At 49.5% G+C, this 57,251-nt stretch carries 57 protein-coding genes and 2 pseudogenes (2 of these 59 cut by a window edge); 30 read left to right on the top strand and 29 right to left on the bottom strand.

What is annotated here, in order from left to right; genetic code table 11:
• The 3 genes and pseudogenes from NR195_RS02530 to NR195_RS02520 all read right to left on the bottom strand — a co-directional run.
• Positions 1-2,484 (bottom strand): annotated as a pseudogene (locus NR195_RS02530) (autotransporter outer membrane beta-barrel domain-containing protein) (its annotated part extends 129 nt beyond the left edge of the window); the annotation flags it as partial.
• A gap of 107 nt (positions 2,485-2,591) precedes the next feature.
• Complete coding sequence (locus tag NR195_RS02525) at positions 2,592-2,888, bottom strand: hypothetical protein (RefSeq protein WP_256844045.1); 297 nt, start codon at positions 2,886-2,888, stop codon at positions 2,592-2,594.
• A 40-nt stretch (positions 2,889-2,928) separates the two neighbouring features.
• Complete coding sequence (locus NR195_RS02520; RefSeq protein WP_062759125.1) at positions 2,929-3,477, bottom strand: hypothetical protein; 549 nt, start codon at positions 3,475-3,477, stop codon at positions 2,929-2,931.
• 446 nt (positions 3,478-3,923) lie between these two features.
• Here NR195_RS02520 and NR195_RS02515 point away from each other — a divergent pair, with 446 nt between their 5' ends.
• Complete coding sequence (locus tag NR195_RS02515; RefSeq protein ID WP_256844044.1) at positions 3,924-4,778, top strand: transcriptional regulator; 855 nt, start codon at positions 3,924-3,926, stop codon at positions 4,776-4,778.
• A 282-nt stretch (positions 4,779-5,060) separates the two neighbouring features.
• Entirely contained in the window at positions 5,061-5,240 is a 180-nt protein-coding gene (locus tag NR195_RS02510) for a hypothetical protein (RefSeq protein ID WP_187514055.1), read from the top strand.
• Positions 5,241-6,167: 927 nt separating this feature from the next.
• Here NR195_RS02510 and NR195_RS02505 read toward each other — a convergent pair.
• The 3 genes from NR195_RS02505 to NR195_RS02495 all read right to left on the bottom strand — a co-directional run bounded on the left by NR195_RS02505 (position 6,168) and on the right by NR195_RS02495 (position 9,379).
• Positions 6,168-7,199: a methionine synthase gene (locus NR195_RS02505; protein WP_062759120.1), complete on the bottom strand. Its 1,032-nt coding sequence runs from the start codon at positions 7,197-7,199 to the stop codon at positions 6,168-6,170.
• 27 nt (positions 7,200-7,226) lie between these two features.
• Positions 7,227-8,207, bottom strand: coding sequence for a DUF1852 domain-containing protein (locus NR195_RS02500; RefSeq protein WP_256844043.1), 981 nt, complete (start codon positions 8,205-8,207; stop codon positions 7,227-7,229).
• 461 nt (positions 8,208-8,668) lie between these two features.
• The gene (locus NR195_RS02495) at positions 8,669-9,379 is read right to left on the bottom strand and encodes an IclR family transcriptional regulator (protein WP_010247520.1); all 711 of its coding nucleotides are present in this window, start codon (positions 9,377-9,379) and stop codon (positions 8,669-8,671) included.
• 172 nt (positions 9,380-9,551) lie between these two features.
• Between NR195_RS02495 and NR195_RS02490 the strand changes: the two genes are divergently transcribed.
• From NR195_RS02490 to NR195_RS02480, 3 genes are all read left to right on the top strand, one after another.
• Complete coding sequence (locus NR195_RS02490; protein ID WP_010247523.1) at positions 9,552-10,244, top strand: RraA family protein; 693 nt, start codon at positions 9,552-9,554, stop codon at positions 10,242-10,244.
• Positions 10,244-11,194 (top strand): hydroxyacid dehydrogenase, encoded by a 951-nt coding sequence (locus tag NR195_RS02485; RefSeq protein ID WP_256844042.1) that lies wholly within the window; start codon positions 10,244-10,246, stop codon positions 11,192-11,194. The genes NR195_RS02490 and NR195_RS02485 overlap by 1 nt, the downstream gene beginning before the upstream one ends.
• Before the next feature lie 376 nt (positions 11,195-11,570).
• Positions 11,571-11,969 (top strand): TonB family protein, encoded by a 399-nt coding sequence (locus NR195_RS02480; protein WP_223565865.1) that lies wholly within the window; start codon positions 11,571-11,573, stop codon positions 11,967-11,969.
• A 253-nt stretch (positions 11,970-12,222) separates the two neighbouring features.
• Here the strand turns inward: NR195_RS02480 and NR195_RS02475 are convergent, their stop codons facing one another.
• Together NR195_RS02475 and NR195_RS02470 are read right to left on the bottom strand one after the other, a co-directional pair.
• Positions 12,223-13,416, bottom strand: coding sequence for an MFS transporter (locus NR195_RS02475; protein WP_256844041.1), 1,194 nt, complete (start codon positions 13,414-13,416; stop codon positions 12,223-12,225).
• Positions 13,413-13,940, bottom strand: a complete 528-nt coding sequence (locus NR195_RS02470; RefSeq protein ID WP_256844040.1) for a GNAT family N-acetyltransferase — start codon at positions 13,938-13,940, stop codon at positions 13,413-13,415. Before NR195_RS02470 ends, NR195_RS02475 begins: the two co-directional genes overlap by 4 nt.
• Positions 13,941-14,038: 98 nt before the next feature.
• Here NR195_RS02470 and NR195_RS02465 point away from each other — a divergent pair, with 98 nt between their 5' ends.
• Positions 14,039-14,944 (top strand): LysR family transcriptional regulator, encoded by a 906-nt coding sequence (locus NR195_RS02465; RefSeq protein ID WP_061703384.1) that lies wholly within the window; start codon positions 14,039-14,041, stop codon positions 14,942-14,944.
• A gap of 197 nt (positions 14,945-15,141) precedes the next feature.
• Here NR195_RS02465 and NR195_RS02460 read toward each other — a convergent pair whose 3' ends face one another.
• Both NR195_RS02460 and NR195_RS02455 read right to left on the bottom strand, forming a co-directional pair.
• A complete protein-coding gene (locus NR195_RS02460; protein ID WP_052271228.1) occupies positions 15,142-15,444 on the bottom strand; it encodes a putative quinol monooxygenase in 303 nt (100 codons plus the stop codon).
• Positions 15,445-15,507: 63 nt separating this feature from the next.
• Complete coding sequence (locus NR195_RS02455) at positions 15,508-16,524, bottom strand: NADP-dependent oxidoreductase (RefSeq protein ID WP_256844039.1); 1,017 nt, start codon at positions 16,522-16,524, stop codon at positions 15,508-15,510.
• 89 nt (positions 16,525-16,613) lie between these two features.
• Between NR195_RS02455 and NR195_RS02450 the strand changes: the two genes are divergently transcribed.
• Positions 16,614-17,525 carry a LysR family transcriptional regulator gene (locus NR195_RS02450; RefSeq protein ID WP_033780390.1) on the top strand — a complete coding sequence of 304 codons (912 nt, stop codon included), beginning with the start codon at positions 16,614-16,616 and terminating at the stop codon, positions 17,523-17,525.
• A 180-nt stretch (positions 17,526-17,705) separates the two neighbouring features.
• Here NR195_RS02450 and NR195_RS02445 read toward each other — a convergent pair whose 3' ends face one another.
• The gene (locus NR195_RS02445; protein ID WP_256844038.1) at positions 17,706-19,046 is read right to left on the bottom strand and encodes an MFS transporter; all 1,341 of its coding nucleotides are present in this window, start codon (positions 19,044-19,046) and stop codon (positions 17,706-17,708) included.
• Between the two features lie 475 nt (positions 19,047-19,521).
• Here NR195_RS02445 and NR195_RS02440 point away from each other — a divergent pair, with 475 nt between their 5' ends.
• Positions 19,522-19,992, top strand: coding sequence for a DUF1203 domain-containing protein (locus tag NR195_RS02440; protein WP_256844037.1), 471 nt, complete (start codon positions 19,522-19,524; stop codon positions 19,990-19,992).
• A 152-nt stretch (positions 19,993-20,144) separates the two neighbouring features.
• Here NR195_RS02440 and NR195_RS02435 read toward each other — a convergent pair whose 3' ends face one another.
• Positions 20,145-21,020, bottom strand: coding sequence for a LysR family transcriptional regulator (locus NR195_RS02435; RefSeq protein ID WP_256844036.1), 876 nt, complete (start codon positions 21,018-21,020; stop codon positions 20,145-20,147).
• Between the two features lie 100 nt (positions 21,021-21,120).
• On the opposite strand from NR195_RS02435, the gene NR195_RS02430 reads away from it, so the two are divergent.
• Complete coding sequence (locus NR195_RS02430) at positions 21,121-22,095, top strand: nitrilase family protein (RefSeq protein ID WP_191917453.1); 975 nt, start codon at positions 21,121-21,123, stop codon at positions 22,093-22,095.
• A 490-nt stretch (positions 22,096-22,585) separates the two neighbouring features.
• Here the strand turns inward: NR195_RS02430 and NR195_RS02425 are convergent, their stop codons facing one another.
• The gene (locus NR195_RS02425) at positions 22,586-23,059 is read right to left on the bottom strand and encodes an Lrp/AsnC family transcriptional regulator (protein WP_122890074.1); all 474 of its coding nucleotides are present in this window, start codon (positions 23,057-23,059) and stop codon (positions 22,586-22,588) included.
• 472 nt (positions 23,060-23,531) lie between these two features.
• On the opposite strand from NR195_RS02425, the gene NR195_RS02420 reads away from it, so the two are divergent.
• On the top strand, positions 23,532-24,158 hold the full coding sequence (locus NR195_RS02420) for a LysE family translocator (protein ID WP_060678999.1): 627 nt from the start codon (positions 23,532-23,534) through the stop codon (positions 24,156-24,158).
• A 433-nt stretch (positions 24,159-24,591) separates the two neighbouring features.
• Positions 24,592-25,392, top strand: coding sequence for an SDR family oxidoreductase (locus NR195_RS02415; RefSeq protein WP_022624674.1), 801 nt, complete (start codon positions 24,592-24,594; stop codon positions 25,390-25,392).
• Positions 25,393-25,572: 180 nt separating this feature from the next.
• Here NR195_RS02415 and NR195_RS02410 read toward each other — a convergent pair whose 3' ends face one another.
• Positions 25,573-26,121, bottom strand: coding sequence for a TetR/AcrR family transcriptional regulator (locus NR195_RS02410; RefSeq protein WP_061902267.1), 549 nt, complete (start codon positions 26,119-26,121; stop codon positions 25,573-25,575).
• Between the two features lie 127 nt (positions 26,122-26,248).
• On the opposite strand from NR195_RS02410, the gene NR195_RS02405 reads away from it, so the two are divergent.
• The 4 genes from NR195_RS02405 (at position 26,249) to NR195_RS02390 (ending at position 30,058) form a co-directional block, all read left to right on the top strand.
• Positions 26,249-27,337, top strand: coding sequence for an alkene reductase (locus tag NR195_RS02405; protein ID WP_256844035.1), 1,089 nt, complete (start codon positions 26,249-26,251; stop codon positions 27,335-27,337).
• Between the two features lie 75 nt (positions 27,338-27,412).
• On the top strand, positions 27,413-28,195 hold the full coding sequence (locus tag NR195_RS02400; protein ID WP_256844034.1) for an SDR family oxidoreductase: 783 nt from the start codon (positions 27,413-27,415) through the stop codon (positions 28,193-28,195).
• Between the two features lie 202 nt (positions 28,196-28,397).
• On the top strand, positions 28,398-29,420 hold the full coding sequence (locus NR195_RS02395) for an NADP-dependent oxidoreductase (RefSeq protein WP_256844033.1): 1,023 nt from the start codon (positions 28,398-28,400) through the stop codon (positions 29,418-29,420).
• Positions 29,421-29,581: 161 nt separating this feature from the next.
• Positions 29,582-30,058, top strand: coding sequence for a glutathione peroxidase (locus tag NR195_RS02390; protein ID WP_256844032.1), 477 nt, complete (start codon positions 29,582-29,584; stop codon positions 30,056-30,058).
• A gap of 235 nt (positions 30,059-30,293) precedes the next feature.
• On the opposite strand, the gene NR195_RS02385 is transcribed toward NR195_RS02390, so the two are convergent.
• Complete coding sequence (locus tag NR195_RS02385; RefSeq protein ID WP_045140186.1) at positions 30,294-31,307, bottom strand: LacI family DNA-binding transcriptional regulator; 1,014 nt, start codon at positions 31,305-31,307, stop codon at positions 30,294-30,296.
• Positions 31,308-31,420: 113 nt separating this feature from the next.
• Between NR195_RS02385 and NR195_RS02380 the strand changes: the two genes are divergently transcribed.
• Both NR195_RS02380 and NR195_RS02375 read left to right on the top strand, forming a co-directional pair.
• On the top strand, positions 31,421-32,251 hold the full coding sequence (locus NR195_RS02380; protein ID WP_089415224.1) for an SDR family oxidoreductase: 831 nt from the start codon (positions 31,421-31,423) through the stop codon (positions 32,249-32,251).
• Between the two features lie 9 nt (positions 32,252-32,260).
• Positions 32,261-33,403 carry a phytanoyl-CoA dioxygenase family protein gene (locus NR195_RS02375; protein ID WP_256844031.1) on the top strand — a complete coding sequence of 381 codons (1,143 nt, stop codon included), beginning with the start codon at positions 32,261-32,263 and terminating at the stop codon, positions 33,401-33,403.
• A 493-nt stretch (positions 33,404-33,896) separates the two neighbouring features.
• Here the strand turns inward: NR195_RS02375 and NR195_RS02370 are convergent, their stop codons facing one another.
• Positions 33,897-35,084 carry an MFS transporter gene (locus NR195_RS02370; RefSeq protein WP_256844030.1) on the bottom strand — a complete coding sequence of 396 codons (1,188 nt, stop codon included), beginning with the start codon at positions 35,082-35,084 and terminating at the stop codon, positions 33,897-33,899.
• Between the two features lie 172 nt (positions 35,085-35,256).
• Positions 35,257-36,186 carry a LysR family transcriptional regulator gene (locus NR195_RS02365; RefSeq protein ID WP_256844029.1) on the bottom strand — a complete coding sequence of 310 codons (930 nt, stop codon included), beginning with the start codon at positions 36,184-36,186 and terminating at the stop codon, positions 35,257-35,259.
• A 127-nt stretch (positions 36,187-36,313) separates the two neighbouring features.
• Between NR195_RS02365 and NR195_RS02360 the strand changes: the two genes are divergently transcribed.
• Positions 36,314-36,880 (top strand): NADPH-dependent FMN reductase, encoded by a 567-nt coding sequence (locus NR195_RS02360; RefSeq protein ID WP_207253807.1) that lies wholly within the window; start codon positions 36,314-36,316, stop codon positions 36,878-36,880.
• A 43-nt stretch (positions 36,881-36,923) separates the two neighbouring features.
• Positions 36,924-37,448 (top strand): VOC family protein, encoded by a 525-nt coding sequence (locus tag NR195_RS02355; RefSeq protein ID WP_010670676.1) that lies wholly within the window; start codon positions 36,924-36,926, stop codon positions 37,446-37,448.
• A gap of 255 nt (positions 37,449-37,703) precedes the next feature.
• Here NR195_RS02355 and hemH read toward each other — a convergent pair whose 3' ends face one another.
• The 3 genes and pseudogenes from hemH to NR195_RS02340 all read right to left on the bottom strand — a co-directional run.
• Positions 37,704-38,675 (bottom strand): ferrochelatase, encoded by a 972-nt coding sequence (hemH, locus tag NR195_RS02350; RefSeq protein ID WP_010259113.1) that lies wholly within the window; start codon positions 38,673-38,675, stop codon positions 37,704-37,706.
• Positions 38,676-39,304: 629 nt separating this feature from the next.
• Positions 39,305-39,595, bottom strand: coding sequence for a Bor family protein (locus NR195_RS02345; protein WP_010259114.1), 291 nt, complete (start codon positions 39,593-39,595; stop codon positions 39,305-39,307).
• A gap of 198 nt (positions 39,596-39,793) precedes the next feature.
• Positions 39,794-39,928, bottom strand: a pseudogene (locus NR195_RS02340) (molecular chaperone DnaJ); the annotation flags it as partial.
• A gap of 139 nt (positions 39,929-40,067) precedes the next feature.
• On the opposite strand from NR195_RS02340, the gene NR195_RS02335 reads away from it, so the two are divergent.
• On the top strand, positions 40,068-40,526 hold the full coding sequence (locus NR195_RS02335; protein WP_256844028.1) for a GNAT family N-acetyltransferase: 459 nt from the start codon (positions 40,068-40,070) through the stop codon (positions 40,524-40,526).
• An 81-nt stretch (positions 40,527-40,607) separates the two neighbouring features.
• Here the strand turns inward: NR195_RS02335 and NR195_RS02330 are convergent, their stop codons facing one another.
• Entirely contained in the window at positions 40,608-41,024 is a 417-nt protein-coding gene (locus NR195_RS02330) for a GNAT family N-acetyltransferase (RefSeq protein ID WP_010259116.1), read from the bottom strand.
• Between the two features lie 327 nt (positions 41,025-41,351).
• Here NR195_RS02330 and NR195_RS02325 point away from each other — a divergent pair, with 327 nt between their 5' ends.
• Positions 41,352-42,083 carry an aspartate/glutamate racemase family protein gene (locus tag NR195_RS02325; RefSeq protein ID WP_256844027.1) on the top strand — a complete coding sequence of 244 codons (732 nt, stop codon included), beginning with the start codon at positions 41,352-41,354 and terminating at the stop codon, positions 42,081-42,083.
• 240 nt (positions 42,084-42,323) lie between these two features.
• Here NR195_RS02325 and NR195_RS02320 read toward each other — a convergent pair whose 3' ends face one another.
• From NR195_RS02320 to NR195_RS02305, 4 genes are all read right to left on the bottom strand, one after another.
• Complete coding sequence (locus NR195_RS02320; protein ID WP_033786820.1) at positions 42,324-42,776, bottom strand: GNAT family N-acetyltransferase; 453 nt, start codon at positions 42,774-42,776, stop codon at positions 42,324-42,326.
• Positions 42,777-42,900: 124 nt separating this feature from the next.
• Entirely contained in the window at positions 42,901-43,806 is a 906-nt protein-coding gene (locus NR195_RS02315; protein ID WP_256844026.1) for a right-handed parallel beta-helix repeat-containing protein, read from the bottom strand.
• A 42-nt stretch (positions 43,807-43,848) separates the two neighbouring features.
• Complete coding sequence (locus NR195_RS02310) at positions 43,849-44,469, bottom strand: LysE family translocator (RefSeq protein ID WP_256844025.1); 621 nt, start codon at positions 44,467-44,469, stop codon at positions 43,849-43,851.
• A gap of 66 nt (positions 44,470-44,535) precedes the next feature.
• Positions 44,536-45,261, bottom strand: a complete 726-nt coding sequence (locus NR195_RS02305) for a type 1 glutamine amidotransferase (protein ID WP_256844024.1) — start codon at positions 45,259-45,261, stop codon at positions 44,536-44,538.
• A gap of 113 nt (positions 45,262-45,374) precedes the next feature.
• Between NR195_RS02305 and NR195_RS02300 the strand changes: the two genes are divergently transcribed.
• The 3 genes from NR195_RS02300 to NR195_RS02290 all read left to right on the top strand — a co-directional run bounded on the left by NR195_RS02300 (position 45,375) and on the right by NR195_RS02290 (position 47,600).
• Positions 45,375-46,148, top strand: a complete 774-nt coding sequence (locus NR195_RS02300) for a helix-turn-helix transcriptional regulator (RefSeq protein WP_256844106.1) — start codon at positions 45,375-45,377, stop codon at positions 46,146-46,148.
• Positions 46,149-46,763: 615 nt separating this feature from the next.
• A complete protein-coding gene (locus NR195_RS02295) occupies positions 46,764-47,150 on the top strand; it encodes a hypothetical protein (RefSeq protein ID WP_256844023.1) in 387 nt (128 codons plus the stop codon).
• Between the two features lie 198 nt (positions 47,151-47,348).
• On the top strand, positions 47,349-47,600 hold the full coding sequence (locus tag NR195_RS02290; RefSeq protein WP_249406843.1) for a hypothetical protein: 252 nt from the start codon (positions 47,349-47,351) through the stop codon (positions 47,598-47,600).
• Between the two features lie 292 nt (positions 47,601-47,892).
• On the opposite strand, the gene NR195_RS02285 is transcribed toward NR195_RS02290, so the two are convergent.
• Together NR195_RS02285 and NR195_RS02280 are read right to left on the bottom strand one after the other, a co-directional pair.
• The gene (locus NR195_RS02285; RefSeq protein ID WP_010259132.1) at positions 47,893-49,140 is read right to left on the bottom strand and encodes a sensor domain-containing diguanylate cyclase; all 1,248 of its coding nucleotides are present in this window, start codon (positions 49,138-49,140) and stop codon (positions 47,893-47,895) included.
• Between the two features lie 433 nt (positions 49,141-49,573).
• Entirely contained in the window at positions 49,574-49,957 is a 384-nt protein-coding gene (locus NR195_RS02280) for a nuclear transport factor 2 family protein (protein WP_033786812.1), read from the bottom strand.
• Positions 49,958-50,190: 233 nt separating this feature from the next.
• Between NR195_RS02280 and NR195_RS02275 the strand changes: the two genes are divergently transcribed.
• The 5 genes from NR195_RS02275 (at position 50,191) to NR195_RS02255 (ending at position 54,609) form a co-directional block, all read left to right on the top strand.
• Positions 50,191-50,832 carry a TetR/AcrR family transcriptional regulator gene (locus NR195_RS02275; protein ID WP_256844022.1) on the top strand — a complete coding sequence of 214 codons (642 nt, stop codon included), beginning with the start codon at positions 50,191-50,193 and terminating at the stop codon, positions 50,830-50,832.
• A gap of 60 nt (positions 50,833-50,892) precedes the next feature.
• A complete protein-coding gene (locus tag NR195_RS02270; RefSeq protein WP_256844021.1) occupies positions 50,893-51,474 on the top strand; it encodes a TetR/AcrR family transcriptional regulator in 582 nt (193 codons plus the stop codon).
• 54 nt (positions 51,475-51,528) lie between these two features.
• The gene (locus tag NR195_RS02265; protein WP_256844020.1) at positions 51,529-52,632 is read left to right on the top strand and encodes an alkene reductase; all 1,104 of its coding nucleotides are present in this window, start codon (positions 51,529-51,531) and stop codon (positions 52,630-52,632) included.
• Between the two features lie 54 nt (positions 52,633-52,686).
• Positions 52,687-53,430, top strand: a complete 744-nt coding sequence (locus NR195_RS02260; protein ID WP_256844019.1) for an SDR family oxidoreductase — start codon at positions 52,687-52,689, stop codon at positions 53,428-53,430.
• Between the two features lie 405 nt (positions 53,431-53,835).
• Positions 53,836-54,609 carry a hypothetical protein gene (locus tag NR195_RS02255; protein ID WP_256844018.1) on the top strand — a complete coding sequence of 258 codons (774 nt, stop codon included), beginning with the start codon at positions 53,836-53,838 and terminating at the stop codon, positions 54,607-54,609.
• A 101-nt stretch (positions 54,610-54,710) separates the two neighbouring features.
• On the opposite strand, the gene NR195_RS02250 is transcribed toward NR195_RS02255, so the two are convergent.
• Entirely contained in the window at positions 54,711-55,037 is a 327-nt protein-coding gene (locus tag NR195_RS02250; protein ID WP_010670656.1) for a hypothetical protein, read from the bottom strand.
• A 185-nt stretch (positions 55,038-55,222) separates the two neighbouring features.
• Positions 55,223-56,293 carry a LacI family DNA-binding transcriptional regulator gene (locus NR195_RS02245; protein ID WP_031594605.1) on the bottom strand — a complete coding sequence of 357 codons (1,071 nt, stop codon included), beginning with the start codon at positions 56,291-56,293 and terminating at the stop codon, positions 55,223-55,225.
• Positions 56,294-56,558: 265 nt separating this feature from the next.
• Here NR195_RS02245 and NR195_RS02240 point away from each other — a divergent pair, with 265 nt between their 5' ends.
• A protein-coding gene (locus tag NR195_RS02240; protein WP_256844017.1) for a maltoporin crosses the window boundary here: on the top strand, positions 56,559-57,251 show its 5' portion. It continues 570 nt past the right edge of the window; the window shows 693 of its 1,263 coding nt (coding positions 1-693); it begins with the start codon at positions 56,559-56,561; its stop codon lies off the right edge, out of view.

The following is a 57,251-nucleotide window of genomic DNA, read 5'->3' as shown; positions in this document are numbered from 1 at the left end:
CCCAATATTTCGGGTGCCAGCCTGACTAACAGTAACGCCATCCATGGTGATGCCACGTAATTCTGTATTATGTATCCATGATGTTTCAACAAATGGCTTAAAATTGCGCTGTTTTCCTTCATCCAGAGTACTATGACCTTTAAGGAAAGACTTCAATGCCAGCCGGGTAGTGATATTGTCATTTCCATCACCTCGTATTTCTGTGCCGTTAGATTCGTGGTGTGTATCGCTACGAATACCAGACCATGTAGCACTGATCAGCGGCTGAACGTACCAGTTCAATTCTTCATGACGACCTAAGTTACCCATAGCAATTACATAACCCGTCTCGAAGGTGATGTTCAGGCCTTTAGAATCATATTTCTCAGCACTGAGTCCTTCACCATTAATTGTGTTATTAAACCAGCTGTATTGCAGCAAAGCATCAAGGTAAGGACCATGTTCGCTTGAACCATCACCGAACCAGGTAGAGTAAAGACCAAGCGTGTACCCCTTAACGATGCCTCGCGCGCTATAACCTGACAATATGGAACCGGAACGTATATGGCTGTAGCCATATCCTGCCAGCGCACCGATGCGTAACGAGGAGCCATTATCTGAATTAAATCTTGCCATATCCCCCCCCATTAATAGCGTGTAACTATTGGATCGGGTTTTCAGCTGTCCTGATTTATCGGTATAACGGGAATGACTACCCCTGTTTTTAATCCATAGACTGGTGCTTTTATCTTCGCCTGTAATGTTATCTGTATATTCCGTTTCCCCAAGCCTGTCGCTCAGGTTTGAGCGGAACATAGTGTCAGCGGCGATCAAACTGGCTGAATAAACGCCCCCCTCCGGGCGAAGAAGCTGGATTTTATTAGCATCAATCCCGGCATTGTCTTCACCGCTCTCAGTGACTCCGCCGTCGATATTCCCTTCGTGGCTTCCGCTATCTGAGTCGCCATTTTGACCTTCGTTACTGCCGCTGCCTGCACTACCGACGCCATCTTCATTGTTATCTGAATCTATACCGTTTCCTTCGTTGCCTCCGCCAGACCCGCTACCAGCTTCATTGCTACCTGAATCTATACCGTTTCCTTCGTTGTCTCCACCAGACCCGCTACCACCGACATCATCTTTATAGTTAGATAAATACCAGTTTGATGTTTCGTCGTTCTTCCCTCGGGTCAGATGATATTCAAATGCTCCAGCAACGATTCGGCCTTGCTGGACAAATTCCCCTGATGACTTGCCGCCTACAGTGATCAGTTCGATTCCATTGAGGGTTTGCGCTCCGTTTCCACCGAGATTAGTTACAGCAACGCGGGAAGTGCCGGTGGTATCTCCTGATATAAGGAGCCGATCGGAAATTGAATCATCACCTCCCAGCGTTGTACCGAAAACGAGTAAGCCGTTATTGCCAATATAATTGCCATTTACTTTCAAGGTTGTTCCAGGCTGATTAGCCGACACGATTACTTTGCCGGCATTTGTCAGGCTGCCAATCGTTTGGTTATAGCCATTGAGATTTAATGTGCCAGAGGATCCCACATCGTAAGTAGCATTAGGGCTGAAGGTATTTTCTGTGCCCGCCTGCAGAATACCACCTGAAATTTTAGTAGCACCCTCCCACGTATTTGGTGCTGTGAAAACAGTCGTACCATTATTATTTTCAACAGTACCTTTACCCTGAATGAGATTTGCAAACAGGTATTCACTTTCAGTATGGTTAAAATTTAGCCTGCCTTCACCCTCTCCAAAGCTGATCGTAGCATCAGGATTTAGCTTGCCCGCAGAAACAGCAGATAGCCTTGCAGGAGCACCAATATCAAACACGCCCGTTGAACCACTCTGCTGAGCAATCACTATACCAGCACTTTCTAATTCTCCTTCCTTTTGAAGGATAAGGTTTCCTCTGCCAGCTTTGCCTATAATCGTCTTCTCATTTACAGCATATATCCCCGAATTTAAACCTGTGATATGTACTTTTCCTGTTGCACCAGCAGCACCTCCAATAATAAGAGATCCTCCTTCAGGCGAAGGAGGGTATGATGCAATAAATATCTTTCCGCCATTCTCAACAGCAACCAGGCCGGTACCATTATCTTCGGCACCAACTGTCATAAACCTGTGGCTTAAGAAACTAGAACCGGCATCTGAAACATTAATAATACCGACACCCCCTTCCCCTCCAATTTTCGTATATTTATTAGTTACTGTTCCCCCATTGAATACATTCAGCTCAGCTATGCCATTAACTCCGACATAGGCATAACCTATTGAATCAGATCCCCAGACTTTAAGTGCACCGCCGTCGACATTGATAATGCCTTTAGAACCACTTCTATTAGCGACTCGAAGCGTTAGTGTCGTCACTTCACTGCCAGGGCTGATATAAAGTCTGCCTGTTCCATTCTCGCCTACAACTAATGTTCCCGAAGGTATTCTCCATACTGAGTTAAGTCCTGCAACATGTACGATACCTGTAGAGCCAGCCCCGCCGCCAATGCTTGAGCCCGATCCAGAAGCCATAATCCCGGCTCCATCCAGAATGTTCATTTCACCATATGATCCCTTACCGTTAGCAACTCTGAAACTGTTCTGTACATTTATCCATGCCTCTTTGATAGTAAATCTGCCACTGGACGCTTCCCCTTACCAATATAAAGGCTCTGACTACCGTAAACCTCGGATGCATTATCGATTTTCAAAGTGCCTGAGGGGAACATGTGGTCTCCCGAAGTATCTTTATCACCAACGATTATGTCCCCCTCATAGGATGAAAATGATTCACTACTACTTTTTTGATTAACATCCCCGTCGAATATAACATCTGCCCCAACAGGGGGAGACATAGAGGCGACAATAAAAAATATTGCTTTTTTTCTTTTCAATGAATTTTGCATGGCTGTAATCACCTGATGAAGTTATTAGCGACTTATTGAGCTACTTAATTACGGGCGGGCATTGATTGAATAATACTTTCGTTATATCTCTACCCAACTTTCGGCTTATCATCGGCTTGAGCTGATAAACCTTTTTAATTGGTAAGTACAGTGCTTTAGAAATACACATCGGATCTAATCCCTTCAATGAGAGATTAATATATTTTATTTCAACTTTATCCAATCTGTTAATTTTCTTATCTGAAGGAATATGTGAAATATAATGAGCCGCATTAAAAACTCCGATTGTTTTTTCCAGAGAAAAATCACTGTAAATCACAGCGCTAATCTTTCTCTCACGGATTCTCCAGTATTCAGCTAAAGGCTCTAGTACGCTGTCACAGATGAGTATTATTTTTCTTTTAGCTTTCTTTAACAGGATAATCCATTTATCATTAATAAAGCACCTGATATTGAGACATGAAAAATCAACAAACAAGTACTCTTTCCTGACGCTTTTATTTATACATAATGATTCAAGGGCACAAAGACCTGTTTTAAGGTAAAAGTTTGAGTCTGGCCATAAAATCAATTCATTCATAAACTCCATTTTGAGTGCTCCTTATCTTTTAACAGGCTTAATAATTTGTACCGAATCTCTATTGGAAGAAGAGACCTCCCCTTTATTAAATAGCTATGTCGTGCTTATACATTTCAGATAGTGAAAACAGTCGAATAGAGGATGGGTTTAAAATTTGGTCCTGGTTAACCCTACTCCACTACAATCTTCAGCATCATTTTCTCGGCACTTTGAGTGAGATAATTCTCACTTTTTTAAGCTTGATTGGGTATTTATTTCACCAAAAGGCAATAATAAAGACAAAAATTCTGCATAAATGATATTTAAAAGATTATTCGAGTATCCGGGGGTGTTTTTAGCATAAGAAAAAGATAGTATTAATGCATCTGTAGAGGCACGTTCCCGGATGACTGACTTGTCCCAGAAGATATGTATCAGTGATTTCAGCGAGTTGAGTGAATTCACAAGGAGTATTTATGTATTTTATTTTGAATAAAAGTATAAAGTTTATACCCGCAACCAATGAGTTATGCCTGGTTTTACATGATGGGAATAGCATACTTATATCGAATGCAGCTTCCCGATTACTTGATGAGCTGATACGTAATGTTAATGAAATTTCCACGCGTGATGAGCTTCTTCAAAAAGTATGGGAAGATTATGGCTATACCTCTTCTTATAACAATGTTTACATGGCAGTCAGCGAACTGAGGAAAGCAATTACCACTCTTGGCCACAGCAAGAATATAATTATTACCGTGCCAAAAATAGGCATTAAACTTGTCGCAGATGTTGATATATTTGAGTTAAATCGCGGCCAAAATAATAGATCACCTGGCCCGATACTTTCAGGCTCCGAGTCAACTTTAAATTCCTCTGAAGACACTATGTCTGATTTACAGAGTGAGAAAATTTCAGATGGAAGTCCGGGTATGCATGTTCTTGTGGAGGAAAGCAGAGCTGATAGAACTTTTCATAATTATCGCTGGTTAATCCTGCCTTTCATACTCCTTATAGGAATGGGGAGCCTTTACCTTCAGCATGTACAGGAATTCAGCATACAAAAACTAAGCCTTTATGATTCTTTCGATTTTCAAGCCTGCCGGATTTACATTATTAACAGGAGTGCTGGATATGACATCGCACAACTCAGAGATAATGCCTTGCATGTTATTGATGTAAATAAAATTAATTGCAAAAACGGCAATAAAAGCATTTATTTTCAGGGTAACTTTCTTCGCTCTGGGCTACTCGCAGAATATACACTTGGCATCTGCTCTCGTAATGAGAAAAAAAACTCCTGTGAGACTATTAAACATCTGGCGGGCTAAGAAATGTTGAAATCAAATAAAGTTTTCGTTTGGTCAGTTTGTGCATCGGTTATTTTCTCGGCGAGCATTAATTATGCATATTTTAAAAGCACCAGGCTCATTTACACGTGCTCGTCTGAGCTAACCCTGGCATATCCGGATGGATATAGAATTTACGCCTCCTTCATTGGCTTCAACTATAGCGATGGAAGTGGTTTATCAACATATCGTGGAACCGTTATAAACGGCGATAAAGAATACATCCTTAATTCCGACATGCCTTATAGAATTCAGGGAGCTAAAGTGAAATCTATCACCTACGGTCAGACCGTTAAGAAAAATAACGATACGGTTCCAGAAGATATTACGTTTAAAAAAATGCTCAGTAATGACTCAACTTACTACCTCTCTTTTTATGCATCGCCAGATGGTGATGTCATTGTTAAAGATAGAGGTTCTGTAACCTATATATGTTCTCATTAATATAGTTATATTTTTCTGATTATCTCATTATTACTCACTAAGTAGTGGATTGTTAAAATACCAATAAGTAGCTAACTCTGGTTAGCCTATACTTTTTATGATAATCTGCTTGAAGCGTGTTCAGCTGATTTATTATTAGTTGGGGGTTTTGATCGACTTTCAATAAATAAAATTTTTTTATTGAGCAGCATCTTTTTCTGCAACGGAAAATTTTAATTTTCCCATCTAAACTCTGAATCAGACGCAGACAGCACGGTAAACTCCTTGCAGAAAGCAAATGAATGTCGGCTTATCCCGATTATTGGTAGCGCGCCATACTGATGGTATTAGTTAACGTTCAAAGTATGACCGTGTGACTGCTATATAAAATCAAGTTTACGGATTTCCGGCACCGGGAACATCATGTGCAGCAGTAAAAGTCGTCAGGCGATGGCTATTCGTTTATTACTATGTAGTGAATATATCTGCTTAAGTCTTAATGAGAGGATAAACCTTTGCTGAAATAATATCCTGCTATCCTGCATCGCATCAGGAAAAGCGGGTCATTTTGAAAATTCGATTTGGTGACGTCACCTAGCCTGCGGCTCTTTTCTGGCAGCTCGTCAATCAATGGACCTGAGAGGGAAAACAGCCACAGCGCCAGTCTTCCATGAGCAGCCTTCATTTTCTGAAAAGATTTACCGAAAACAGGGTGTCGATACACAAACGCTTTAGGGATATGTATTTAAGAAATGACAGATAAATATAAAGATGCTCGTGATCAGAGATGGGATCGGATGGTGATAATAGTAATCCGTTTTGCAGAAAACTCTTTTGACCACCGCTTTAGAAAGTACAAATTCGGATGAGATCAGTCCGGAAAATTCCCGAAAACTGGCCGCATGATGCGGTCCGGACTGAGCCTGTTGAAGTGTGCAGAAGTGAGGACTATCTCCCCAGAATCTCTCTGCGGACAATCTCAGCGCCCGCACTTAACGCATGCAGTTTGCCATTGGCAACCTGACGCGGCAGTGGAATCATGCCGCAGTTGGTTGAAGGATAGAGATTTTCAGCATCCACAAACTGCAGCGCTTTGCGCAGCGTATTCGCCACTTCTTCAGGTGTCTCAATGGTATGGGTTGCCACGTCGATGGCACCGACCATCACCTTCTTACCGCGAATCAGCTCGATCAGATCCATCGGAACCCGCGAGTTCTGACACTCCAGTGAGACAATATCGATAGCTGAACGCTGTAATTTAGGGAAGACCTCTTCGTACTGACGCCACTCTGTACCCAGAGTTTTCTTCCAGTCTGTATTCGCTTTAATGCCGTAGCCGTAGCAGATATGAACCGCGGTTTCACACTTCAGACCTTCGATAGCGCGCTCCAACGCGGCGATGCCCCAGTCGTTCACCTCATCGAAAAAGACGTTAAACGCAGGCTCATCAAACTGAATAATATCCACGCCAGCGGCTTCTAATTCTTTGGCTTCCTGATTCAGAATCTTTGCGAATTCCCAGGCCAGTTTTTCGCGGCTTTTATAGTGATTGTCATAAAGGGTATCGATCATCGTCATCGGACCCGGCAACGCCCACTTAATAGGACGATCGGTCAGCTTACGCAGGATTTTCGCATCTTCAACAAACACGGGCTTCTGACGTGAGACTTCACCCACCACGGTCGGGACGCTCGCATCATAGCGATTACGGATTCGCACCACTTCACGCTTTTCAAAATCCACACCGCTGAGGTGTTCAATAAACGTCGTCACGAAGTGCTGACGGGTCTGCTCGCCATCACTGACGATATCAATACCGGCCCGAACCTGATCGTCCAGACACAGACGCAACGCATCTCTTTTGCCGTCGACTAACTCTTCATCCTGCAGTTTCCAGGGTGACCAGAGCACCTCTGGCTGCGCAATCCAGGAGGGTTTAGGCAAGCTGCCAGCAGTAGATGTCGGTAATAAGGTTTTCATAGCAGGTGACCTTCTATATTTAATTAATCAAAGAACAAATTCAGCAGACCATTGCGCGAGAAGTGTCTGATTCGGCTTAATAAAATGCGTGTCAGTAAACTTACCCTGTTCGACGGCCAGGCGGCTGCGTTCTTCGCGATCGTAAACAATCCGGGTTAACGAATAATCCTGATGCTGCAGCGTGGGTTGATAGCACTGTCCCGCCGCAGAATTGGCGTTGTAAATTTCAGGGCGATAGATCTTCTGGAAGGTTTCCATGGTGCTGATAGTGCTGATCAGCTCGAGATTGGTGTAATCGCTGAGCAGGTCACCGTGGAAATAGAAAGCCAGCGGCGCAACACTGCCCTGCGGCATGAAGAAACGCACTTTCAGACCCATTTTTCCGAAATAGAAGTCAGTCAGGGAAGGTTCATCCTGCTGATATTCAATGCCCAATACCGGATGCTGATTACCGGTGCGCACGTAGGTGTTTTTGCTCGATACACTCAGGCAGATAACCGGCGATTTACTGAAGTTCTCTTTATAGACCGCTGAGTTCACGAAACTTTTGAAAATATTGCCATGCAGCTGACCAAAATCATCCGGCAGGCTGAATTCAGTCTGACCTTTGTTATGTTCTGACAGAACAACGCTGAAATCATAATCACGCACATAGGAAGAGAAGTTATTGCCGACAATCCCCTCGGTGCGCTCACCGGTTTTATGATCCACGATATGCGTTTTTAAAATCTCAATCGCCGGGAACGATTCGTCGCTGCTTCCGGGACGAAGATTCAGCTCAGCAGAAATAATCTCAAGTTCAACTGAGTAGCGGTCGCCCTTTGGATTGTCCCAGTGCGCCAGAGAGTTGAAACGATTGTCGATCATCACCAGGGCGTTGTGCAGGTTTTCCTGACGTTTTTCGCCGCGCGCTAAATTAGCGAAGTTAGTCGTCGCCCGCGTATTTTTCGAAGGATTATAGTTTTCGTCGAAACGAATGCGCTTGAGGGTAAAGGCTAAGTTGTTCATCGCTATCGGGTATCCTGGTCGCTGATATGCGTTGTTGCTTTTAAGGGTTATCCAGCGTGGCTATCCCTTTACAACTATTCATATGACTCAAAGTTATTAACAATTCTTACTTTATGCCTCAACACCCGGTTGAAAAAAAGTGATTAAATTTCAACGAACATGAAGGAAATTCATGTTGGGGCAGTAAAGCGGGGAAATTTTCATGAGGCAGCGAGCCTTTTAACACCTGATGTAAAATCCGGGTGTAAAAAGCCTCGCACAAAGAGGGCCTAACAAGAGATGTCAGAGGTGGCGTGATCTTTCGCCTCAACTTATGGCACGGAGGATTTCATAATCCCATAATCAGGCACGCCAGCATGCTGTAAGTCATTAGCGGAAATCAATCGGTTCTCACCCGCAGAGCGTTAAACGCAGCACGGATGCGGCAACTGATACATCCCGGTCATGGCCAGGCAAGACGACTAAATTTTATAAACGTTATCACACATTACTTTATGTGCGCCTGATTTTACCGAAAGCCTGCACGCCGCCTCTTTCATCAGTTTTCCCATCTCACTGTCGCGCATCGACTGCGTCAGGCGTGAAGCCGGACCGGTTAATGCCAGCGCCGCGAGCAGTTTGTTACCTTCACCAAACACCGGTACGGAGAATGCCGCGATATGCGGATCGCGGATACCTGACGTGAAGAGCGGGAGTTCAGGTACAGAGTCAAACAGAGGTTCATTCAGCCCCCAGTAACGAAGCACCTGCCCGATGGCAGAATTATCCAGCGGCAGATAAGTGCCGGGCAGACGTGTTTCACGCAATCCTTCAGAGGGCTCCGCTCTGAAAAGACAGAGTCGTTGACCGTTTTCAATCACATACCATGTGGCGCTTTCGCCTGTCGCAGTCGCCAGTGCGTGAAGTTCAGGCTGAACGATACTGGCCAGATGAAAGGATTGTTCATAGAGCTTGCCCAGATAAAGCAGTCTTGGCCCAAGGGTATAAACGCCATTGTCGCGACGAATGACATAGTTCATGCGCTCAAGTGAGTTCATCAGACGATAAACTGTTGTTTTATGGTACCCGGAAAGCTGCGCCAGCGCGGTCAGCGTCAGTGATTCCTCGCCAGGCCTGAAACAATCCAGCAGCGCCAGCGCTTTTTCTACGGCAATTACGCCTTCATTCCCCATCGGTACGTCCTCCTGTTTGCGACGGCAGGCAGTTTACCGCGCAATTTGTGATTCACATCGTATTTACATCACAAATGAATGCTTAACACTGGTGCGAACTCAATTAACATCGATATAGTAGTTTTATATTGTACAACTTAGTTGTGCCTGATAAAACAAAGAGGATTAATCTATGCCCCATGCAGAGAATACCTTCATCAATCGCGACATTATCCGTATCGCACCAGAGCGCGTAAAACAGGCTGCTCAGTTTCAGGCGGCGATCCTTGCTGATGTTGCCGGACGACGCGGAACGCTGCACGGTCGCGTAAAACCTGTGTCCCCCACAATGAAAGTCGCCGGACCGGCTATCACTGTCGAGGTGAGACCGGGCGACAACCTGGCGATCCACGCCGCGCTGGCGATTGCCCAGCCGGGCGATGTCATTGTGGTCGATGGCAAAGGCGATATCAGCTGTGCATTAATCGGTGAGATAATGTCCACCCAGGCAGAAGCCTCCGGCATCGCCGGAATTATTATTGATGGTGCGGTGCGTGACGCCGATGCACTTAGCGCGAACGGCTTCCCGGTTTTCTCTGCGGGCCTGAATCCCTGCGGTCCGACCAAGTCCATTGCAGGACGCGTCAACTACCCTGTTTCTGTGGCGGGCGCAGCCATTCAGCCAGGCGATCTCGTCATCGGGGATATTGATGGCGTGGTGGTTCTGCCGCGTGAAGACGTTCCTGCGTTGCTCGAACTGGCGCAGAAAAAACTGGATTTCGAAACCAGCCGTATTGCAGCCATTCGTGATGGCGACCTTCGCGCGCCGTGGTTAGAGAAAGCCCTGCAAACCGCTGGCATGCTGGACGATGGGGAGACGCTCTGATGACAACCTCTTCTCCCGTGATCCTGGTGACGGGTAATGACCTGGCATCGCAGGCAATAAACCTGCTTAGTGACTTCAGCATTGTTTATGCCGGCAAACAGCCCAGCGAAGATAGCCTGTTCCAGTTCTGCCAGCAGCATAATCCTGTGGCGATTATCGTCCGATACGGAAAAATCAACGCCCGCATTATGGATGCCGCGCCTGACCTGCGGGTTATTTCCAAACACGGCAGCGGCATTGACGTTATCGACCAAAAGGCGGCGGCTGAACGTCATATCAGTGTTCAGTCAGCCCCGGGGGCCAACGCAGCGGCCGTGGCCGAGCATACCTGGGCGTTAATTTTAGCCTGTGCAAAATCGGTGATACCGCTTGATCAGCGCATGCGCCAGGGACACTGGGACAAATCGACCCATAAGTCGGTGGAGCTGGAGGGCAGAACGCTGGGTCTGGTAGGGCTTGGTGCCATAGGCGGTCGTGTTGCCCGCATTGGCCGTGCTTTTGGCATGAAGGTTCTCGCTTATGATCCTTTTGCCAGAACCTTTCCTGATGAGTGTGAATCCTCCTCACTTGACGATCTGCTGCGACAGGCAGATGTCATTTCGCTGCACTGCCCGTTAACCGAACAGACGCAACAGATGATTAACGCTGAGAAACTGGCTCTGTTTAAAAAAGGCGCCATCCTGGTGAACACGGCGCGCGGTGGTCTCATTGATGAAGAAGCGCTGTTAGCCGCGCTGGATAAAGGCACTGTCGCCTGGGCCGCACTGGACAGTTTTGCCACTGAACCCCTGACTGCGCCGCATATCTGGCAGAGTGTTGGAAATGTGATTCTGTCGCCACACATCGGCGGCGTCAGTGATAACTCCTACGTGAAGATGGGCACCGTCGCGGCCAGTAACATATTAAACGTACTGGCAGAACCATTGAAAAACGAAAGTCCGGTAGCCTGAACCGCCCTCTCCAGCCGATCAGACAGGTAACAGCGCTTTCTGGTCGGCTGGTTAATAGGTAAATCTGCTGCATTAGAGCGCAATGCTTAGCTGTCAGGGTTTCCGATACGAATCTTATTCTGTTCTATGCCGTCCTGGCTTACTTGCCTTCGCCCACATTAATAGGTTTATTACCCTTCAATCGTTAACGACTCTTCCCGCGTATTGAATGAGGTGGCTGCCTGCAGCGGTTTCTTTGAAGTGTTAATTGTAGGGCATGTGTTATGAAGGATATGTCCGCTATGAGCAAGGAGCGGATGACTAGTTTGCAGCAAGACGGGAGCAGGATTTATTGGGGTTATATCCACTGTTTTTTTGGATTATAACGCGATATTCGATGAGTTCAGCAAATGTCCTTCCGTTGATGTTTAAGTATAATGATAATGTTTATCAACAAAAGGATATTGTTATGTATGGGTTTATGATGATTCTGGCTGTTCTTGTACTCAATGCATGTACTACTTATTCACCTGTTAAAGTTGAACAACCCAAGCCCCTTCGACAAGATCGGCCCGTTTACCCATACTATGCGGCTAAGAACCGGATAGAAGGTATGGTTAAGTTTAACTTTGACGTTGATGCAGAAGGCAGGGTAAGTCAGATGAGAATTATCGAGTCTACGCCAGACCACTTGTTCGATGATGCTGTAATAACAGCCGTATCAAAATGGCGTTTCGAAAAGGGCAAACCTGCTAGGAATCTTCCCATGACTGTAAAATTAAAAGTGCAAAAATAGATTTAATTTTAAGGCTGCATAAATGAAAATTAATGACTGTAATTCAGGAGGTTATTATGGCTGAATGTTGTTCTTCTAAATATTAACATAAATTATTATCCGATGTCCGCTTCTGGCACAAAGCAGATATCTGCATCAGATAAAGTCCGATATGTGCGAAAAGCGAAAACACAAGATACGGATTAATCCAGATCAAATCCTGATAGTATCTCGAACCGTATCAAACGTTTTTCCCGGGCAGATGTAGTATTTTCTAATCTCGGCTCTGTACTCCTGAGCCGGAATGACGTCGCCAGAGCACTAAGGAAATCGCCGTAATGAACAGTGTCAGGAAAGCTGAAATAAGCAGCGTACCACCTACGCCGTCCCGTTCCAGCAGCATGGCATAAGCAGAAGGGGCAAGTGCCGCGAGAAAAAATCCTGGTGATAACAGCACGCCTGTTTTGCGGGCGTAATGTTGCGGATCAAACAGCACGAGAGGAAGTAAGGCCTTCACGACCGTGCACAGTCCGTTCACGGCTCCATAACCCAGGACGAAGAGGGCTGTAGCCACAGGCGTAACGTACCCCGCAAGGCCGGTCATAAAACAGAGTGGCAGCAGGATACCGGTAATAAGGTTCAGGCGTAGTGCGGAGATTCGTGCGCCGGAGGCCACGTCCAGCAGGCGGGCACTCACCTGTCCCACGCCCCAAAGCATGCCGGCCAGGGCAGGCATGCTATAAGCGGCCAGTATCTGGGGGAAATGCGTAGACACGCCGGTGGAGACAAAGCTGAGCAGCGCTATCAGGGCGGCATACCACAGGCCGCTGATAAATCCTTTTCGTTCCTCTGCGGTCCCTGCCGCCGGAAGCTCAGATCGACCAGCAGCGGGAGGTTTTACACGACGGCCTGCCGGAACGGCGGTCAGAAAAAGCAGGCCCACCAGACCCGCACACCCGTAAACGAGTAAGGCATGCCGCCAGTCGGTAATGTGCAGCAGGGCCGCGCCAGCAGTCCAGAACACAGCTGACGCGAGGCCGCCCAGCAGTGTAACCAGAGAGACTGCCCTTCGGGCCCCTGCACCTACGGTTTCCACAAGCAGGGCAAACGCAGCGTCATATAAGGCAAGGCGCATGCCGACTCCCGTCAGGACCCAAACCGCAATCCATGCCACCGTGGAATGGGTAATCGCCATCAGAAAACACCCAATGGTTATGGCGAAGGTTCCCGCCATCATCATCATGCGTCCTCCGGTCCGGGCCATGACGGAACCGGTCAGCGGTGAAACCAGTCCCATAACCAGCATGGCAACGGTCAGACCAGAGAATGTCACCACGGGAGACCAGCCCGTCTCCGCCATGATGGCGGCTCCGAAAACGCCCGGCATGTAGAACGTAATACCCCAGTTAATAAGCTGTGTCATACCGATACAGAAAATGCTGCGGCCTGTCAGATGTCCGGCTGTCAAACTATGCTCTCCGCAAGCGTGGAGTCGCCCTGTCCAAGCGTGCGCTGCAGAATGACCGTATCGAGCCAGCGCCCGTGCTTGAATCCTACCGAACTGAGTGTGCCAGTGATGCTGAAGCCTGCGGCGCGGTGCAGGGCAAGGGAGGCAGTATTTTCGCTATTACCTACCACGGCCACGAGCTGGCGAAAGCCACGGGCTTCTGCCCAGGCTATCGCAAGGGATAACAGCATTTTGCCGTAGCCCCGCCCCTGACAAGTGGCGTCAATATAGACTGAGTCTTCCAGGGTAAACCGGTAGGCGCGCCGTTCCCTGTAAAATGACAGGTAGCAGTATCCCCGGACTTGCCCATCATCAACCGCCACAAACCAGGGCAGTCCTGCTGAACGCACCTTTTTCAGGCGGGCTGCCATTTCAGGTACATCTGGCGGTTCGGTTTCAAAAGTGGCGGTGCCATGTAATACGTGATAAGCATAAATCTGCTGGATAGCAGTAATATGTCTTTCATCTGCTTCAGTTATTTCCATCGGTATTGCTCTTTATCCGGTCAGAAACAAAGATTAACCCGGGTAAATAATTTCAGACAGGCCGCGGGACTTATCAGCGGTATAAGGAAAACTTTGGCATGGCAAACCTGAACCTTGATCACCTTGCTACTTTCAGGATGGTCATCAGCCGGGGCAGTTTCTCCGGAGCGGCAGAAGCTCTCGGACTATCACAGCCTGCTGTCAGCCTGCAGATAAGACAGCTGGAGCAGGCGCTCCATGTCCGGCTTATTGAGAGAACCAGCCGGGGGATAAGGCCCACTCCTGCCGGGCTGACTTTTTCTGAGCACTGTATGAAAATTGATTCAGTGGTAAATACGGCCATTGAATCGGTGTCTCTGCATTCAGACGACATCACCGGCACCGTTACTGTTGGCACTGGTGCAACAGCCTGTATTCATCTTCTGCCTCCCTTACTGCAACAGCTGCGACAGGCACATCCCCTGCTGAAAGTAGACGTACGCACGGGCAATACTTCCGATATTGTTCGGAGCGTAGGAGAGAATCGTATAGACATTGGACTTGTAACGCTTCCAGTAACCGGCAAATGCCTGAGCGTAAGCCCGCTGGGTACTGATGAGTTTGTTGTTATCATGGAAAAGGATGCATCAGAGCAGAGTGCGAACCCGCTGTCTCCCGACGCCCTTTTGTCACTGCCGCTGATTATCTTTGAACCCGGAAGCGGCACACGCGCCCTAATCGACGAATGGTTCCGGTATGCCGGGCATACTGCCAGCCCTGTGATGGAACTTGGCAGTATTGAAGCAATCAAAAGAATGGTACGTTCCGGTCTGGGCTACAGCATCGTTCCCCTTATGTCCGTTGCTGGTATGGAAGAAAGTCAGGGTCTCAGCCTTTACTCTGTGACGCCCTCGCTTCACCGGACTCTGGGGACAGTAATGCGGGAGGATCGGATTGTCAGCAGGGGCATAAGTGAAGTGCTGAAAAGACTAAACGCCAGTTTTGCAAAAGATGAAAGCAGTTAAATATCACTCAATATATTTATCTGACAGATCCGGTCTCCTCAGCTCCGAAAAATATCCTTGCTGCTTAAGCCTCTGATGTCCGCTTCTGGCACAAAGCAGACCATCGTCCAGGCTTATGCCTGCTATGAGCGAAGAGCGATTACTCACAGATCCGAGGCTTGATAATAAAGCACTCTCGATTTTAATAAGATTTTTATTCACCCATCCATAAGCCCTCTCTCGTTACAGGCGTCATATTTGAAGAGTTCCCCCTTCATTTTTCCCTGCCATCGGTTGATAAACTCTACCGTGTCGGTTTTTATAAGATGGGCATTGAGCGCGTCCTGATCCACCCATCGTTCTGATATAAGCAAACTTCCGGTCTGATAGTCCTCCACGGCAGCGTTATATGAAAGGTTTCCATCACGTTGTCGAACGGCATTTGCCAATAAGTTAAGTTCTCCCATAAATTGTTCCAGGACAGAAGGATCAATGTACATATAACCGGAAATGATAAGCATCTTATTTTTCCTTTAACTGACTGCTACTCGCCCTCAGAAAATGGCTGATCAGGGATGGGGTAATCAGAAGTTAGTCAGCACAATTTTGCCCTGGATGCTTCCTGACGAAGCACGTTGATGTGCGGCTGATGCCATGGCTAACGGATAGGTGCTGTCAATCACGACGTTGATAATGCCTTTTTCCAGTAAAAGCCCCGCTTCGGATAGCTGCAGACCACTTGAACGCACTTGCGTTGTTGACACAGTAATCCCTTTTTGAGCGGCCTCAGTCTGCCCAGTAAAACTCAAAGGATTCACCAGAAATAGTGCTCCGCCCTGTCTGATGCAGCTTAAAAAGCGCTCTATATGCTTTCCGCCAACAGCATCAATAACCAGATCGACGTTTTTCACTACATTCTCAGCGGCTACTTTGGTGTAGTCGATAAAATCATCTGCGCCCAGTTCGCGCATAAGCACTTCATGACGGGAAGAAGCGACGGCAATGACTCTCGCACCCTTCCACTTCGCGATCTGAACAGCAATGTGCCCTACGCCACCTCCTGCACCGTTAACCATCACCGTCTGGCCTTCAAGCAGAACCGGTTTATGGTTGAAAGATTGAAACGGATTGGGCGCATCATGGCCGACGTCGACAAGAAATTGCCACGCGGTGAGCAGTGACATCGGGGCACCCGCTGCCTGGATATGGTCTATTCCCTGAGGTTTTAACGCCACCTCTGATGCAGGAACGCTTACATAGTCGGCATAAGCTCCACTACCGGCCATTACCCCATCAGGAAAACGCACCATTGAATAGACTTCATCTCCGGTGCTGAATGCGGAAACATTTTCGCCCACGGCTTCTATAACACCTGAAACATCCGTTCCCAGGATTAAGGGAAAGTGGGGTTCGGGCCGCCACTCAGCCGGAAGCGCCCGATAACCATCACGCAGATACAAGTCTGGTGGGTTCAGACTTGCGGCATGCACGCGCACAAGGACTTCGTCAGCCCCGATAGTTGGGCGGGGTGCATCTTCATACCTGAGATTCTCCGGGCCACCAAACGCATGTAGCTGTACTGCTTTCATCATTTCAGTCATGGCAATTTCACTCCAACACAGATTCAGGTGCCAGAATATGACCAATTGTGATGATTGATAATGGGGCTGGATTTCGCTTTAATATTGCCATGAAGGAACAAATAATCTTTGAAAGACTAACAGGTCTGATTGCATTCGCTCGTGCGGGATCGCTCGGCAGCTTTACCGCTGCCGCTCGCTCGCTGGCAGTTTCCCCTTCCGCGATAAGTAAAAGTATTCAGAGACTGGAGCAGCGTCTTGGCATCACATTGTTCACCCGAACCACCCGTTCGCTGGTGCTGACTGCTGAGGGTCGTGAACTGCACGAGCGCACGCTGCAGTTATTACGCGATGCTGAGGAGCTTGAGCAGGTCGCCATGCGATCGCGAGAGGAGCCAGCGGGAACATTACGCATTGCGGCATCGTTTCCCATTGGTGTTCATGTGATCGCGCCTCTCCTTCCGCAATTCTGTGCACTTCATCCTAAAGTGACAATCGACTTAAAACTGAGTGATCGCGTAATTAGCATTGTTGACGAGAGTATTGATATAGCCATCAGGATCGGCGACCTCGCAGATTCAAATCTTCTGTCGCGTCGCCTGTCGCCCTATCAGATAGGTTGTTATGCTTCGCCAGATTATTTGACCCGATGCCCGGAACCCGAACACCCCAATGATCTTATCGGGCATAAAACGGTTAATTTGCGATATCAAAATACGGGGCAGATTTTTCGCTGGCCGTTCCGGGTTGGCGAGCGGGAGATTGAAATTGTGCCATCATCTGCTGTCATCGTCGATGCAAGCGAAGCCGTTATCGCGGCTGTGGCGGCCGGTGCCGGAATAGGCATGGTGTCGAGTTTTATGGCTGCTTCCTGGGTTAAGCGCGGGGAGTTAGTGCCCCTTCTCACTGATTTTTCAGTAGAGCGGCATAATATTTCTGCGGTATGGCATGCGAGCCGGCGTTCAAATCCTGCTGTACGCGCCTTTATTGATCTCATGCTTAACAGTTCTGAACGCTCTTAAACTGGGTATTGTCAGTAAATCCCCAAAGGTAAGTTCTTTCCGCATCTGACACATAACAGACATCAACAACCAGCAGACTGATTCAGGTAATGACAGGATGTGGAATGTTTATATGGCAGAGATAAAGCCGGAAGAACCCGCCTGCAGAGGCGCTGATAAGCGTCTGCAGGCGGGATTACTTTATTTACTGACTGACGAAGCGCTATTTTCAACGTCGATGGTTAACTCTTTTTTGCGGCCCATGACCAGCACGGCGATGACGCCGATGCCACAGAGGATAGCCAGTGGCACCATGGCCAGCGTATGGCTGCCGGTCGCCTGATTGATAATGCCATAAACGTTGACCATCACCCCACCGCCGATCAGATTCGCCATCGCACCGATAGCCGCCAGACCCGCTGCAGCGGTAGTCGATGACATCCATCCCGATGCCAGCGCCCAGAAAGGTCCTTTCATTGAGTAGGCTCCGATTAATACCAGCGACAGGATCACTACACTGCCGGTCAGACTATTGGTGATAAAGGCTGACAGCAGGCCACCTGCAATTAAGAACAGCGTTAACGCGGTGTGCCAGCGACGCTCGCCGCTGCGGTCAGAACTTCTGCCCCAGATAATCATCAGAATGGAGGCCAGGCCGTAGGGAATCGCATTGACTAAACCGGTGGTGAAGTTATCCAGTCCAAACGATTTAAGCAGTTGCGGAGACCAGACGCTCAGCGTTGAGCCAGCCGCAGACGCGCCTGCATAAATCAGCGCCATCACCCAGATATGTTTGTGACGCAGCAACTGCCACAAAGAGATATGACCTATCGCCTTCTTCTTCGCATTTTCGGCTTCGAGAGTGCTGTTCAGCCACGCTTTTTGTTCCTGATTTAACCAGCTGGCATTCGTGGGACGATTGCTCAGTAAAAAGAAGGCTGCAATTCCCAGAATGACCGCCGGAATACCTTCCAGGATAAATAACCAGTGCCAGCCACGCATACCGTACCAGCCATCCAGTGACAAAATCAGACCAGAAATGGGCGATCCAATAAAGTTCGCCGCAGGAATGGCCACCATAAAGGTAGCAATCACGCGTGCTCGGTACTTTCCGGGGATCCAGTAAGTCAGATAAAGAATGACGCCAGGGAAAAATCCGGCCTCAGCGGCACCCAGTAAAAAGCGCAATATATAGAGTGTATTGGCACTTTCAACAAAGGCGGTACAGACAGAGATGATACCCCACGACACCATGATGCGAGAGATCCAAATCTTTGCGCCAATTTTCTGCATGGCCAGATTGCTGGGTACTTCAAACAGGAAGTAACCGACAAAAAACAGACTACTCGCAAAACCAAATACCGCTTTCGACAACCCTAAATCTTCGTTCATCTGCAACGAAGCCATCCCAATGTTGCCGCGATCGATAATGGCAATCAGATAACAAACAATCAGGAAGGGCAAAATGCGCCAGACCACCTTCTTAACGGTCTGCTGCTCAATATCGGCAGAGAAAGTCGTGATGTGCTGTTTTTCAGACATGATGATCCTCACAATTTTGTCATCGCTTTACGTGCAATCCGCAAAGCGTTTTGTTTTACTCTGTAAAACTGTAATGTACTGAGTAAAACCATTATCACGATAAAAATTCTTTCCCGCCTGAAGATGTAATGAGGTTGTGTTATTTGTCACAAAAAAGTATTCGTCAACCTTAGTTTATGTGACGAGTATGTCGTTAACGGGTGGAGTTCAGCGATCTTTTCAATGAAGTGACGACAGAAGAACGGGAAAGAGTGAGGGGGAACAGAGTAATTTGAGCGCCGCTGTCGGGAAGTGAGGCCTTAGCGCTTGTGTGAAGGTATCAGCCAGCGTCTGAGAAGTTCGCAGCTGATGAAGCACTCGCCTGCCACTGTCGGACGGTCACATCATAAATCCCTGACCGATAACGGCGAGTTTCTCCTCACAGTATTCGATAACGTCATTATTCGCGGTGTTACGGTGAAAAGAGAGGGATGCTATGAAATACCAAATTACTGGCCTGAACGCCGGGCAATTTGCTCATCTTTTTGGACAGAGCGATGAATATCTGAAAAAACACCATGCAGTACGACAAACGGTAGAGTGCTATCCGGGTTATCCCGACAGAATCTCATTGTGCGATATCCCCGTTGGAGAAAGCGCCCTCCTGATTAATCACATTTATCAGCCTGCCGACACGCCCTATTTTGGTACTCATGCAATCTACATATGGGAGGGATGCACCCGGCAAGGCATCTACATTAATGAATTACCTGAAGTCCTGCTAAGCAGAACGCTGTCATTAAGGGCCTATGGCGGAAAGCATTTTTTAAAAGAAGCGGATATAGCTGAGGGGAAAGTTGCTGAAGATCTCATCGGCCATTTTTTTGCCGATCCGCAGATTAGTTATATACAGATACATAATGCGAAACGGGGATGCTATTCCTGCTGTGCAGAACGTTTTGAATGACGGTTTATATTGATAAGCCCTATCCGCAACAGGAAATTATTCGTCTCCAGGGCGCCTTCGTGTCATGCTCCTGTTCTGAAGAAGATGCTAAGAATTATGTCAGTAATCCTGCCCTATCCAATACGGCAAAAGGAGTGTCTGTTTCTGGAGGGTCAGACGTCATGAAGCGCGATACCCTTTTTTATACTGGCAATAAAATTATCACGGATTATATTCTCGTGGTTCGCGTTCCAGGCAATGCCAACTTTCCAGCTTATTGACTCACCTGTTAAAGGAATAATAACCAGCTCCGGCGGTGCAATATGCATAACACTGTATGGCACAAGGGCAACACCCGTGCCCGCGATGACCAGCGCGACAATAGTTTGTATATCATCACTCAATTGAATGGATGATATGAAAAGCGCGTTGTCATGAAGAAAACGGTCAATTTGCGCATTTAAACCCCGTCCTCGCCCGGCATGAAGTCGCAACAGAGGACGTTTCTTCAGCCAGTCATCAGCAGGCAATGACGGTGAACTTGCAGGCGCAATCAAAACCAATCGATCGGTAAACAATGGCAGGTAATCCAGCGCTACAGGAGGCGGAACTCTGACAAAACCGACCTGGAGCTCATCATTTTGCAAAAGTTCGTACTGCTGGAAGGAAGGAAGATCTGTCAATGACATCTCTATCCCCGGACACTCCCGACGAAATTCTGCCATACAGCGTGGTGCCAGATAAAAACTTGAGAGACCGAACCCCACGGCTATATGCCCTTCAATCCCTTTTGAAACCCGCTCTGCATGATGCATAAATAATCGGGTTTGCCTGACCACTTTTTCAGCCTCTGGCAGCAGACGCCTGCCACCGCCCGTGAGTGTGGCTCCATGACGCCCCCGCGTAAACAGTGACGTTTCCACCAGGGACTCAAGGAGATTAATCTGCTTGGTCAATGCAGGTTGCGAAATAAACAACGCGCGTGCCGCGTCGGCATAATTTCTTTTTTCTGCCAGCATCAAAAAGGCCTTAAGCAAGCGGATGTTCATTTTTACATTCCAAAAGGTTATCGAAACCGGAAATGTTTTGATTATACAGTTATCAGCAATGGTTATGTAATTCAGTTTCGATTACTACCGGAGAAGTACCATGAGCAACCATACATCCTTAAAAGCTGCCACCGTGCAATTTCAACATCTGGCAAATAACAAAAATTATAATCTGCTGATAATGGAGAAATTTATTGAACAGGCAGCGATTGAGCAGGTGAAAATCCTCACATTCCCGGAAATGTGTATTACCGGCTACTGGCATGTACCCAAACTCACCTCGGCTGAGGTAACTGCTCTCGCCGAGCCGATCGAGGGGAGTGCTTCCCTTACGTTGATTCGTTCCCTGGCGATGAAACATCAAATGCTGATTGGCGCCGGGCTTATCGAAAGAGCCGATGATGGCCGCCTCTATAATGCATATGTTGCCTGTATGCCGGACGGCTCAATGCACACTCATCGCAAACTCCACGCTTTTGAACATCCGTCAATCAGCAGCGGTGACCGCTTTACCGTTTTTGAAACGCCCTGGGGAGTAAAAGTAGGTATCCTCATTTGCTGGGACAATAATCTGGTAGAAAATGTGCGTGCAACGGCATTGCTGGGTGCAGATATTCTTCTCGCGCCACATCAGACAGGCGGTACCGATTCCCGCAGTCCTTATGCGATGAAACCCATTCCGATGACGCTCTGGGCGGAGCGGGAAACGCGAAGGGAGGAAATTACTGCTGCATTCAAAGGGGCAAATGGTCGGGAATGGCTGATGAGATGGCTTCCCGCTCGTGCGCATGACAACGGATTATTTATTCTCTTCAGTAACGGCGTAGGTGCAGATGATGATGAGGTGCGCACAGGTAATGCAATGATCCTGGATCCTTATGGAAGAATCATTAATGAAACCTGGGCAGCGGAAGATTTTATGGTGAGCGCTGACCTTGATTTGAGTCTGCTTGCAATGAGTACCGGACGTCGCTGGATCCATGGTCGCCGTCCTGATTTATACCATATTCTGACACAACCGCAGGGCTACGAACGTGATGCGATTAGCGCCCGATTTTCTGATGAGACGCCTTAAATAGGCTCGGCGACTGAAATCATCCAGTCGCGAGAAAGAATGTCAGGGCGCGGCATCGTGAAAACCCCGCCCTGACATTAAAGCTTAAACTACGCCGGCAAATCCCGGTACAACGGTTATCGTCACGGTAAAGCATGGACTTTATGGCTGGGGGAAGATTGATGGCATAATTTCATGTAAATAAGCGTCTCTTTTAAGCTGACACAGTCTGAAGATAAGCTATGAATTAAAGTTTAAGCCGCTGGCTGCTCCGTTTTGAAAGGCACTATTGGTCGTTATCAACAATCAAGTCATCACAAATACTCGTGTTGTTAAAGCAGAAAAATGAGGAGAGTCAGCACGCTCGCTAACGCTATGCCACTATTAACTTGTGTAAGATCATGCCGGATATCAGTTTTGTGCTCTGAATAACGCAGGTAGCATTCCTGATCATTAAATCCGCTCTATGCGGAATTGATAATCAGTCACTGGGCATCACGGCAGCGATAAACTACTCAGAGATTTTCTTAATAGGATAACTAACGAGTGGTTTGATCTCTTTAAGCACAAACATACTCTGCATTTCTTTAATTCCTGGCAATCTGCGTACCACTGACATTGCAAAATCAGCATAGGAGTCCAGATCTGAAGCCACAACCTGTAGCAGAAAGTCAGCATCCCCACCGATGCTATAACAGGCAACCACATCCTCCAGGGCAGTCACTTCCTCTTCAAATTTTCTGGCCTCCGCTTCGCTATGGCTGTCAATGACGACCCGAATGAAAACCATTACTCCCAGCCCAATTTTCTTGCGGTCAATAACAGCACGATAGCCCTGAATCACTTTATCTTCCTCGAGCTTACGAACTTTGCGCCAGCAGGGAGATGCTGAAATATTTATCTTCTCCGCCAGTACCTGGTTAGTTACCCGGGCATCGTCCTGTAAAATTTCGAGAATTTTCATATCTGTCGAGCTAAGCGCCATAAGGGGAAATTCCTTTCTTTGTGGAAGCAGTTTAAGGTTACTTTTACCTAAAAACAGGCATTAAGTAAATAATACAGGTAACAATTTTCCGCTTTCCTGCTGCATAATATATTTACTTTTCCAGGTTGTTATTACAAACAATATAAGGGAAAACTGAACCCTGACTTAATGCATATGATTCAATTTAATTTAAAGAATACAGGGAGCTGATCATCTCTTGAAGAGAGGATCGGATAGAGCACTGCGCGCACATGAAAATTAAACTTGTCATCTGCGTAGTTAAATTAATGCAGCAATATCCGCTTTGGAATAATCTAACCTCCACTTTCAACGTTAAACCAACTGATAAAAAGGATGCATATCTTTAACCCTTAATTAAGATTTTTATATGACAACCATCGCTCAGAACAAGGCATTTTTGAACAACTAACTCTGTTCCCTTTTACCGAAGTGCATTTCAACAGGAATAACTATGTCAGGAACTACTGAAATACTATCTTATATTGCTGCACTCGGTTTAGCTGCTGCAATTCCGGGTCCGGGGATGACTGCATTAGTCGCTCGCAGCGTGAGTGGGGGCGCAATAACAGGCTTTACGATGCTGGCCGGTCTCATTCTCGGAGATTTGATTTATTTATCTGTGGCGGTATTTGGTCTGGCGGTGATCGCTCATACCTTTACCTCTCTCTTTACGCTGATTAACTGGGCTGCCTCACTCTTTCTATGCCTGCTGGCATGGCAGTTCTGGTGCCACCAGCCTCAGGCAATAAATATCGATCAAAAAGCGACAAAACGAGAACTGGCATCAGCCTGGTTTTCAGGACTGACCATAACGCTGGGAAACCCTAAAACCATCGCTTTCTATCTGGCTATACTGCCTCTGGTTATCTCTCTCGATAATGTATCTTTTCAGATGTGGGGAGGACTGCTGGTTCCGCTTACCGTGTTAGTCCTTTTGAGTGTGGGAGCCGTTTTTATTTTTGCAGCCCTCAGGATACGCCACCTCCTGACCAGCGCTAAAGCGCAACGACTCCTTTTCCGTTCAGCCGGTACCATCATGATGCTGGCCGCGGCTGGAATGGTGGTAAAGACTCTTTAGCGTTCATTACCACCTCCTCTGCCTCAGGAAAATGGGGCCGGTCTCGTGGTCTTGATAGAAAATGATCAAGCTCTGGCCTGGTTATCAGGCAATAAGCAATAAATAGTAAAAGTGATTCCAGCCAGAAAAGCCTGAGCGTCAAAAGCAGCTATCTTCTGATAGCTGCTTTTTTGCCTCTCAGATATCCCATTTTTTACTGCTTACGTTCCTGCTTCAACGTTTCCTGACTATCCACCAGGACCGCATTAGCGGCTAACCCTGTACTTCACATCTATAATTCAGTGACTCAGGCCCATGCGCCCGATCCGGCTATCCGATTAATCAGTTTGGGGGTGGCTGGACGTCGTAGTGTCAGCGATACATCAAAATTCACTTTCCCGATGATACCGGCCGGGTTTAAGACGCTCATCATTTACAGAAATAAGGATGCCTCATGATCTTTTCTCTCAAAAATCAGGTTGCGCTGGTTACCGGTGCCAGCTCGGGTCTCGGCTATGCCTGCGCAGAAGCACTCGCTAAAGAAGGTGCCTGTGTAGTGATTAACTACCATAGCCAGGCGGAACCGGCAGAGGAGCTGGCTGAGAAAATCCGCGCCGATGGAGGCCGTGCAATTGCTGTCAAAGGTGACGTGTCGAAAGAGGCGGATGTAGAGAATCTTTTTGACCAGACGATCAAGGAATTTGGCAGGCTGGATATCCTGGTGGCGAACTCAGGACTGCAGAAAGATGCCCCGTCCATTGAGATGACGCTAGAGGACTGGAATACCGTTCTGGACGTGAACCTGACTGGCCAGTTCCTCTGCGCGCGTGCTGCGTTGCGTCAGTTCAAGCGCCAGGAGCATCGCCAGGATATCAGCAAAGCTGTCGGTAAGATTATTCATATGAGCTCGGTTCACCAGCTCATTCCCTGGGCCGGACACGTCAACTATGCCGCATCAAAAGGCGGCGTTGACTTGCTGATGAAAACGCTGGCTCAGGAAGTGGGTGAAGAACGTATTCGTGTCAATGCAGTGGCACCCGGCGCTATCGCTACCGCCATCAACGAGGAAAGCACCCAGGGTGAAGCGGGCAAAGCGCTGTTAAAGCTCATTCCTTATGGACGTATCGGTGCGGCTGAAGATGTGGCGAACGCCGTCGTCTGGCTTGCCAGTGATCTCTCTGATTACGTTCATGGCACCACGCTTTTTATCGATGGTGGAATGAGCCTTTATCCTGGATTCCGCGACAACGGCTGAGTGATGGGTCACTGTCCCAGGTGGATGGCCGACTGATTGATAGCGCGTTGATGGGAATGGTATCCGGAACGGGAAGTCCGGATTACGCATTCCCGCCGTTCATAATAAAACGCCAGCGGGCTGGTGCGTTCAGTCCAGGCCGCAACGATTTTAGTAAGGTTGAACGGCAAGAGCATCGATTCAATCTTTACAGGCATCCGGGCTGATCAGACGCGTACGGCAGACCTCCAGAATTTCATCAGCAAGCCCGGAATTATCCGGGCAGGCACGCGAAAGCATCAGTGCACCCACAAGATGCGCGAGCGTATTGATCAGATCCGCACGCGTGACCTGTTCCGTTTCTAAAACGGCAAGCTGTCGTTCAATTCCGGCCGCAAAGGTCTCGCGGATGGATTCAGACTGGCGCGCTGCATCGGTGCCCAAAGCCGACATGACACACCCCTTTGCCATATCATCGCGATGCTGCCGGGAAAGGTAATATTCAACGAACTTTTCCCGACTCACACCCTGAGTTTTTTCCGCCGATTGCGCGAAGCCGCAGCTCATCGCTTCGGCTAACAAATCGGCTTTCGACCCAAAGTGCTTATAGAACCCGCCATGCGTTAACCCTGCGGCTGACATCAGTTCAGCGACGCCTACCCCATCGTAACCCCGCTCACGGAAAAGTTCTGACGCCGTTTCAACGATTCGGTTCCTGTTTTCGCGAACCTGCTCTTTTGACACTTTCATCTTTTCCTCCTGAAACTGAGCTTAAGTATACATTGATGATGATCATAATCAAACCAGTTGACTTTAATGATTACGATCATCATCATTAAATCAGTTTACTGACCCGCTAATCCGCAAAGGAATAACCATGACGAATCAATCCTTATTTCAGCCCTATGAACTGGGATCTGTCACGCTTGCGAATCGCATCGTGATGGCCCCGCTGACGCGTAACCGGGCAGGCGCAGGCCTGGTGCCAGGTGAACTGGCAGCGACTTACTACGCTCAGCGTGCCACAGCAGGGTTACTGATTACCGAAGCTACGCAGATTTCAGCAGAGGCGCAGGGCTATCAGGATACGCCGGGGATCTACACGCAGGCCCAGATTGAGGGCTGGCGTAAAGTCACAGATGCGGTACATGACAAAGGCGGACGGATATTTGTGCAGTTGTGGCACACAGGTCGAATTTCACATGTCGATTTACAGCCAGAAGGTGCCGCACCAGGCGCGCCGTCAGCTATCCGTGCTGAAACCAAAACCTTCGTGAACAACCATTTTGTTGATGTTTCAGAACCCAGAGCGCTTGAGCTGAAGGAAATAAAAGGCATTGTTGCCGATTTCAGAAAGGCATCAGCCAATGCCATTACCGCAGGTTTTGATGGTGTAGAGATACACGGTGCGAATGGCTATCTGCTTGAGCAGTTCCTGAAAGATGGTGCTAATCAGCGCACCGATGAATATGGCGGTTCAGTTGAGAATTGTGCGCGTGTGCTATTAGAGGTCGTGGAGGCCGTGAAAGATGAGATCGGCGCAGCGCGGACGGGCGTTCGCATCTCACCGGTCTCACCTGCTAATGCGATTTCATGCAGCGATCCGCAGCCACAATATGACTACCTGGCAGAGCAACTTGATGCTTCAGGTATCGTTTATCTGCATGTTGTTGAAGGCGCGACGGGAGGTCCCCGTGATGCCTCACCGTTTGATTACGCTTCGCTGCGTCGCCGCTTTAAAAACACTTACATCGGTAACAATGGCTATGACCTGGCGCTGGCGTCTGACCATCTTGCACAGGACAAAGCCGATTTGTTCGCATTCGGTCGCCCCTTCATTTCTAACCCCGATTTTGTCGAAAGACTTAAGTCGGGAGCACCTCTGGCCCCGCTTAATCCTGAAACACTGTATGGCGGAGGTGCGGAGGGCTACACCGACTATCCATCGCTTAGCGGTAACAGTTAATCACTCTTCAGGTATCACGGTTAACCCTACATCGCTAACAGCGATTTTTATCAAACAAATGAAGAAGATAAAATTATGACTCGTACTTCAGTCCTCATTACAGGCGCATCAACGGGTATTGGTGCTGTTTACGCTGAGCGCTTTGCACGTCGTGGACATGACCTGGTTCTGGTTGCTCGCGACAAATTAAAATTAGAGGCGCTTGCTGAACGGCTGCGACAGGAAAATCATATTTCCGTCGATGTGCTGCCTGCCGACCTCACGCTGGCGAGTGATTTAGCTGCTGTTGAAGCACGCCTCCGGGAAGACACGCGGATAGGTATTCTTATCAATAACGCAGGTATCGCTCAGTCCGGCACGTTTACCGAGCAGACGCCTGATTCCATTGAACGCCTTATCGCGCTTAACGTCACTGCCCTGACAAGACTGGCCACTGCTGCTGCAGGCCGGTTCGCAGAAGCCGGAGAAGGTTCGATCGTCAATATCAGTTCCGTAGTGGGTCTCGCCCCGGAATTTGCAATGACGGTTTACGGCGCAACAAAAGCCTTTGTTCTTTTCCTCTCTCAGGGAATGAACGTTGAGCTCTCTTCAAAAGGCATTTATATCCAGGCGGTGCTCCCTGCAGGTACGTACACCGAAATCTGGGATCGTGCCGGTATCGACATCAGTAACGCCTCAAAAATGATGGAAGTGGGCGAACTGGTTGACGCCGCTCTGGCGGGTTTTGACCGCCGCGAACACGTGACGATTCCGCCATTACATAAAGCTGATCGCTGGGATGTTCTTGATGCCTCCCGTCAGGGTCTGCTCTCGGACATCCGACAGGAAGAGGCCGCAGAGCGATACAAAACCCTTTAGCTAAGCCCTGCTAAGCAGAACCTTTTACAGGGTTCTGCTGAGCGGTAAATCGACCAAGAATGTCTTAATGGCGGCATGAGCATATTAACCGGCAAAACCTTATTCCATTATTTATTACGTTGCTCCCCGGAGCCGCTTTTTTGCTCAGCAACAGAGGCACCTGAAAGTACGTCAGTGCTAAACATCAGAGGATAAACACCAAATGAAAACCAGGACGATGCGGGCCTTTACGTTTAAACGCTACGGGAAGTCACCTGAGCTGGGATTTGAAAATGTAGATTACCCTTCCCCCGGTGCCGATGAAATCCTGGTAAAAGTCTATGCCGTTGGTTTCAATCCCATTGATAACATGATCCCCGGCGGAATTTTCAAACCGATTCTGCATTTTAAACTTCCGGCGACGCTGGGCAGTGATTTGTCAGGCGTGGTGATTGCAACAGGAAGTCGGGTGACACGTTTCAAGCCGGGCGATGAAGTCTTCGCCAGCATTTTCGACAGGGGAACAGGTTCACTCGCCGATTTTGCATGCGTTCCTGAAAGTCTCGCGGCTTTTAAACCTGAAAATCTGGATTTCATTGAGGCTGCTTCGCTGCCGATGGTTAGCCTCACCGCCTGGCAGGCGTTTACAGAGAGAGCACATCTGCGACCAGGCCAAAAAGTGTTTATTCCGGCAGGTTCGGGAGGGATTGGCACTATTGTGATTCAGCTGGCAAAGCATCTTGGCGCCCGGGTAGCGACGACGACCAGTTCAGCCAACGTAGAGTGGGTGAGTCGGCTGGGCGCAGATGAAGTGGTCGACTATAAAAAGCAGGAATTTGAAACCGTGCTGAGTGGCTACGATCTCGTACTCGGCACGCTGCGGGGGGATTCCATTGAAAAATCCATGCAGATTCTTAAACCTGGTGGAAAGATTATTTCTCTGGTCGGTCCATTAGACGTTAATTTCGCGCGAGCCCGGCAACTGAATATCATCCTGCGGATGATTTTTGCCCTGATGAGTCGCAAAATTATGCGCCTTTCAAAAAAGCGCGGTCTGGATTATTCATTTCTCTTTGTTCGTCCTGATGGCGATCAACTCACCCAAATCGGCAAACTTATAGAAGCAAAACACATCAAACCGGTAATCGACAGGGTGTTCCCATTTGCAGACACAAAAGATGCCCTGGCTTACCTTGAACAGGGACATGCAAAGGGTAAAGTCGTGGTTAAAATTCATCAGGAATAACAACCAGATCTGACGTGGGAAATAGTCATTAACTCAGGCGGTAGCGCCTGAAGCCAGGATGCCTGACTTGCTAACTAAGCATCTGCTTCCCAGACCCCGCTGTCGTTATGCACTCTGTGGTAATGTTAACGTCACACGGTTTTTGCTCTGAGGATTGCGACATGTCTCACTTTTATCAACTCACTGCCACCAGTCTGAATGGCCAGCTTATCCCGATGACCGACTACGCTGACAAGGTAGTTCTGGTGGTTAATACCGCCAGCCATTGTGGATTCACGCCACAATACGCAGGTCTTGAATCGCTCTATAAAAAGTACGCCGCGCAGGGGCTGGTGGTGCTGGGTTTTCCCTGCAACCAGTTCGGAAAGCAGGAACCCGGCGGTGCCGAAGAAATCGCGCAGACATGCCACATCAACTATGGTGTGAGTTTTCCGATGTTCGGGAAAGTTGAGGTCAATGGCACCTCAACGCACCCGCTTTTCCGTTACCTGAAAGATGAATTACCCGGCGTGCTGGGTGGTCGTATTAAGTGGAACTTCACTAAGTTCCTGATCGGGCGCGACGGAAAACCGATCAAACGCTTTGCCCCGACCACCACCCCGGAGAAAATGGAATCCGCCATTCTTGCTGCTCTTTAAGTGAGGTGTTTTACCATCTCACTGTCAATGACGGGATTACCAGTAAACTGTTTCTTTCCGCTCCATCTGGCAGCGCCTGTAACTCATCGACGTCTGTTCAGGGCCAGAAGCGGACGTTGTTCATCCTTAACTACGTTGATTATTGGGGGAGGGAGTCAATAATCCAGGGCATCAGTAATTTAACTTTTAACTCGTACACCTCTCAGGGCTCGGATGACTTTAATGGAGATATAAGTCAGATGTTGTAAGGGGTTACAACAATTACGCGTGATAATGCCGCTTCATCCTCTGTTTCTGGCAAAAAACCATGAAAACGCAGAATCGCGCTAAATGCTGACCTCGCGTCTTCCTTCAGATCATGATCAATCACCGCATCTATTTTTTCAGCAGTCAGCAGAGCGCGGTTCTCTTCATCCAGGTCGTGACCAATAAAGGCTTCTATCTGCCGTTGCATTGCTGTAAAAGCCCGTAGAATCGCGCTGTTTCCCCCGCCCACGCTGTAAACAGACTTGATAGAAGAGTCCTGTTCCAGCGCCTTGCACATCTGCGTAAAAGTCAGTGAATCGATACCATATCCTTCACTGACGGTTATGGTCTTCAGATACGGCGCACGCTGATTAAGCGCCTGTATGAAGCCTGCCATGCGCTGTTCTTCTCCACGAAAATCCGTACTGCTGATCACTATCGCGACTGTTTGTGCCGTCCTCAAAAGCCATCGGGAAAGGAGCCATGCTGCCGTTCGCCCCGCACCGACATTATCCATTCCCACATAGCAGATACGCCTGCTGTCCGGCAGGTCTGTAACCAGTGTGACCACCGGAACGTTAAGCTCCGCCAGCTCTGCGATAGTTCCCTCGAGCAACTGATGATCGCTGGCTTTGAGCAATACGCCATAGCTGTCATTACTGCAGCGACGCAGCTCGCGTTGCAACTCTTCTAGTGTGACCTCTTCAAAGATGTGGCAGCGCAGTGTCAGCCGGAAAGGTGCAAAGCTTTTAATCTGACTGAGCAGCGCCGCCACAGTCAGTGAACTGAAGCGTTCCGGCGTGTGCATCACCAGGTCAATGGGCAACGTGCGTCCGCTGGCAAGGCTGGCGCGTTGTTGTAATTCCAGATCCTGGATTGCCTGGGCAATGCGCCGGGCAGTACGAGGACTTACGCTGCCTCGCTGGTGCAATTCTCTGTCGACAGTGGCTTTACTGACGCCGGACTGGGCCGCGATTTGTTTGATGGAGAATGACCTGACCATAAATTGAGGTCTCTTTGAGGTTATGTGGACATATTGTTAACCGAATGTAATTGCTAAGGTCAGTGTTAGCAAGCGGGCAGACCTTACCTCTCCTGACTAAGAAAGGACAACAAATGGACCTGAATGAAAGCGGCAGTTTTAACCATAAAGTGTTCGTCGTTACCGGCGGAACCCAGGGGCTGGGCGCAGCCGTTGCCCGTCTGCTGTCAGAGCGTGGGGCGCGGGGCATCGTGATTTGCGGACGTAATGCGATAGCCGGACGTGAACAGGCGGAAACCCTCAGCCACCCCGGGTGCGAGGTGATATTTGTTGAAGCGGATATCAGCTCGCCAGAAGCCTGCATGAAAGTGGTGGAGGTAGCAGAATCGGCGTTTGGCACCCTGCATGGACTGGTGAACTGTGCAGGCATGTCCGACCGAGGCACTATCCTCGACACTTCCCCGGAACTATTTGACGCCATTATGGCGGTCAACATCCGTGCCCCTTTCTTTCTGATGCAGGCGGCAATCAAGATGATGATTGCCAAAGGCGTTGAAGGCAGCATTGTCAATATCATTACCATGACCTCCCATGGCGGTCAGAGCTTCCTGACCGCATACGCCGCATCGAAAGGCGCACTGGTTACGCTCACTAAAAACGTGGCTTTCAGCGCCATGCGCAATCGTATCAGGGTGAACGGTCTGAACATTGGCTGGATGGACACGCCTCATGAGCACGACATCCAGCGGCACTATCATAATGCTGAAGAAAACTGGCTGACCAAAGCTGAGCAGGCGCAACCTTTTGGCCGTCTGCTGAAGTCAACTGAAGTCGCACGGGCCGTAGCGTTTCTCCTTTCCGGGGAGTCGGGAATGATGACAGGCGCGGTGATCGATTTTGATCAAAGTGTGGTTGGTTGCGGTGACAACGGTGGTTTTCAGCCATCACATGCTCTGACTCTTTGAGGTAAAAACATGAACAGCATCTATATAAATGACAGTCATATTTCTCTCGATAAGTTTGCTACGCTTTGCTCGCAGACGCTGCGCAAAGACGATTTCCCATTGGTGCATTCCGTCGATAAAAATGTGCTTATCTATCATCATGACGATCTGATGGCAGCAGCCAAAACCGATCGTCAGTCCCTGCTGGGTGAACTGCATCACGCATTGTCTGGCGGACCAGGAGTGTTCGTGGTTCAGGGCTTATACAGCGACGTTTCCGCTATAGACAGCAGCAATAAGGTGTTTGAGGATATTCTCGCCAGCGAAGCGGAAAACGGCGGTGGTGGCGACCACTTTGCCAAAGCCGGAAGTAATGGGCGTATCTGGAATGCGCTGCAAAAAGTAGCGGAGCGTGATGCCGATGTCTTCGTTGCATACTACAGCAACCCTTTGCTGGCGCTAATTTGCGAAGCCTGGGTTGGCCCCGGCTATGAAATTACGGCGCAGGTAAATCAGGTTCGTCCCGGCGGCAAAGCGCAACAGCCGCATCGGGATTACCACCTTGGCTTTCAGCTTAATGATGTCGTCGCCCGCTTCCCGCTGCCGCTGCATATTCTGTCGCAATACCTGACGCTTCAGGGTGCGGTCGCGCACAGCGATATGCCGATAGAATCAGGGCCGACCCAGCTGTTACCCTGGTCGCAACAATATGCAGAGGGCTATCTGGCCTGGCGCGATTCGCGTTTTATTGAATTTTTCCAGCAGCATGCCATTCAGTTACCACTGAAAAAAGGCGACGGATTATTTTTCAATCCGGCGCTGTTCCATGCCGCGGGAAATAACGTTACGCAGGACCATGTACGCACTGCTAATTTGCTACAGGTCTCATCCGCCTTTGGCAAAACCATGGAAAAAGTGAATCATGTCAAGGTGATGGAGGCAATCTATTCTACTCTGCTGAGTAAGCCATTAAGCGATGAGCAGCGACAGGCCGTTGTGGCGGCGAGCGGCGAAGGCTACTCCTTCCCGACTAATCTTGATACCGATCCTCCGCTGGGTGGTCTGGTGCCCAAAACGCAACAGCATCTGTTGCTTGAAGCGTTACAACAAGGCTGGTCAGCTGACGAGTTTAGCCGGCAACTGGCAAAGCACGAGAGTAAGAGGAAAGCATAGTTTTACATGGGTTACAGGCATGGCGTAACTCACCAACAGATGCGTTACGTCATGTCGATAGAATCGGGCTTCAGTGGCTCATTTTTTCTGACTCTGTTCCTGATTCATCTGGTTATCGGGACATGGTCAGGAGTACGCCATCAGGGTGATAAAAGCTTTCCCTGAAGCTATTTCAGTGCTCTTCCCCCTGGACAGCCTGAAGACAGGCAAAACAGGATCGAATCGCAGCAATTACGTTGTTCCTGCTCAGTGTTTCAGCAAGATGCAGTACATAAAAGTCCGTGGCCTCAGAAACCAGACTTTCAAATATCTCAAGCTGCCGTGCGAACAGTGCGGGCGTACTCCGGATAAGCGCCCGCATCTCTTTTTCCTGCTGTCTGGTAAAGTGCGGCGCGCATTCAGCTATTGAATTTTTCATTACCTCCCAGACGTCCTCAGTATCGAGTCTCTACGCGAAGACTGCCAGATGCCCGCTCTGTGCCAGAAGCGGACGTTACTCACTGTGAGAAGCAGAACGCATAGCAGCGCTATGCCCGGTTTTGTCAGTCAGTCCGGATATAACTGCCAGTATCAGCGCTATAACCGAGAGTATCGCGCCTGCCCAGTCAGGCGACTGAAGACCAAAGCCGGCCGCTATAACTGCCCCTCCCAGCCATGCACCCAGGGCATTACCGAGATTGAAGAGGCCTATGTTAACGGCTGCAGCCAGCGTCGGAGCCCCTGCCGCCCGCGCTTTGTCCATCACCAGTTTCTGGATGGGGGACACGGTCGCAAATCCAAACGCAGCCATCAGAAAAATACAGACCGCTGACATGACCTGGCTGTGGGCAGTAAAGTTAAATACCAGCAGGACTACGGCCTGAGCGGCCAGGGTGACGTAAAGCATCGGCATCAGCGCGCGATCGGCATATCTGCCGCCCAGTTGATTACCGACAAATAGCCCCAGACCGAACAGCAGCATCAGCCATGCCAGGCTGCTTTCGCTGTATCCGGCCAGCTCGATCATCATGGGTGCGATATAGGTAATGGAGGTAAAAAATGCACCCGGCCCAAAGACCGTTATGCCCATCGCCAGCAGAACATTGACGTTGCGGAAGGCATTAAACTCGTGTGCGAAATTATGGTTCTCCGGACGGGGCTGATGCGGGATAAGCATACCGACGCTGATAACCGTAACAACTCCAATTGCGGCAATAACCATAAAAGCATCCCGCCAGGAAAGATGCTGCCCGATCCAGGTACCGACGGGAACACCAATAAGATTTGCTACGGTCAGTCCCATGAACATGAATGCAATCGCCCTTACCCGCTTAGACGGCGCAACCATATCGGCAGCAATGATCGAACCAATACCAAAGAAGGCGCCGTGAGTCAGAGACGTGATGATCCTGCCCAGAATGGCAATGCCCAGCGTGGGCGCAAAGGCCGTAACGAGGTTACCCGCCACAAACAGCAGCATCAGGAAAACCAGCATGGCTTTTCGGGGCACTTTTGAGCCCAGAATAATCAGGGCCGGCGCGCCGACAAAAACACCCAGCGCATAAGCCGTTGCCAGATTTCCGGCCACGGGAATAGTAACGTTGAAATCAGCGGCAATAACGGGAAGCAGGCCGGCAATGATGAATTCAGTCGTACCGATACCGAATGCACCAATCGCCAGCGCCCAGAGAGCAAGTGGCATAACAAATATCCTGTCAGTTAACCTATTTTTTTGTCTGAGCTGCGCATAACACGTGCCGGCTTTCGTTTAAAAAACCGGCACATGACACGGTGATGGCAGCAGGACAGACAGGATATAAGCTTGCTTAGAGTTGATAAACAGCCCTGAAATCGCCTGAGTGGTGACAAAAATTCTACCTAAGCGTGCCAAAGTATCCTTTTTCGGCCTTACTCAGCAGTTCATCGACAATAAGCCTGACCTTGGGGATCAGATGCCTTGTCCGGGGCCAGACAACGTTCAGCCCGACGGGTACGGGCATATGATCGGGCATAACAGCAACAAGCCTGCCCTCATCAATATGGCTGTTCACCATCGATTCAGGAAACTGGGCAATACCTGCTCCTGCCAGGCAGGCCTGAAGCATGGCGTCTCCGTCGCTTATCTGGTGTGCCGAGGCCGAGATAAACTTTATTTCCCGCTCCCCGGCTGGTCGCAGTCGCCAGGCAAGCGGCGCCCCCCGCCGGTACCCCATAATGCAGCAGTGTTTTTTTAGCGCATCGACATCAAAAGGCTGACCATGCCGCTCAACATAAGCGGGAGATGCGCAGAGCATGAGGCGCTGCCGGCTCAGACGACGCGCAATCAGCTCATCGGTACTCTGCAGTTCGCCCAGGCGCAGTACCAGGTCAACGCCCTCCTCAACCGGATCAATCAGACGATCGTTAAAGGTCAACACCAGACGCAGGGCTGGATAAATATTCATCACTTCTAGCAGCACCGGCATCATCAGATTGCGTCCGAATGATGCTGGCATGTCTATACGCACCGTTCCGGCAGGATTGTCCTGCCGCCGGCTGAGCGTATTTTCAGCCGAGTCCAGAATTTCCAGCGCAGAGAGGCAACTGGTGAGATAGGCCTCTCCGTCACTGGTCAGGCTTAGCTTACGGGTTGAGCGGTGAAACAACCGCGTTCCCAGCCTCTCCTCAAGCCGCGCCACGCTTTTTCCGACGGCAGATTTTGTAATGCCCAATTGCTCAGCAGCTTCAGTAAAGCTGCTGGACCTGGCCGTTGTGACAAAAGTCGTGATTCCTCGCAAGGATTCGGCTGTAAACCCGGTAGACATAAAGTTGACTCTCTGGCGACTCATAGCGTGTTTATCGATGTGTAATTCTATACCAGGCTTAAGTCAGTTCGAAAACAAAGTGCCGGCATCTGTCGGCGTATCCATATAAAAAACACGGGGAGCAGTCATGTCACAGACAAGACCTTTGAAATTTGTCTCACTGCTGGGCAGTCTTCGCGCGGATTCTTTTAACGCCGTCGTAGCCCGCAATCTTAGCCTGCTGGCGCCGGCAGGCGTGGATGTCAGCGCGCTCAGCTCTGTCGGGGAAATACCGCATTACGACGCTGACCTGCAGGCTCAGGGGTTTCCTGAATTGGTTGTGGAAATGGGACAAGCGATAGCGGCAGCAGACGGCCTGATTATTGTCACACCTGAATATAACTATTCTGTGCCGGGTGCCCTGAAAAATGCGCTGGACTGGCTTTCACGTCTTCCGGATACCCCAGTCGCCGGTAAGCCCGTCGCCATAATCACTGCGTCACCCGGTGCCATAGGTGGCGCAAGGGCGCAGTATCACCTGCGTCAGATTCTGGTCTTTCTTGACGGCAGAGTACTTAACAAGCCAGAAGTCATGATTGGACAGGCCTCGTCCCGGCTTGATCCAAAATCCGGCCGCATAACGGATGCGGACACCCGTGACCATATTTCGGCTCAGCTTAGTGCGCTCGCGACAATGGCGGCCCGCCAGGGCTGATTAATAACATCACTCACATCTGAACAACCACAGGGAGAAAACTATGTCTACCAACGTTATTCGCGGTATGGACCACGTCGGCATTACCGTTTCTGATATTGATGAGGCTACCCGCTTCTTTTCTGATGCCTTTGGTGCAGAAGTTATTTATGACTCCGTCTCGCCTTCAGACGACGACGTAAAAGGCGAAGAAACGGAAAATATTCTGAACCTGTTCCCGGGAACGAAAATTACCACGGTCAGAATGATGAAGCTGAAGCACGGCCCGGGACTGGAACTTTTTGAAATGAAGGGGCCAGAGCAAAGTCAGCCCGTGCGACCCAGCGATTATGGCCTGCAGCATTTTGCTGTTTACGTTGATGACATCAACGAGGCTATCAGCCTGTTCGAGCAGGCTGGCGGGAAAATGTTTACTTCTCCTCAGCCCCTGATGTTTCCAACTGAGGTGGGAGAGAATAACTTTTTCTGTTACGGCCGCACGCCGTGGGGTAGCGTCATTGAACTAATTTCTTTACCTTCAAAGCTGCCGTATGAAGACCATACCTCTCTGCGCCGCTGGAAGCCCTGAGTGTAACCGGGTGCGCCAGCGCAGGCGTACCCGTAAATACTAAACGTCCGCTCCTCGCTCATAGCTGACTTGCCCACGAATAATCTCCGACTCATACCCTCGTACAAGACAGTTGCTTGCAGCTGGAGTAGCGGGTTTCCAGGCGGCCCCTATAGCGCCGCCCCGGCACGTATCACATACCTGTCCGGGAGGGCCCACTTCTGGTTTCACTATGAATGTTGACACCTGCAACATCCGCTCACAAGAGTGTGAAAATCATCCCTGAAACCGATTAAGGTTCACAAGTTGTCGCAGCATCTCGATATGAATCGGTTTATCATTAAGCGCCGGTATGTAAGTAAACGATGTACCACCCGCATGCATAAAAATCTCCCTGTTCTGCTCATCAAGCTCCTCAAGCGTTTCTAAACAGTCTGATGCGAACCCCGGGCTGATTACATGCAGGCTTTTTATTCCTTCATTCGGTAGATTTTTAATTGTCTCATCAGTAAAAGGCGTTAACCATGGCTCTCTGCCGAATCTTGACTGGAACGTCATCAATATTTTCAATGACGGCATATTGATTGCTTCAATGAGTAATTTTGTCGTTAACTCACATCTTTCCTGGTATCGGTCCCCCTCTTTGACAAACCTTACCGGTATACCATGATATGAAATTAACAATGCATCTGGAACGCCGTTAGCTTCGAAAGATGCCTGAACGGATGCTCTTAACGCTTCAATGTAGGCAGGGTGATCGGCATAGTCATTGATGAAATTTATGGAGGGTGTATACCGGTTCTTCATTATCTGCAGGTGACGGCTCACGCTATCCCAAACAGAAGAAACGGTCGAAGATGAAAACTGGGGATACAAAGGAATGACGATAATTTTATCGACGCCTTTTTCCAGTAGCCTGTCAATTGCACCACCTATACTCGGCTCGCCATAACTCATTCCCAGCTCGACGGGCATACCTGTCACTTCTTCAAGCGCACGGGCTTGCCTGACGCTGTAAACCATGAGAGGGGAGCCTTCCTCCATCCAAATCGAAGAATATAATTTCGCCACTCGCCTTGCACGTAATGGGATAATCACGCCATGTAGAATGGGGCACCAAATGATTCTTGGTAAGTCGACCACTCTGTAGTCATGCAGAAATTTAGATAAAAATTTCTTTACCGCAACAGGCGTTGGTTCTTTTGGTGTTCCAAGGTTAACAATCAAAACACCCTGTTTATTCGTCATCAGGTGGGACCCTCAAAGCCATTGTCACTAACTCACTCATGCCAGTCACTCCGTAGCAGCTTGTCTTAAAGGCCTCAATTTGACCTCATTTTGTAGAAATAATTGAAATGCAGATTGACTGTTTCACGGCTTATGATGCTATGAATCTGATTGCAGCCATCGTTTTTACTCAATGATCATGATTTTAGGACATATCATCAGTGTAAACATTACTTTCTCAATCGTCAGATTTAACCGGTGTGGGGCTACGCGACGTCATCATTGAAGTCGGGGTGTGGAGGAGTTAGCTGGAGGAGGTGAGAAAACCGTATCTGGATGCCCGTGCAGATGCATGCCTTAGGCTTGATCTTTTTATGCGTATAAGTGATGAAGGCGACTGACCTGCTCCCTGTTAATCCTTACAGCACGCTTTTAGCAATGTCTGTTACTCGCTCAAAGCGGACTGACACGCATCAACAGCTTACCACTGCTTTTACCAGGCTGGACGACGTTGCCTGAACTCGTTTCGGATATCGTCGTCAGCAGGCGAGCCGCGCAGCGGTGCGAGAGCAGAATTTAATAGTTACAATATACTAATGCGATTTAATAACAGGCGCAGGATTAGGCCGGCGAACCGGCCTGAGGCATTATCAGATGGCGCAATAAACGCGCGCTTCACGTGGCGTGTAGATACCAAATGTCACCACGCTCAGTAAGCCATTAACAAACGTTTGCTGCACTTCAACCCGGTTAACTTTTTCCTGGCCGCCGCACACCTGCGCCGCATCAATGCTCTTACGCTGACCGATACCTGAAACAAAGAACGGCTGGCTGGTGGTTTTCGTCGCCGCGCCAACTTGATTCTGTTTCATTACGAAAGTCTGCTGCGCACAGCCGGTTAAACTCAGAGCCAACAACGCCGCAACACAAAGCTTGTTCATAAATATCCTTATCGCCTGAAATGAAAAAAATGCTGAGTGAAATCATCACTCAACCAGCAATCAGGTTATCGACAACGAAAGCGGAAACATGAGAAAAATTTTTAAGTACCCCTAACGGATACGTTTTGCTGAATAGTACAGCAATAAAAAAAGCCCCTGCACAGCAGGAGCTTTTTATGTTTACCGCAGCGTTTCCGCTTAGCGAGTCAAATCGTAGAAGAACTTTTTGACGCCATCGAGAAAGCTTTTTGAATGCGGACTGTTCTTCTCGCCCGCCGCACCACCAAAGCTCTATTCCGGCTTACGCAGCAGCGACTTATGCTTCTCGCTCATAGCGGACCCAGCGCTGCCGTCAGTCCGCTTTGTGCCAGAAGCGGATGTTTCACATGCACTCCTATGTAAAATACTGAAGGCCGTCATAGATGGAACATTATGTTAGATTCAGTAGTTAAAACTGAATCCAGGATAGCGAATGTTCAGCATTTCAGAAGTAGATAAAAGTGATTCTGGCCTGCAGTGGCTGGTAAGCGAACTCGATGCCTTTCAGAACGCACTATATCCTGCAGAAAGTAATCACTGCCTGGATCTTTCAACAGTTACTGATGAGCAGCTCCGGTGCATTATCGTACGTGATGAAGGTGGCTTACCTGCAGGTTGTGGTGCTTTGCTATTTCATGAAAATGGCTCAGCTGAGATTAAGCGGGTTTATATTCGACCGGAATATCGGCGTAGGAAGCTCGGAGAACAGATAGTCAGCGCAATCGAGACGATTGCTTCAGAAAAGAATTTGAGCCTATTGCAGCTTGAAACAGGGATTCACCAGCAAGCGGCTATAGCACTTTATCGTAGATGCGGTTATGAGATATGCAATTCATTCCCACCTTATGCAACAGATCCGTTGAGTGTTTTTATGTGCAAAAAACTTCCTTAACTTCATGTTTTTATGTTGCTAAAGGGTGTAGATGCAAAGTTATAATGTCCGCACCCCCACCTATGAACAGGCTATCTGGTTTTATCGGAGAGGCTTTTTCATTGAAGGTGATGTGTGAGCCACAAAGCCATTCCGTTCATAAAACGGTATCGCCTGCTGTCGGGCATCAAGGAACACGAAGTTCATATCCCTGCTTTCTGATTCAGTGGTGGCAAAATCCAGCAATTTTTTCCCTATCCCTGTGCTTCTTAAAGCCTCGTCTACGATCAAATCATCAATATGGAGATGTGATCCTCTGGCCAGAGTATGAACGGGACGGAAACCCATCAAGCCAAGCATTTTTTCATTGCCAAATGCGCCAACAAGTTCATAACCGTTCAACGTCTGAATTCTGACGCTTTCGATAAATTTTTCCCTGGAAATGTTCCGTAGCTGTGAAATCAGACTGTAAGCATGATCCCATTCTAGCGGCAGTAACTTTCTGATTGAAATGTTCATAGTGCCTTCATTTCCATATAGGTTTCTGATTTTATAAGCTTATGAGCAATGATCCGCAACAGTGAAGTTATGTTTAACGTATTAGAACATTCAGTTGCCATAAGTGAAACGTCTGCTCCTCGCTCATAGCGGACCTTCCGGAGCGTAGGTCCGCTTTGTGCCTGAAGCCTGCTCTCTCCGCATCATGATATGTTGATCAATTGCGGCAGTTCACCTGCACCTTTCTGAGTGACCTCCCGCATGTTCATTCCGTTCGTCAGTAATTTTGCAGGCAACTTAGCTATAATTTGTTAAGCGGAAAGAAGATCTTAAAAGGAGGCACTGACAATGACTGTTTCTATAGGTGTGCTTGCAGGAATGGGACCCCGCTCCACAGCCCCCTTCGTTGATATGCTGGTGACAGAGTGTCACATCGGGTACGGAGCGAAATATGATATGGATTTTCCTAAAATGCATATTATCTCGTTGCCGACACCTTTCTGGCCTGGCAAGAAAGTTGATGATAATGCGATGATCGCAACCCTGCAGCAGGGTATTGCCGAACTCGTCAGGGCCAAAGTGAGTCTGATAGCTGTTCCCTGTAATCTTGCGCACTGCTACTTTGCCGAAATGAAGGCGGTGAGCTCCGGTATCCCACTTCTGCATATCGCAGACATTGCACTTGAGTCACTGCCTGCAGAGGCAACCAGGATTGCTGTACTGGCTACGGAACCTACACTGGAAGCGGGTTTTTATCAGGCGCGGATAGAAGCTTCTGGCAAAGAGATTATTGATCCACCTCTGCTTCGTGAGATGACCACATCGCTAATTGGACGGATTAAAACGAAAGGTTTTCATGACTCCGGTGTACAGGCAGAGTGGATGAATTTAATGTCTGTAGTGGCAAATCTTAATGTGGAGGCTCTTCTTATTGCCTGTACAGATCTTAGTCCCCTGATAACTGAAAACACTTTCAGCTTTGTCATCGTAGATACGGCAGCAAGCCTTTCCAGTGCGACCATTAAAAACTACAGACGTATGTCCGGGAAAATTACAGGCGGCACCCATAATACCGGCTAACCTAATGTCCGCTCTTCGCTCAAAGCTGCCAGTCAGTTCCTTTGATTTCCTGAAGAAGTTTAAGCCGCCGTTCTGCATGCCTGGTCAGAAACGCAGTGTGTCCAGAGCGGCGCGGATTTACCTGTAATTGCTCTGATTTGCCTGAAAGTGGTTTGGTTATGTCAGTGCTGTATCCCGGCAGGCGTTCCTGAAAAGCGGTTCACTGGACAGAATATGCGGCCTATCCAGGACGTGACTATATCAACGCACTGGGTCTCTGAGACAGAGATGGTGCGTGACTTTTTCTATGCCAGTCAAAGCAACAAAGCCAGCTCGTTCATAGAATGTGAATGCCGATGGAGGAGCGTTTGTGTTGATAAAATCAAACCAGTGGCCAGAATTCTTAAGTGTCTCACTGAGCAGAGCGCTGCCAACCTGCCTTTTTCTCCATCCTGAGTCTACATAGAGATGTCGCAGACGTCCGATGCCAGTTTTTAGTGTAAACGGGTCGATGTTGAGTCCACACACGCCAATGATTAATCCATCTACAGAAGCCCCAATTAGTTTTTCTCCGGGTCTGTCAAAGCGGTTATGTCCGCTAAGCCAGTTGTCTTCCAGTCGGCGTAACATGTTAAACCCTTCAGCCATGCTCTGCGATCTTAACTCAGTAAATCCTGGGCTGTCCGGGGTGACGCTTGTGAGTTGGATATTCATGATTCTTCCAGTGATTTCAATCTGCATAGTCAGGACAGAATTATGATTGTGTCCAGTATGACAATGGCACTCTCATACTTCCTACTGCCATCAATGCTCGCTTTGTGCCAAAAGCGGACAAAAATTATTGGGAGATTATGGACGCTGGTTCAGCCGGCGCATTGAGATGAACATCACACTGAGGGCCAAAGCATTGTATCTGCTGGCAGGCAGGCTTACCGCTGAGGCAATTGTGATAAACGTGCATGTTATGCAGTCTGACATTAAAGACGGTATCCATATGGATACCGTAATCGGCATTGTCATGCACCTCCAGATCGCTCATATAAACGTTGATCAGGTGCGAACCCCGAATGCCGTGCCCGCGTGGGCTGGCATAATAACCTCCGCTGTTTTTTCCGGTCTGGATTAGACGAACATCTGCGACGCGGCGAAGGTAGATGTTGTGAAAATAGTCCTTCTCAGTGTTGCCATTGTTATGCAACTTCAGATCCGTCGCCATGACATGACTGGCGCCTTTGATATGGATCCCATCGCTGCTGTTCTCCACCTCAACGTTCTGAAGAGTAATATCATTACAGCCGGTTTTTTCATCGGCGGTCGGGTCTCCGCTGCAGTTAAGAAAGAGACCAATCTGATTATTTCTCAGATCCTGACTGTCAGCCCGTTGGTCAATAGTGCCGACCAGTTTCACATCCTTTATCGTGACGTGGCTGGCGGCAGTGGTATAGAGCAGCGGCGCATTAATGGTGCTCCTCACCGCAGGACTCCAGGTGATAACCGTACCCGGCCCCGTGCCTTGAAGTGCCACATTGCTGCTCAGCAACAGGCTGCTGGCCTGAAACCAAGTACCTTTACCGAGCAGTACCGTGCCGCCACCGGCGACCTGTTTAATGCATTCAGACAGTTTTTGTGAAGATGAACACGCCACCGTGCCAGCAGCAACGGCAGCGGGGAGGTAACATGCCAGCATGAAACCAGCGATAAAACTGACATTGCGTAAAAGGGCTTTCAAAGTAATTTTGCTCACAGTTAACTTAAGAACAGAGGGAGAGGTCAACACTGACAGAGATCATCTCAGAAGGAGCCGGATCCCCAGATACCCCATCACCAGCCCACTCGCTTTATCCAGCCGGGATTTGTATTTCATATAGGTGAGACGTGGCTTTTCAGCCGATAACAGCCATGCCACCAGGCCATACCAGGCTGCATCAATGAAGAACGCCATACCGGGCAACAAAAGATAAAGATAGGGCGAGATATGCTGACTGAGCAGCGCAGCAAAAATACTGCCAAATACAATTGCTGTATTCGGATTACTGAGCTGAGTCGCCATACCGGTAATAAACGCGCGGCCCGGACGGTGTGCGTTTTCGCCTCCCAGGCTCAGATCCAGGCTGTCGCCCGTTCTGAAAAGCATGCCACAGCCAAGCCAGAGAAGGTAAACCCCACCGGCGGTTTTAAGCACGGCATACAGCCAGGGAACCAGCTCCAGCAGAGAGTGCAGCCCGGCCAGCGCAATAACTGAGAAAATCATGCATCCCACGCCCATGCCTGCGGCGGCGGAGAGCGCACTGAGGCGAGATGAGACGACGGCAGTACGTACTATCATGATGAAGCTTGATCCGGGACTCATGGCGCCTACCAGGATAGCGCCGGCTATCGTCAGAAGGGCGGCTGGCGATTCAGTCATAGTGTTACCTGCACTGTTAGTTTCAGAATTGCCTCTTTTGAGCAGGATAATCTGCGCAAAAGACGATCATTGATGGCTCTGGTTGTAACGCCCGGCCAGTTTGTCCAGGAATGTGAACAGAGCCTGGTTCATCTCCCGGTAATCATGTGCACGCAGTTGTGCAGGCGTATGGACAAAGCGGTATTCAGCTCCCCGGCTCATATCCTTTTCGGAGTGCGCAATAAGCAGTTCGACTACTTCCGGTGTCAGCTCCATGTGGCACTGGAAACCGAACACCAGATCGCTGTAGGCGACGATCTGACGCGGGCACCCTTCACTGTGGGCGATGACCGTGGCATCAGGCGTCAGCCCAGGCATATCGTTATGCCAGTGACCGACCTCAAGCGTGTGTCCGAAATGTGAAAACAGCTCATGCTGTTGCCCTGCCTGCGTCAGAGAGACAGGAAACTTGCCGATCTCTTTTTCCGGGCTGTGTGCAAAAGAAGCACCGAGCGCCTCACCAATGAGCTGGGAACCCAGGCAGATGCCAATAACGGCTTTACCTGCGCGCACAGCGGATGCGATGACCGCCTGCTCAGCCTTTGCATCAAAATGCGGGCACTCTTCAGGGGTGGTTGCCGGGTCCTGTGGACCGCCCATAACAATCAAAAAATCGATGTCATCCACGCTGGACGGTAGAGCCTCACCTTCATAAACTCGTGAATAGGTGACGTGATTACCTTTGCCTATGGCCCAGGACTCATAAGCGCCGGGAGCCTCAAAACTTTCATGGATGATGAAATGAACGTGCATTTAAAGATGCTCCTGTAATGCTTATGTTAACCTTAATTTTTCAAGTTTCACCCTGCCGGGATGTTATGAATCGGGTGAGTCCAACTAAGATAACTGCAGGAACTAAATTTGAAATGCCAGGTAGCATAGATAAAGCGCCAAGACATGATGAAGCGACGGGATGGTCTTGCACCGCCATCAGCTATCAACGCGGAGAGACCGATCCTCCTCATCATCATATTGAAGGACAGCTGTTATTTGCTACCAGGGGCGTTATGTTGGTTGAAACAGAGGGCAATCGTTGGGTGATACCCCCTCAGCGGGCATTGTGGCTACCGCCTCTGCAGATTCACAGCTACAACCTGCTATCCCACACCGACTTAAGGGCTATTTATTTCAGTAGCAGTCTTATCGAAGAATGCCTGAATTTTACGAAGAGTCGCCAGGTGCATGTGATTACAGCCACCGCACTGGTGAAAGAGCTGATAGCCGGGCTTTTCAATGCCGACTACACTGGACCGAGCCAGCGTAAAATGGCGCTGTTAATTTTAGAAATTCTCAGTGAGGCAAAGCCTTTGACCGCGGAGCTACCTATGCCGCATGATGAGCGCTTAAACAGGGCAACCAAAGAGTTACTGGTCAGTCACCGCTGGGAAGCGTCTCTAAGCGATCTGGCCCATATTGCCAATATGTCTGAACGCACCTTCTCGCGAATGTTTATTAAGGATACGGGCTTCAGCTTCAGAACCTGGAAGCAAAGAGCAAGAATTTGTGCGTCATTAGATCTCCTCGCCAATGGCATCTCAATTAAGCAGGTCTCCTACCAACTGGGCTTCTCATGTCCGGCTGCATTTACCGCTGCATTTCGTTCCATTCTGGAATTAACACCACGCAATTTTCTTCTTTAGCACATGGCCAATGTCCGCTTTTCGCTCAAAGCAGCCAGTCGATGCGCTAACATCACGTTTTCAATCAGTCACCGTTTACTGCGCTGGCGAACGTGTGCGTAACCCCCGCGATGTCTGTTTCTCTGGGCTTCCTTTCTTCCCATAATCTGCCGATTGGCATGCAGTTCTGTGCAGGATTTAATCAGGAGAATTTATTGCTGGCACTGGCGGATCAGCTTAAAAGCACCTATCCGTGGCAGACAAGAAAACAGGAGGTATGGGCTGGGCGCTAAAGACCTTTCAGAAGCATCGCCTGATGCTTTTTTCCAGAACGTGTAAGCGACGACTTCCTCTCTGCTATTTTTTGTCTCGAAAATAGCGGGGAGAGGCGACCGGCTCATAAAGTCACCTGGAAAACTTTAGCTCACTGCTCACGGTTGACATGACTCTCCGTAACAGGCATACCACTTTGTCAGTTTTGCCGTTAGCGAACAGGTGAACAACCGGGAACTTACGCTATCGAACAATCTGATATTGTGAGTATTTGCGCTCGTCGTCAGAAGCGGAATAATATCGATATCGGTGGTTTTAATCTGCGGAAGTAACAACTCAAGGCTGAAAGAGCAGGAGATTAATATGCAATCAGTTCACCTCATGGGTGATGGATACGAACCTCATGTGACACAGGAGGAAGGTAAACTGACCTACTCATTGCCTGTCGATTCTGGTTTTATCAGCTATGAATTTGCCTTTGAGATCAGCCGGCACGATCTGGATATTCTGCTTTCCGATGATTACAGACGTGCCGTGCTCGAAATTACTGCGCATACCTTGCTCCAGCGTTCGACGCTAACAGGCTATGACCGCTTTACCCAGAAAGACTTCGATAAACTGGTCACGAACACCCTTCACTCCACACCCGATTTCCTGCACACATTCATTTCTCAGATAAGCCATGAACATCACATTGTTATAGAGCATTACGTGAAAGAAATCATGGGCCGGCGTTCTGCCTCACAATGAATACAATGAGTACTAAAGAACACATTTAAACTTTTTGAAGTGAAAGCGACTGTCCCTTCAGGTTGGATATAAAGTGCAAAACAGTGTCCTGCGATAGCTCTACACCTGAACATTCAGATAAAAGGGAGGTTTTACAGAGTGAGTTGTGAGTTCTGTCAGGATCTATGTGTTAAATACGTTATACGGGAACCTCGTCAGTTGAGCCTGGCAATACGTATTGCACAGAACGCAGTTAAAGAAGAGATCATTTCCGAAGTTTCAACCATCAATAACTGGAATCAGTACACCTTTTCTGAATGTGCTGAACAGATGATTTGGGGCGATATCGTTGATTACCATTTTGCATGTAATCATTGCGGAACCTCGTTCGTGCTGGGAGCTGAAACCTATCATGGCAGTGGGGGTTACTGGTCTCCCGAAAGTGAAAAACCAACAGAAATAATAAACTGACGCAATGAATTGCTGTACGCGGAGTTCCGCGAAGTCACTCAGGCCAGTTCATCACAGACGTTTGAGGGAATTCAGTAGCCTGTCTCGCACATAGATGTTGGTCATCAGCAACAGACTTCTTTTTGTGCCTGAAACAGAAAATCTTTCTGACGTGGCGCGCGGTTTCAGAATAGAAGGCGGGTTAATCAGGCGTTCAGGAAATGTATCCTTGCGGGAACAGGCGGCAAAGCGTTAAACGTAAGATCTATTACCTTCAAATCCGGAAGGTCATACCAGCAATCATATGCATCGACTAAGGCTCTTCTGACTCAAAAAACTGATACGACCCATCACGTCGGGCTTTGGCCTGGTACATCGCTTTATCCGCGTTTTCGAATAATATTTTGGCCGATGCCGTCCCAAAGCGGGCAAGGCTGATACCGATAGCCGCGCCAATGCGCACATCCATATTATCAATGGCGAATGGCGCGTGCAGACTTTCAATAATACGCAGGGCAATGGCAGCGGCTGTATCGCGATTTCTGCACTTTGCCGCCACAACAAATTCATCTCCGCCCAGTCGCGCCAGTGAGTCGCCCGGACGCATACAGCGTTGCAGCCGTTCACTGACCTGCTGCAGCAAGGCATCCCCTGTCGCGTGGCCCATCAAATCGTTCACCGCTTTAAAGCCATTCAGATCGATAAACATCACCGTCGTATAGGCCTCATCATCCACCTTCGCCAGCATGCGCCCGACCTGGTCGTTGATCCAGGTACGATTATGCAGCCCGGTCAGCGTGTCCAGCGTTGCCAGCTTCTCCAGATTGCGCATCCTCTCTTTGTCTCGCGTAATGTCGCGCGACACCAGAACTGCACCAATATTTTTGCCGGTAGAGGGATTGATGACGCCACAGGCTTTGGTGCCCAGAATGATGTAGTGGCCGTCACGATGCAGCTTGCGCACCTCAACGACGTCCGGCAGCACTCCCCCGTTGAAGATGCAGGCGAGTGCTTCAGAGGCGGGGCCGCGGTCATCGGGATGCAGGAAATCCACCACCAGCTGACCGACAACTTCTTCGGCTGTCCAGCCAATCATTTCGCTATAAGAGGGCGAGATTGAAACGTACCGGCCATCCGCGTCGCAATGGGCAATCAGATCGGTGCTGTTTTCAATTAACAGACGATACTCTGCCGCCGTGCGCAGCGCATCTTCCAGCGCTTTACGCTGTCCGGTCACATCAAGAATGAAGCCGTTATACTGCAGACGGGACGTGCCAGGCTGGCGATCCGGCAGGCCAGATACAATAACCCGACGCGTCTTGCCATCCAGACAATGGATCGGCACTTCAATATGAAAAGGCGTCAGGAAATCAAGCGCTGCGGTCAGTTGCAGCGCGATCTTTGCATCATCGTCGGCCTGTGCCAGTCTCAGCCATGAACTCAGCGTCACACCCTTCAGTTCAGGCATCAGACCAGCAGGGCTTTCCTGACTGGCGACGCAGATACCCTGGGCATCTGTAGACCAGACAGCGGTAAAAGAGGGTTTGATCATTGTGTTCATGGCGGCCGACTCCGACGTAGCTGACGATATTAAACAGGCTCAATACTCGTCGCTACAGACCTGATTATAACCGTTAATGTCCGCCTGTAGCTGAAGGAGGATCCGGAGACAGGTTCACCATTGCGAGAATACCCGCCATTGACGGCGGCTGACGCTGCGCTTATCCGTCTGCAGCTGCTGAGGTGCCGCCCTGCCCGCACAAAAGTGAGCGAACCCGGGATTCAGTGTCAGAAGTATGAGCCAGTGTTTATCGGCCGATCGGGCCAGAATCTTTAATGATGCCACCTCTGCCAAAAGCGCTGGGGTATGATTATGTTGATTAATAGCAACCGGATAATCAGGCGTAAAAGCACTTTACTGTTTTAGTCGTCTCAATACCTTTTTGCAGCCCGCAGCAAACGCAGGCTGCAATGATCAACTGACCAGACCTGGATCAGTCTGCCGTATGTGTGTGATAGATCTTGCTGACCACGGTCCAGCGATCGTTCACTTTCAGCAGGTTAAAAAAATCAGTGAAACGGAAACCAGAAATGTCGTCAGTGTCGATGCGGGCACTGGCGGCAGTCCCAACAATATCTACGCGCACGATAGCCGCTTTTGCTTCGGGTGAAGGACGGAATGCGGTGTCGATGGTGTCAAACAATCCCTGAATTGGACCGCCGCTGAGGTTGCCGTCACTGTCGAGACCAAAAATGGTCGCCCTGTCGCTGAAAGCGGGCTTCATAAGCTCACTTTTCGCCTGCTTACCTCCTTCGTTATACTGATTCAGCACTGCCACGATGGCGTTATAGTCCTGCACATAGGTCGTGTTATTCATCTGTTTTCTCTCCGTTCTGATTAATAAGGTATCCCTTCAGACACCCCGCTTTTGGGTGATATTTTCTGACACAGACATGTACCGACTCAGCGCGACATCAGCCTGCCGGGGGAGCGCAGGCGGGATAAAGGTCGTGCCAGTGTGTCGATTTAATTCTGTAGTGAGCACTACGTAATAGTATTATTGTATAGTGATCACTATGTAATGTGTCAAGAGAATGATTGAGGCCGTCTATGAAAATACCTGACCAGCCTGCTGCCACTGAAAAGCCGAAAGGCCGGCCACGAAGCTTTGACCGTGATAAAGCGTTGCTGAAGGCGCTGGATCTGTTCTGGCGCAAAGGTTTTGAGCCAGCATCGGTTGCCGAACTTTGCACCGCCATGGAAATCAACCCACCCAGCCTCTATTCCGCCTTTGGCAATAAAGCAAAACTTTTTCTGGAGGCCGTGAACTACTACGAAACGAAGTACTGGAAAGCGACCTGGCTGCGGCTTGAGGAGAGGCAGGATATTGGTGAAGCGATTGACGGTTTCTTTAGCGAAGCAGCCGATATTCTGCTCTCCCCTTCAGCGCCCTGCGGCTGCATGGTGGTGCTGGCAGCCATCAATGTTTCAGCAGAATCGACGGATGTTGTCAGGGCGGTTAGCGTTCTCAGGCAGGAAGGAAAAGATCTGTTTGAAAAAAGGCTGGTCAGAGCGGTTCAGCAGAAGCAACTGCCCGCAGATACCAACACCGTCGCGCTGGCTACCGTTCTGAATACGCTGCTGGAAGGCATGTCGATAGAGGCGAAAGACGGTGCGACGCTTCAGAGCCTGAAATTGATCGGGCAGCACGCCACCCGACTGCTTCACCCGCTCACAATCAGAAACAGATAGCATGAAACAGGTTAAAAGTTACTAGACGACCGGTCAGTTTTTCACTAGAGTGTGCACATTATGAAAAGAAACGTGACAGATATGCGGCAGCACATCATTGATGTGGCCAGGGCGATCATTACTCATAAGGGCTACAGCGCCGTCGGGATTTCCGAGATTGTAAAAGCGGCGGATATCCCAAAAGGCTCGTTCTATTACTACTTTCCGTCGAAGGAAGCGTTTGCAGAGGCGCTGCTGGAGCACTACTTCAGCCACTATTTGCTGGAAGTAGAGCATCAGCTAGGCGGAACAGGAACGGCGAGAGAGCGACTGCTGCGCTATTTTACCTTCTGGAAAACCACCCAGGGCGCAGACCTGCCTGAAAGTAAATGTCTCGTGGTCAAGCTGGGGGCGGAAGTCTGCGCCCAGTACGATAACATGCGGCATGTGCTGGCAACGGGCACCCATGAAATTGTGCTCAAAATTGCTGCCTGCCTCCGGCTCGGTCAGGAAGATGGCTCCCTGCCCGCCGTAACGGATGCCACTGAACTGGCAGAAGAACTCTATCAGCTCTGGCTGGGGGCTTCCCTGATGGCGAAAATCCACGATCCTGACAAAGCGTTCAGTCAGGCAATGAACGCAACAACACGGCTACTCGGGTAGCCGATTTTTTTTTGCCCACCTACTAGACGACCGGTCAACTATTAAGAGGTTTATATGACTGACAACAGTACTCGTACCGATTTATTCTCACCTGTTTCGATGGGCAGTCTTCAGCTGTCAAACCGCATTGTAATGGCACCGGTCACGCGTAGCCGTTACTGTGAAGAGGGTGTGCCTGATGAACTCCATGCTACCTACTATGCACAGCGTGCCGGGGCTGGCCTGATTATTTCTGAAGCCACCAACATCTCTCCGCAGGGACGCGGCTATGCCGCTACGCCGGGGATATGGAGCGAAGAGCAGGTGGCTGGATGGAAAAAAGTCACTGATGCGGTTCACGCTAAAGGCGGCAAAATCGTCTGCCAGTTATGGCACGTGGGCCGTTTTTCAAGCGTGGAACTGCAGCCTGAGGGCCAGCGTCCGGTTGCACCTTCTGCCATCAAAGCTGAAGGACAGACTTACACCGTAAACGGTTTTGTGCCGGTATCGACGCCGCGTGCGCTGGAAACAGAAGAAATCCCCGGCATCATTGAGCAATACAAACGTGCAGCTGAAAATGCCCTGCGTGCCGGTTTTGACGGCGTTGAGGTCCACTCTGCCAACAGCTACCTGCTCGATCAGTTCCTGCGTGATTCCACCAATCACCGTACCGACGCCTATGGTGGCTCTATTGAAAACCGCGCCCGCCTGACGCTGGAAGTGACAGAAGCCATTATCAACATCTGGGGCAATGACAAAGTCGGTATCCGCCTCTCTCCGGTCACACCTGATGCCGGTAACACGCCGCCAGACAGCAATGTTATGGCGATGTACGGCTACCTCATTCAGCAACTTAACCGGTTCAACCTGGCTTATCTGCACTTCGTTGAAGGCGCGACGGCCACCTCTCGTGATGTGCCTGCCGATGTGGACATGGACGCGCTGAGCGCACAGTTCAACGGTCCGTTTATTGGCAATAACAACTATGACCTTGAGATGGCCATCAGCCGCCGCAACGCCGGAATTATTGATGCGGTTGCCTTTGGACGCCTGTTCATCTCCAACCCGGATCTGGTTAAGCGTCTGCGTTACGGTGCCGCGCTGACCATCGCGCCGAAAGAAGCCTATTACGGCGGTGGTGCAGAGGGTTATACCGACTGGCCGGAAGCCAGCTGCTGATAACGGTTTATGGCGGGTGAGCACCCGCCCCTTTCACCAGAAGGAGAATTAAAAATGAATTACCTGCAACAGAAAACAGCCATTATTACGGGTGCATCCTCCGGGATTGGTGCGGCTACCGCGCGGGAACTTGCGCGTCATGGCGTGAATATTGTGGCGGCAGCACTGGACCAGAACGGCCTCGATACGCTGGTACGCCAGATTGAAGCTGAAGGGGGACGCGCTGTCGGCCTGGTAACCGATGTTACACGTCTGGAAGAAACCCGGGCGCTGGTGAAGTTCGCCAGTGACATCTTCGGCGCCATAGACATACTGATTAACAATGCGGGCCTGATGCTTTTCTCAAGCTGGAGTGACGTTGCATGGGAAGAGTGGAACAAAATGGTCGACGTCAACATCAAAGGCTATCTGAACGCCATTGCCTCTGTGTTACCCGTTATGCTGAAGAAAAATGAGGGACAGATCCTGAATATGGCATCGGTTGCAGGTCATCAGGTGGATGCGGGTGCAGGGGTTTACAGTGCAACAAAATTCTTCGTCCATGCCATGACAGAATCGATGCGCAAAGACTTAGGGGTTAATAACGGGATACGCGTCAATACCATCAGCCCTGGCGTAATCAATACCGGCTGGGCCGATAAAGTCGGCGATCCTCAGGGCCGTAAAGTGGCTCAGGAACTCAATAAATTAGCCATCAGCCCACAGGATGTGGCTAATGCGGTGGTGTATGCACTTAATCAGCCGCAGAACGTTACCGTCAACGACCTGATCGTTTCTCCCACCAGACAAAACTGGTGATATCCGGATAACAGCGTCGGGGTTGCCACGCCATCCACCCTGCCCTGATGCTGATTATCAGGGCAATACTGCCCCGGCATGGCTCGCACGCCCTGATGCTACTTTCCTTCAATTTTCGCCTGATTAAGCCGCCGGGCTATCACTCTTTGCATCGCCTGAAAATTAAGAAGAAAACAGAGTAACTCAGAATTAATTCTTATAGGTTAACAGGGAAAACAGCCCAAACACTGCACTCCGACAGAGCAAATATTACATTAAATCATAGGGTAAATGCCGGTTTAGTGATTGACAAACTGTGATCAAAAATCCTGTCATAGTTTTCTTTAGCTTAACCTTTTCTTAAGATTAATCTTATAACATCGTCTCTGTATTAGCCCATGTTGGGCTGTTCCGGAGTATCACCCTATGCAAAATAACAACACAGCTTCTCACGCTCTCAGTAAAGTTCCGGCCGTTACCGCGGCTTTCTGGTTAACCAAAATCGCTGCGACTACCCTGGGTGAAACCGGCGGCGATGCGGTGACCATGTCGATGAATCTCGGTTACCTGACCGGGACATTGATTTTCGCCATCATCTTTCTGGTCGCGGTGGTGGTGCAGATAAATCGCCACAGTTTCAACAAATGGATTTACTGGTTCACCGTGGTGGCCACAACCACCGTTGGCACGACGATGGCAGATTTTGCCGATCGCTCACTGGGCATAGGGTATTTAGGTGGCACCGTGCTGCTGAGCACCCTGCTTATCCTCTCGCTTTTCCTGTGGAAAATCACCTGCGGTACGGTTGCGGTCAGTTCAGTGAGCAACGGCGTCACAGAGAGTTTTTACTGGGTCACTATTATGTTTTCACAAACCCTGGGCACGGCCTTAGGTGACTGGACGGCAGACACTGAAGGGCTGGGCTACGATGGCGGGATCCTGCTGTTTGTTGGCGCGCTGGCAATCATCTGGGCGGCCAGTCGCTTTACATCACTTTCGCGTACGGGGCTCTTCTGGGCGGCCTTTATCCTGACCCGACCACTGGGTGCCGTGGTCGGCGACTTTCTGGACAAACCCCTTGCCTCAGGCGGACTCGCGCTAAGCCGCTACGGTGCCTCACTGACGCTGGCGCTAATCATCATCGCTCTTCTGGTGATGCTGCCACAGCGTCCGGCAATGAAGACCGCCACGGCGAGTTAAAAAACGTTACTGGCAAATGTACAGATAACGCATCGACTTAAACGTAATCAGGGCCGCCAGCGATGGCGGCTTTTTTATTATCTGATGCGTAACAGGCTACATCAGACAGAGCGCTCAAATGAGACGATTTGACCATCGGGTGCAGCAGCGAGTACCGGCAGACTCTCTGCTGGCTCCTGCATTTTCACCCGAAACGCCGTGTTGCTGGCATCAAGGAAAACGGTTCTCAGATGACGGTTACAGATGAACCATATTTCATCGCGGTCATTTGAAAGAATGTAGTAAGCATCTGATGTTTCAGAGGGGTTAAAACAGCCCAGCGCGCGATAAGCCGTCTGCGGGGTAAAACCGCTGGAAAGCGGCAGTGGCCTGGGGCCATGCGCTAACTCTTCAATCCTGAGGTAAAGCCCCTGTTCAAGCCACAGCATAATGTCACTCCCTGAGAGTAGAGAAACCGGGCTGAACGTGTCGGCTGCATTACCGCGAAGCAGAATGCCCGTTCACTGACCGATTTAGTGATCGGATAATTTTTCCGACGTGCAGAATCGTTATCCTGATCTGAGCATAGCAGCGGCGCGTTCTTATGCTTTTTTTATCTGCTTGCGGTGTTCTGCTACTCAAGGCGACTGGCGAGCAGCCGCAGCTGCTCAGCAATCTGCTTCAGATCACGCTGCTGCTGACCGGCGATACCCGTCGAGCTGCGTACCACCAGTTTTGCCGGAAGGATAGAAGAGGAACGCTGCTCATCCTGCTCACTGGCTAACAACAGACGCGCAACGGCCTCTTTGCCCTGTAAATCAAGATCGAGCGACACCGTGGTCAGCGCCGGATGGAAGAAGGCACTTTCATAGGTGTCATCGTAGCCAATCACCGAAATCTGCCCCGGCACCGCTACACCGCGCTGATGCAGCGCGCTCAGCACTCCCAGTGCCATCTGATCATTTCCCACCAGCAGCGCGCTGAACTCCGGCGCTTCACGCAGCAGTTGCAGCACGCCGTTGTAACCACTTTGCGCATCCCAGTTACCGTGGCTGACGCTGACCGGCTTCAGACGATAGCTCTCCAGCGTATCCAGCCAGCTCTTTAACCGCAGATTGGCAGAAACGGACTCCTCTGGCCCGGCCAGCAGAGCAAATTCCCGATGCCCCTGCTCGTAGAGATATTTGACACTGGCACGGGTACCGTCAGCCGGGTTAAACGAAACGTTAAACACCGCGCTGTACGGATCAACATCAAGAAACAGACACAGGATATCGTCGTTCTCCTGCACGATCCGCTCCGCATCACTGCTCTCCAGCGGGACGTTGATAATCACCTTATCCACGCGCTGCGACTTCAGCTCATTGATACAATTCTGCAGACTTTGATTGACGTTCTCATCAATCATGGCGATCAGCACCTGATAGTCAGCGGCATTGGCATATCGTTTAACCGCAGCGGCCACCTGCGAAGGAGCATGCAACGCCAGCGATGTGGTCACCAGACCCAGCGTTGTGCTCTGCTTACCCACCAGCTGTTGCGCCAGTCTGTTTGGCACGTAGCGCAGGGTTTCAATAGAGTTCTCCACCTTGCGCCGCGTTGATTCTGAGACGTTTGCCGACTTATTCAAAACCCGCGAAACCGTCTGATAAGAGACGCCAGCATGGCGGGCGACATCCTCTAAGGTGGCATTTTTTGATTTCATAATTCGCATCCCTGATTACCGATGGCGGAATGGTATCACAGCAGCCGAATAAGCCAGGTTACCGCAGTCACATTGCGCAAATAAAAAGTAAAAGTCATACCTTCACATCACGAGGTTTGGTGATCTGATTCACTAATCGTTACAAATACCGCCACTTTATTTGCAGTGCATCACACATTATCGCGATTTTGTTTGTCACCCATCTGACAAAAAGCGTTAACTGCCGCTGTCATGTGAACGTATTACAAATAAAATTGAGGATAACATGGAAACAAAGTTACGTACTGCTGCTGTGGCGCTTGCTGCGGCCCTGACCTCCCCGACGCTCTATGCTGCTATCGACAACATTGATTTCCATGGCTATCTGCGTGGTGGCGTTGGCGTATCGCAGGATGGCGGTATTGAAGAGTATCAAAAGAACAAGATTGGCCGTCTCGGCAATGAAGCCGACACCTACGGCGAGGTTGAGCTGGGCAGCGAAGTCTACAAAAAGGATGACGTCAGTTTTTACGTCGACACCATGGTCAGCATGTTCTCCGACGGTTCTAACGATAACGAAACCACCTTCGGTGACGATGCGCAGTTTGGTTTGCGTCAGCTTAATCTGCAGATCAAAGGGCTGGTGCCGGGTGACAAGAATGCGGTGATCTGGGGCGGTAAACGTTACTACCAGCGTCACGATTTGCACATCATTGATACCAAATACTGGAATATCTCCGGCTCCGGTGCGGGTATCGAAAATTACACTCTGGGCCCGGGCGCGATCTCCTTTGCCTGGATCCGTGGCGATGCTAATGACGTCGATTACCGGGTCGATGGCGATAACGACGTCAACATTAACTACCTGGATCTTCGGTATGCTGGCTGGAAACCGTGGAGCGGTGCCTGGACCGAGTTTGGTATTGATTACGCCATGCCGAACACCACTAAAAAGCAGGAAGAGTATGGTGGCCTGTAT

It is taken from the genome of Pantoea sp. Ft-CA_14, assembly GCF_024520875.1.
GTDB classification, from domain to species: Bacteria; Pseudomonadota; Gammaproteobacteria; order Enterobacterales; family Enterobacteriaceae; genus Pantoea; species Pantoea agglomerans.
Note: the sequence above shows the minus strand (reverse complement) of the source record. Positions and strands in the feature narration are given on the sequence as shown.

Coding starts and splice junctions, on each gene's coding strand:
- NR195_RS02485 (WP_256844042.1), top strand. CDS start 10,244: ATGACAACCTCTTCTCCCGTGATCCTGGTGACGGGTAATGACCTGGCA.
- NR195_RS02285 (WP_010259132.1), bottom strand. CDS start 49,140: ATGAACACAATGATCAAACCCTCTTTTACCGCTGTCTGGTCTACAGAT.
- NR195_RS02245 (WP_031594605.1), bottom strand. CDS start 56,293: ATGAAATCAAAAAATGCCACCTTAGAGGATGTCGCCCGCCATGCTGGC.
- hemH (WP_010259113.1), bottom strand. CDS start 38,675: ATGACGAATAAACAGGGTGTTTTGATTGTTAACCTTGGAACACCAAAA.
- NR195_RS02375 (WP_256844031.1), top strand. CDS start 32,261: ATGAACAGCATCTATATAAATGACAGTCATATTTCTCTCGATAAGTTT.
- NR195_RS02460 (WP_052271228.1), bottom strand. CDS start 15,444: ATGCTTATCATTTCCGGTTATATGTACATTGATCCTTCTGTCCTGGAA.
- NR195_RS02425 (WP_122890074.1), bottom strand. CDS start 23,059: ATGGCGCTTAGCTCGACAGATATGAAAATTCTCGAAATTTTACAGGAC.
- NR195_RS02370 (WP_256844030.1), bottom strand. CDS start 35,084: ATGCCACTTGCTCTCTGGGCGCTGGCGATTGGTGCATTCGGTATCGGT.
- NR195_RS02385 (WP_045140186.1), bottom strand. CDS start 31,307: ATGGTCAGGTCATTCTCCATCAAACAAATCGCGGCCCAGTCCGGCGTC.
- NR195_RS02320 (WP_033786820.1), bottom strand. CDS start 42,776: ATGAATATCCAACTCACAAGCGTCACCCCGGACAGCCCAGGATTTACT.
- NR195_RS02270 (WP_256844021.1), top strand. CDS start 50,893: ATGAAAAGAAACGTGACAGATATGCGGCAGCACATCATTGATGTGGCC.
- NR195_RS02390 (WP_256844032.1), top strand. CDS start 29,582: ATGTCTCACTTTTATCAACTCACTGCCACCAGTCTGAATGGCCAGCTT.
- NR195_RS02465 (WP_061703384.1), top strand. CDS start 14,039: ATGGCAAACCTGAACCTTGATCACCTTGCTACTTTCAGGATGGTCATC.
- NR195_RS02305 (WP_256844024.1), bottom strand. CDS start 45,261: ATGCACGTTCATTTCATCATCCATGAAAGTTTTGAGGCTCCCGGCGCT.
- NR195_RS02520 (WP_062759125.1), bottom strand. CDS start 3,477: ATGGAGTTTATGAATGAATTGATTTTATGGCCAGACTCAAACTTTTAC.
- NR195_RS02450 (WP_033780390.1), top strand. CDS start 16,614: ATGAAGGAACAAATAATCTTTGAAAGACTAACAGGTCTGATTGCATTC.
- NR195_RS02470 (WP_256844040.1), bottom strand. CDS start 13,940: ATGGAAATAACTGAAGCAGATGAAAGACATATTACTGCTATCCAGCAG.
- NR195_RS02330 (WP_010259116.1), bottom strand. CDS start 41,024: ATGAACATTTCAATCAGAAAGTTACTGCCGCTAGAATGGGATCATGCT.
- NR195_RS02515 (WP_256844044.1), top strand. CDS start 3,924: ATGTATTTTATTTTGAATAAAAGTATAAAGTTTATACCCGCAACCAAT.
- NR195_RS02430 (WP_191917453.1), top strand. CDS start 21,121: ATGAGCAACCATACATCCTTAAAAGCTGCCACCGTGCAATTTCAACAT.
- NR195_RS02275 (WP_256844022.1), top strand. CDS start 50,191: ATGAAAATACCTGACCAGCCTGCTGCCACTGAAAAGCCGAAAGGCCGG.
- NR195_RS02380 (WP_089415224.1), top strand. CDS start 31,421: ATGGACCTGAATGAAAGCGGCAGTTTTAACCATAAAGTGTTCGTCGTT.
- NR195_RS02495 (WP_010247520.1), bottom strand. CDS start 9,379: ATGGGGAATGAAGGCGTAATTGCCGTAGAAAAAGCGCTGGCGCTGCTG.
- NR195_RS02355 (WP_010670676.1), top strand. CDS start 36,924: ATGTCTACCAACGTTATTCGCGGTATGGACCACGTCGGCATTACCGTT.
- NR195_RS02335 (WP_256844028.1), top strand. CDS start 40,068: ATGTTCAGCATTTCAGAAGTAGATAAAAGTGATTCTGGCCTGCAGTGG.
- NR195_RS02445 (WP_256844038.1), bottom strand. CDS start 19,046: ATGTCTGAAAAACAGCACATCACGACTTTCTCTGCCGATATTGAGCAG.
- NR195_RS02365 (WP_256844029.1), bottom strand. CDS start 36,186: ATGTCTACCGGGTTTACAGCCGAATCCTTGCGAGGAATCACGACTTTT.
- NR195_RS02420 (WP_060678999.1), top strand. CDS start 23,532: ATGTCAGGAACTACTGAAATACTATCTTATATTGCTGCACTCGGTTTA.
- NR195_RS02295 (WP_256844023.1), top strand. CDS start 46,764: ATGCAATCAGTTCACCTCATGGGTGATGGATACGAACCTCATGTGACA.
- NR195_RS02310 (WP_256844025.1), bottom strand. CDS start 44,469: ATGACTGAATCGCCAGCCGCCCTTCTGACGATAGCCGGCGCTATCCTG.
- NR195_RS02255 (WP_256844018.1), top strand. CDS start 53,836: ATGCAAAATAACAACACAGCTTCTCACGCTCTCAGTAAAGTTCCGGCC.
- NR195_RS02505 (WP_062759120.1), bottom strand. CDS start 7,199: ATGAAAACCTTATTACCGACATCTACTGCTGGCAGCTTGCCTAAACCC.
- NR195_RS02360 (WP_207253807.1), top strand. CDS start 36,314: ATGTCACAGACAAGACCTTTGAAATTTGTCTCACTGCTGGGCAGTCTT.
- NR195_RS02405 (WP_256844035.1), top strand. CDS start 26,249: ATGACGAATCAATCCTTATTTCAGCCCTATGAACTGGGATCTGTCACG.
- NR195_RS02440 (WP_256844037.1), top strand. CDS start 19,522: ATGAAATACCAAATTACTGGCCTGAACGCCGGGCAATTTGCTCATCTT.
- NR195_RS02410 (WP_061902267.1), bottom strand. CDS start 26,121: ATGAAAGTGTCAAAAGAGCAGGTTCGCGAAAACAGGAACCGAATCGTT.
- NR195_RS02490 (WP_010247523.1), top strand. CDS start 9,552: ATGCCCCATGCAGAGAATACCTTCATCAATCGCGACATTATCCGTATC.
- NR195_RS02325 (WP_256844027.1), top strand. CDS start 41,352: ATGACTGTTTCTATAGGTGTGCTTGCAGGAATGGGACCCCGCTCCACA.
- NR195_RS02345 (WP_010259114.1), bottom strand. CDS start 39,595: ATGAACAAGCTTTGTGTTGCGGCGTTGTTGGCTCTGAGTTTAACCGGC.
- NR195_RS02480 (WP_223565865.1), top strand. CDS start 11,571: ATGAGTTCAGCAAATGTCCTTCCGTTGATGTTTAAGTATAATGATAAT.
- NR195_RS02400 (WP_256844034.1), top strand. CDS start 27,413: ATGACTCGTACTTCAGTCCTCATTACAGGCGCATCAACGGGTATTGGT.
- NR195_RS02280 (WP_033786812.1), bottom strand. CDS start 49,957: ATGAATAACACGACCTATGTGCAGGACTATAACGCCATCGTGGCAGTG.
- NR195_RS02455 (WP_256844039.1), bottom strand. CDS start 16,524: ATGACTGAAATGATGAAAGCAGTACAGCTACATGCGTTTGGTGGCCCG.
- NR195_RS02300 (WP_256844106.1), top strand. CDS start 45,375: ATGCCAGGTAGCATAGATAAAGCGCCAAGACATGATGAAGCGACGGGA.
- NR195_RS02500 (WP_256844043.1), bottom strand. CDS start 8,207: ATGAACAACTTAGCCTTTACCCTCAAGCGCATTCGTTTCGACGAAAAC.
- NR195_RS02265 (WP_256844020.1), top strand. CDS start 51,529: ATGACTGACAACAGTACTCGTACCGATTTATTCTCACCTGTTTCGATG.
- NR195_RS02525 (WP_256844045.1), bottom strand. CDS start 2,888: ATGCAAAATTCATTGAAAAGAAAAAAAGCAATATTTTTTATTGTCGCC.
- NR195_RS02415 (WP_022624674.1), top strand. CDS start 24,592: ATGATCTTTTCTCTCAAAAATCAGGTTGCGCTGGTTACCGGTGCCAGC.
- NR195_RS02260 (WP_256844019.1), top strand. CDS start 52,687: ATGAATTACCTGCAACAGAAAACAGCCATTATTACGGGTGCATCCTCC.
- NR195_RS02395 (WP_256844033.1), top strand. CDS start 28,398: ATGAAAACCAGGACGATGCGGGCCTTTACGTTTAAACGCTACGGGAAG.
- NR195_RS02250 (WP_010670656.1), bottom strand. CDS start 55,037: ATGCTGTGGCTTGAACAGGGGCTTTACCTCAGGATTGAAGAGTTAGCG.
- NR195_RS02435 (WP_256844036.1), bottom strand. CDS start 21,020: ATGAACATCCGCTTGCTTAAGGCCTTTTTGATGCTGGCAGAAAAAAGA.